Source organism: Rhodanobacter glycinis (genome assembly GCF_900114325.1).
In the GTDB taxonomy this organism is placed as follows: domain Bacteria; phylum Pseudomonadota; class Gammaproteobacteria; order Xanthomonadales; family Rhodanobacteraceae; genus Rhodanobacter_A; species Rhodanobacter_A glycinis.
In genome coordinates this window covers 1-57,671 of the sequence record NZ_FOSR01000018.1, presented here as the reverse complement: position 1 = coordinate 57,671, position 57,671 = coordinate 1, and the positions used below count along the sequence as shown (strand labels likewise).

Below are 57,671 nucleotides of genomic sequence, written 5' to 3'. Positions count from 1 at the left end.
ATTGCCTTCAGCGTCACCGTGGTGTGCTGGCCATCCTGCGTCGTGCGATCGGCCACCAGCAGGTTGCCGTCCAGCGCGGCCGGACGCACCAGGGTGATGCTGCGCCCGGGCAGCTTCAGCGAGATGCGGCCATGCGTGCCGAACAACAGCGGCACCAGCGAGACGGGCAGCTCCGGCTTCACCTCGCCGTTGTCTTCCAGGCCAAACACGCCCTCGCTGACCATGTCGAGATAGCCGGCCACCGACCATAGTTGCCGCTTCGAGTCGACCACCGGTCCGCTCAGCTTGCCGTCGTCGACATGGGTGGACTGCGTCACCAGGTCGAAATTCTCCATGTTCGAACCGGCCAGCGCGGCGCCACGCAGCAGCGAGTGCAGTTCGTGCGCGATCAGCTCGGGTTGCTGCGTGATGCGTGCCGCGCGCAAGGCATAGGCGCTGACGAACGGCCAGATCGCGCGGTTGTGGTAGATCGGCTGGTCGGCGCGCTCGGGCCAGATCACTGGGCTGCCGGCGGGCCACGCGGGATAGTGCGTCAGCGAGGAACGCGCGCGTGCCTCGTCGGCCACGCCGCTGGTGATCGCCAGCGACAGGCCGAGCAGGTCATAGGCTTCCACCGGCATGCCATTGCCGCCGATGTAACTCATGTACATGCCGCGATCGGCACGCCAGAAATGCGTGTTGATCGCCTGCTTCAGCGCGGCGGCCTGCGCCGCATAAGTGGCCGCGCGCGGGTCGTGGCGTTGCGTCGCCAGACGTGCGGCAAGGCGCAACGCGTCGTAATGCAGCACGTTGGTGGACAGCGCAAACGAGTGCCCGATAAAGGTGACGTCGCTGGCCGCCCACTCCGGATAAGTCTGCTGGCGCCAGTCGAGGAACGAGGTCTCGCCGCGGTACAGGCCCATCGCCGGATCGAAGATGTAGCGGCGATCCTGCGCCAGCGTGTCATTCAGCGCCTGCCAGGTCTTGTCGGCAAACGCGCGGTCATTGAGCAGATGACGCGCGCCCAGGAACCACACGATACGGTCGGTGCTGATCGGCCAGCTGCCGCCGGAACCGGTGTCCTGCATCGGGTAAAGACCTGCCGGTGCGTTCTTGTCACGCACGCCGGACAGCTTGAATTCGAGTCCGTTGCGCGAACGCGCCGGGTCAAAGCGCCACAGCCCCAGGTCGACCGAGTAGGACAGATCGCGCGTCCACACGTAATGCCAGCTCGCGCCCGTCTCGAAGCAGTGGCAAGGCATCGGCCGATCGTTGTCGAACGCGCCGTCCTTGATCGAGGTGACCGAGTCGCGCTTGAGGTCGTCCTGCGCCATCGCGAACAAGCCGTCGAACAGCGGGCTGGCCGTCTGCGCGGTCGCCGTCGACGCAGGAATGCGCCGCTCACCGGCCGGCCCGTTCAGCACGTAACTGCCGTCGGCGTTCGCGGTGATGGCGGCGCGCTGGCTGTGCCAGTCGAGGTAATCGGCGTGGATGGATGGCGTAGTGGCCAGGGCGGTGGCAAGGAGGGCGACTGTCAGCATGGTGGGCGCCTCGCGGAATGGGTTCGTGTCATCTGCATCGTCTGTGTTTCCTGTTGATTGGGCTGCGTTCCGTCAACGCAGCTCTTTGCTCGTCATCCCGGCGCAGGCCGGGATCCAGTAGCAAGGCATGTGGTTTTCGCGACAACCTATCCCTGACGTTACTGGATCCCGGCCTGCGCCGGGATGACAGCGGGAATCATTGCGCGAGTATCGCGCCGTAATGTCCCTGCACGCTCACCACCACGTTGCCGTTGCTTACGGTGTACTGAATGCCACTGAGCAGGTCGGTGAGCGTGCTGCCGTTGGTCACGCTGAGTTGCGATACCGGCACCGTAACCGTGTGCGTCACCGAGTCGTTGTTGAGTGCCACGGCAATACGGTTGCTCGCGTCGAAGCGGCCATAGGCATACAGGTGGTTGGTATCGTCGGTGAGCAGGGTCATGAACGAGCCGGTACGCAACGCCGGGTAGGCGTTGCGGATGCCGATCAGTTTCTGGGTGAGCGCCACCGCAGCATCGGTGGTGGTGGCCTGCGACCAGTCGAAGCTGCGCCGGTTGTCGGGATCGGCGCCGCCCTGCATGCCGTATTCGTCGCCGTAGTAGATCGTCGGCGTGCCCACGTAGGTCATCTGGAAGATCAGCGCCAGGTAGGTCTTCCAGATGTCGCCGCCGCAGCGCGTGGCGAAGCGCGAGGTATCGTGGCTGCCGAGGAAGTTGGTCATCACCTGCTGCACGTCGCCGGGCAGGTCGGCGCGGGTGCCGCGCAGCCAGCTGTCGAACTGGCTGGTGGGGATGGCGGCGCTGTTGCCGCCCTCGTCGACGCCGCAGATCCATTCCGACACCGGCTGGGTGAAGCCGTTGTAGTTCATCGCGCCGTCCCACTCCTTGCCGTCGTCGAGCCAGGACGAGGCATCGCCCCAGAACTCGCCCACGATGTCGGCGTTGGCGTTCACCGATTTCACCGCCGTGCGCATCTCCTGCATGATCTGGTGGTTGGTGGCGTCGCTGCCGTTGCCGCCGCCGGCGTCAAGGTACTGCGCCGCATCCAGGCGCCAGCCGTCGATGCCGTAAGGCGATTTCAGGTAGGTCTGCATCACCGAGGTGGAGCTGCCGTAGATCTGTTCGCGCACGGCCGAACCGGTGGCGCCGTAATCGAGCTTGGGCATCGAGCCGATGCCGAAGAAGGTGCTGTAGCTGTTCGGCCATTGCTGGAAATCGTAGTAGCCGTACCACGGGCTGGACTGCGACTCGTAGGCGCCGTTGGTGCTCCACCAGTGGTATTTGTCGAACCACTGATTGGTGTCGCCGGTGTGGTTGAACACGCCGTCGAGAATCAGGTAGCCCTTGCGCCCGTTGCCGGTGCTGTGGATATCGCCGATCAGCGTTTGCAGCAGTGCATTGCTGCCGAAGGCGGGATCGACGGTGTAATAGTCCTCGGTGTCGTACTTGTGGTCGGTGGGCGACTCGAAGATCGGGTTGAGATAGAGGATGTCCGCGCCCAGCGTGTTCTTGATGTAGCCAAGCTTGTCGATGATGCCCTGCAGGTCGCCACCGAAGAACACGGCGGTATTGCAGCCGCTGACATTGGCGGCCACGGCGCTGCCCCAGGCATGTTGCTCGGTGGCGCAGCCGGCATAGGTGTACTGGCCGTTGGTGACGTCGTTGCTGGTGTCGCCGTCGTAGAAGCGATCCGGGAAAATCTGGTACATCACACCGTTCTTCATCCACACCGGCGTCTTGAAACCGGGGATGATGAAGAAGTCGCCCGCGGTGGGCTCGCTGCTGGTGGTACCGGCGGCGTTGAGCCATGCGGTGCTGCTGCCGTCGTTGATCTGGAAGCGGTAGTACTTCTCCGAGGCACTGGCCGGAATGGTCCCTTGCCACAGGTCGTAGATGCCGGTGGCGTCATTCGCCGCCCAGTGCATCGCGACCCAGTGGAACTGGCTGTCGGCGCTGTCGTAGTACTTGATGTTGGCGCTGGTGATGTCGCCCTTGTAGGTGCGCAGGGTGAGCGTGACGGCCTGTGTCGCGCTGGGTTCGGGGTTGCTGTCGTACAGCGGGCCTTGGTCGTGGAACAGGCCGGCCCATTCCACGTTGTTGTCGTTGCTGGCCGCGAAACTCGCGCCCAGTGGCAGCATGCCCAAGGCCAGGCACAAGCCCAGGGCGAGGGTGCGGTAGTGCGGATAAGTCGTCTTGCCGTTGCGCATCGAAGTATTCCTCCAGCGTTGGATGAAACCCGATCCATGCGTGCATGGACGCTTGCCGGCGCGGCCGGCCGTCGACGTGAAATGCTCTGGTCGTGCTGTTCTCCCTCTCCCCTCCGGGGAGAGGGTTGGGGTGAGGGGCGGCTCTTGCGGCAGCCTCGCCCGCGAAAGGTTTTCGCGAGCACCCACCCCTCACCTCAGTCCTCTCCCCCAAGGGAAGAGGAAGTCAGTTCTAGGTTTGCGTCGGAGTGGCGATTCACTCGGTGCTTTTGCGGTTTTTGCTCGCGAGCACAATGTCCTGCGCCTTCGCCGCCGCCACACGCACCCAGGTCACCTCGCCGTAGCGATCGTGGCCGTGTGCCCAGCCTTCGCCATTGGCGTGTTCCAGTGCATCGAGGCTGTCGAGCGCGGGCAGTGCATGGCCGTGATCGGTAACGTTCGCCGCCTGTGCGCCGTGGACCTTCAGCAGATAGAACTTCAACGCCGGCGCGTAGCTACCGCGGCTGGCGGCGATGTCGACGTGCACCGAATCGCCTTCGCGCTGCGTGGTCAGTTGTTGGCTGAAGTAGTGGCCGTGTTCGTAGGCGTAGGTGTCGCCGTCGTCGTCGTAATAGTCGAAGTGGGTGGCGTGGTCGGCGGGGAACATGTCCACGCTCAGCGTCGTCACCGGATGCTGGCCGACGTAGTCCATCGGCGGCCAGGTGGGGATGATCGCGCCGTCGCGGATGAACAGCGGAATGTCGAGCCAGTTCTTCGCGTCGACCGTGACCGCGATGGTCTGGCCGCCGGCGTAGACCTTGCCGGTAAACCAGTCGGTCCAGCGGCCTGCGGGCAGGTAGATGTGCTTGACCGTCTGGCCCTGCTGCACCACCGGCGAGACCAGCAGCCACTGGCCGAACAACCACGCGCTGGTGTCGTTGCGCACCTTGGCATCATGCGGCCAGGCGAAGGCCAGCGGTCGCACCAGGCCGACGCCGTGCGCGTGGTCCTGATGCTGGTAGGCGTACATGTACGGCAGCAACTTGTAGCGCAGGCGGATGGCTTTGGTCGCGGCCTTCTCGGCGATCGGGCCGTACGTCCATGGCTGGCGTTTCTGGCCGAAGGTGCCGTGCACGCGGAAGATCGGGGTGAACGCGCCGAACTCGATCCAGCGCGCGTAGTTCTCGTCCGACGGATGGCCGTTGAAGCCGCCGCCATCCATGCCCCATTGCATCTCGCCCACGCTGATCGCGCTGAGCATGCGCTGGCGCTGCGCGGCCATGCTCTTGAAGCCGGTGTCGATGTCGCCCGACCACAGGCCGTAGGCGTAGCGTTGCGCGCCGAGCCAGAAGTCGCGGTTGATCGACCACACGCGAAGGTTGGAATACGCGCGCTGGCCGTCGTAGATCGAACGCTGCATGTTGAGGAACTGGGTGTCGCTCTTGGTGGTGTCGGCCTCGTCGTTCCACCAGCCGACGATGCCGGTGTCGAAGCTGTGTTTCAGCGCACTGTTGAAAAACCATGCGCGGGTGGCCGGCTTGTCGAAATCGAGGTCCTTCACCGGCTTGTGCGAGAAGTAATCGTTGCTGACCTTTTCGTCGGGCAGCCACAGATCATGCGCGGTGGCGTAATGGCCTTCGACGGTATTCACGTGCACGCGCGGCTTCATGATGCCGGTCATGTGCACGCCGAGCTTGTCCATGTCGGCCTTCAGCTTGCCGGTGGGACCGTCGGGGAATTTCACCGGATTCCAGCTGAATTCGCCCCAGTCGTTGCCCCAGTTCTTCCAGTCGAAATCGAAGGTGAAGGCATCCAGCGGAATGTGCTTGGCGCGATAGGTGGCGATGATCTGCCGGAACTCTTTCTCGTCGATGCCCCACTGGCTGTTGATGAAACCCAGCGACCATTTCGGGAACAGCGGCGCGTGGCCGCTGAGCCGGGCCAGTTCGCCGAACAGTTGCGGCGGATCGCCGGCCATCAGATAGACGTCCATCGCCGGCTTGGACAGGCCGCTGATGTCGATGCGGCCGCCTTTTAGCGCGTAGCTTGCACCGTCGCTATCCACCAGCACGCCATAACCGGCGGTGCTCCACACGAACGGTGCGCCGGCGAAACCCTGCTCGCCGGCCTTGGCCACTTGCGTGCCGCTGCGCAGCAGGCCGGCGGAAGCGTTCTCGTCCTTGTCGTAGCCGTGGATGCCGTACAGCGCGTCGTCGGTGGCGTGCGTCAGTTGGACCTGGCCCTTGGCCAGCGCGGCGAGATCAAGCGTGAGCAGCGAGTGGTGCTGCGCATCCTGCAGTTCCAGTGTGTCGGCCTGCTTGTGCCAGATCGCTACCAGCCGATCGCTGGTGAGGGTGAGCGTGGTGCCGTCGTCATGCACGTGCGCACCGGATACGGCGACGGCTTTCGCATGCGGGTCGAGTACCAGCGTATGCGCATCGCTGGCGCCGGCAGGGAGTGCCTGCACGTGCACCACGCCGGCACCATCGAAACGGATCGACACGTGTTCGCTGCCGAGGCGGAAGGCGACGCCTTGCGTGTCGGCGTGGATGGCCGAAGCGGTGGGGGCTGCGGTGGCGAACAGGGCCGGAGCGGCAAGCAGCAGGCCGGTGGCGAGTGCGGCGGTCAGTGTGCGGCGTGTGGTGGTGCGGAGAATGCTGGAGGACATGGGGATGTGGGCTCGCTGGTGAGTGGAGGCTTCGCGGTGGCGGCAATCGGCTCCCGCACGAGGTGGCAATGGCTTTTCATGCTTGTCATCCCGGCGCAGGCCGGGATCCAGTAGCGACCACGCCTGCTCAAGCCATGCAGTCGCTGGATTCCGGCCTGCGCCGGAATGACGGCGTCGGAGGCTGGGGGACATTGATGCATGCCGCCCGATCACTGCAGCACCACGCTGGTATAAGCCGGCACACTCAGCGTGTCGGCATGGATCGTGGCGCCGGGGCCGGTCTGTTTCAGCACACGGGAAAAGTGCGGTCGGCCAGGAACGTCCAGCGCCATCGTTTGCGTCTGGCCGGACAGGTTGTGCACCACCAGCACGGTGCCGTGCGGCGCGGTGCGTTCCCATGCGACCAGATGATCGCTGGCTTCCGGATACGCGCGGAAACCGCCATCACGCAAGGCGGGTACTTCGCTGCGCCAGTGGATCAGTCGCGTATACAGGTGCAGCAGCGACTGCGAATCGGTCTGTTCGGCCGCGACTGAAACATCGGCACCGTTGGCGGGGCTGCCGGCTTCCCAGGTGGTCTCGCCCTTCGCCGTCGACGAGCGCTGCCAGCGCATCGGCTGGCGCAGGTCGGGATCGGGTTTCCTGCCCTGCGTGCCGAGTTCCTCGCCGTAGTAGATGTACGGCTCGCCGGGCAGGGTGAGCAGCATCGCGGCGGCCGTGCGCATGTGTTGCGGGTTGTCGTCGAGCTGGCTCATCACGCGTTCCTGGTCGTGGTTGGACAGGAACGGTGCATCCTTGATCGCCGCGCCGCCGACCGCCTCGTAGGCGGCATAGGTGTGGTCGAGACTGGGGCCGAGGCCGAGGTTGCGTTCGCTGCCGGCGGCGGCGATCAGCTGTTTCGCCAGCGGAAAATTGAACACGGCGTCCAGCGGCTTCAGCCACGGTGCCAGTTCGCTGGCGCGGTCGCGGGTCACTTCGCCAACCAGGTAGGTGTGCGGATTCACCGCGTCGAGGCCACGCCGATACTGGTTCCACCAGGCAAAGTTTTTCGCTTGTGCGGAAGCATCGTCCACGTCCCACGGAAAGTTTTCGTAGATGTGCCGGGCGGCGTCGAGGCGGAAGCCGTCCACGCCCTGCTTCAGCCAGTACTGGCCCACCTTGATCATCTCGGCGCGCACCGCCGGGTTGTCGTAATTCAGATCGGGCATGATCGGCGCGAAGATGCCGAGGTAGTACTGGTCAGGCGCAGATTTCTTCGTCGTCGCGTGCCAGGCGGTGCTGCCGGTGACGCTGTCGCTGGCCAGGTCGGTGTACTTGTTCGCCCAGCTGTACCAGTCGTGATAAGGGCTTTTCGGGTCGAGCGCGGCCTTGAACCAGCGGTTCTCGTTGCCGCTGTGGTTGATCACCATGTCCATGATGATCTTGATGCCGCGCTTGTGCGCCTCGACCAGCAGGTGGCGGAAATCGGCCAGCGTGCCGTACTGCGGATTGATGCCGTAGTAATCGGTGACGTCGTAACCGTGGTAGCTGGGCGAGGTGTTGATCGGCATCAGCCAGATGCCGCTGACGCCCAGCGATTTCAGGTAATCGAGCTTGGCGGTGACGCCGTCGAGATCGCCGATGCCGTCGCCGTTGGTGTCGTACCAGCTGCGCACGAAGATCTCGTACCACACGCCGGACGGGGCTTTCGCCGTCACTGCGGGGACACTTGGCGCGGAGTTTTCTGCCGCCAGGGGCGCCGCTGTGGCAAGCAGCGTGGCAAGCGCGAGGGAGGCAAGGCATCGGCGTGAAGGCATGTCGGGATCTCCTCAGGTGCGGGTCAGACAATGGTCGGCGACGAAGCGCGCATGATCGGGCAGGCTGCCGGCGGCACGTCCTACCAGGGTACGGATATCGCCGAGGAACGCGTCCAGTCGGGTTTCGTCCAGCGCATCGGCCAAGGGATGATAGGCCTGCGGTTCGATGTGCTGGCCGATCATCGCCTGCAACCACGCGACCTCGGTGAACAGCTCCTCGTGCTCGCGAAAAATCTGGCCGTGGCTGCGGAACAACTCGATTTTGCGCGCGAGCGTGGGCGGAATGTCCATGTGGGCGCACTGCCGCCAGAACGGGGTGTCGTCGCGCTCGGTGGCCTTGTAATGCAGGATCAGGAAATCGCGGATGCTTTCGTATTCGAAGCGGGTCTGCCGGTTGTACTCGTCCACCAGCACCGGGTCGCAGTGGCGATCCGGGAACATCGCCAGCAGCCGGCTGATGCCGGACTGGATCAGGTGGATGCTGGTGGATTCCAGCGGCTCCATGAAACCGGCGGCCAGACCCAGCGCTACGCAGTTGCGCTGCCACGCCTTGCGTCGCATGCCGGTGGTGAAGCGCAGTGGACGCGGCGTGCCCAGTGCTTCGCCGTCGAGGTTGGCCAGCAGCATCGCGCTGGCTTCGTCGTCGCTGAGATGCTGGCTGGCATACACCAGGCCATTGCCGGTGCGGTGCTGCAACGGCACCCGCCATTGCCAGCCGACGCTGCGTGCGGTGGCGCGGGTGTATGGCCACAGCGGTTCGGTGCGCGCGCTGGCCACGGCCATCGCCCGATCGCACGGCAGCCAGTGCTGCCAGCTTTCGTAACCGGTGTGCAGCGCGCCTTCGATCAGCAGGCCGCGAAAACCCGAGCAGTCGATGAACAGGTCGCCGGCGATGCGCTCGCCGCTTTCCAGCCGCACCGATTCGATGAAGCCGTCGACCTCGCGCAGCTGCACGTCGACCACCTTGCCCTCGATGCGCTGCACCACCTGCGGGTCGCAGCGCTGGCGCAGGTATTGGCCGTACAGTCCGGCGTCGAAATGGTAGGCGTACTTGATGCCTCCGAGCGGGCTGCTGCCGACCTTGTCCATGCGGCCGAAGCGGTGTTCGTTCGCCGTCTGCGTATTGAGCGAATACGACCACAGGTCGTTGGCGGGGTCGCTCGCGCGCTTGCGCAGCCAGTAGTGATGGAAGCCGATCAGCCCCAGCGGCAGGCCGATATCGCTGAAGGCATGCAGATAGGAATCGCCGAGTCGGCCGAAGTTGTTCAGTTGCACGCCCAGCTTGAAGGTGCCGTGGGTGGCGCGCAGCATGTCGTCCTCATCGATGCCGAGGAAGGCGTTGATGTGGCGGATTTGCGGAATGGTTGCCTCGCCCACGCCGACGATGCCGATCTGTTCCGATTCGATCAGGCGGATCTGCACGCGGCGGCCGAGTGCCTTGGCCAGCAGCGCGGCAGTCATCCAGCCGGCGGTACCGCCACCGACGATCACCACGTGGCGGATGCGGGAATCGTGCGGGTCGTCGCTCATGGGCCTCTTCCGTCGTGGTTGCCTTGCCACCGATGATCCGGCGGCAGGACCGTGAAAAAAAGGCCCCGCTGGAAAGCACACAGCGGGGCACCAGGGGAGACACTTCGATAAAGCGCTTACTGGAACTTGTAGGAAACGCCCAGCGAGTAGGTGCGACCGTAGCGTTCCCAGGTTTGCGTCTGGCGCGGATCGTTGTTCTGGTACGTGGTGAAGATCTTGTTCGACAGGTTCGAGCCGGTGGCGATCAGGGTCAGGCCCTTGAACGAACCGTGTTCGAAGCTGTAGCTCACCTGTGCATCGTAGGTGCTGCCGCCGTTCAAGGTCTGCTCGATACGCGAGGAACTGATGCCGGACACCTCACCCAGGAAGCTGGAACGGTAGCTGTCGCTGATGCGGGCTTCGAAACCCGCATGCTGGTAGTACAGCGTGCCGTTGGCAACCCACTTCGACAGGCCCGGCACGGTGATCGGCGACGGGTTGTTGCCGTACACCAGCGAGCTCTTGGTGCGGTTGCCGGTGAGGATCACGCCGAAGCCGTCCAGCGGCTGGGCGATCAGGTTGAACGGCAGGTTCAAGGTGACCTGGGCGCCCTTCACGTAGCCGTGGCCGTCGTTGGTCGGGCCGGAGACGATGCCTTGCGTGGTACCCAGCGTGGCCGCTTGCGCCGGGGTCAGGTACGACGGCACGAACGCGCTGAAGTCGTACAGGTAGGACGCGTTCGGATCGATGTAGTCGCTCAGTTCGAGGAAGTAGCCGGAGACCGCGAAGTAGCCACCGCCGCCACCGCTGCGGCACAGGTCGGAGTTCTTCTGGTCGGCGGAGTTGCACTGGTAGCCGGAGGCCGGGCCGGAGAAGTAGTGCTCGTAGCTGATGTTGTAGTTGTCGGCCTTGGTCGGCAGCAGCTTGGCGTTGCCGCCATTGGAGCTGAAGAACGCCTGGTTCGGATCGGTCGAGGCCAGGTGGGTGATGTTGCCGCTCACGTTCTGGCTGGCGTTCATCTGGTCCATGCGCGGCTGGGCAATGGTGCGGGCCGCACTGAAGCGCAGGTCGTCATTGTCGGTCAGGCCGAAGATCAGGTTGGCGCTGGGCAGGTAGCGGGTGTAGCTGGTGCCGCCCGACACCGGGATCAGGTCGGTGTGGCCGCCGGTGACGTCGCTGCCCGGAGCCACGCGCTCGCCGGTCGAGGTCTGGTTGGTGTGATCCACCTGCATGCCGACATTGCCGCGCAGGCTGATGCCGCCCAGGTAGGTGTCGATGTTGAGTTGCACGTACGGGTTCAGGTCACGCTCGCGCACCTTCCAGTTCGGCGGCAACGGCAGCGAGGACATGAACACCGGCACCTCGGTCAGCGTGCCGTTGGCGATCAGCGAGAACGGGTTGTAGCACTGCATCGAGCCGATGCCCATCCACGCCAGCGGTGCGCAGCTGCTGCCGCTGAACGGCGCCGACAGCACCGGCGTGTTCGTTGCGCTGAACGAACCACCGCCCAGGGTCAGGAAGTTCTGGTCGATGTTGTAGGTCTTGTTGCGGGTGGCGTAGCTCGCGCCGAACTGCAGGCTGGAGAACGGACCGCTGACGAAGTCGCGTTCCACGCTCAGGCGCAGGTTGGCCAGGTAGTCGACGGTGTGCGGAGCGTTGATGAAGCCTTCCTGCACCACCTTGTTGCCGGCGCCCCAGCCTTGCGGATCGGTCAGCACCATGCCGCTGCCGTAATTCATCGAGGGATCGACGTAGAGCATGCCATTGCCGAGCTCGTTGAAGCCGAAGCTGCCGCTGGGTGCGTGCGGGCTGCCGGTGACGCTGCCGGTGGCCGGGTCGTAGTACGCGTTGGGACCGTAGTAGTAGCCGGTGCCCGAATAGCTTTCCAGGTTCACATCACGGCGCGTGGCGCGCGAGTAGTTGCCGTCCAGGTCGGCCGACCAGTTCTCGTTGATGTGGAACTTGTTGTCCCAGTTGAAGTTGTAGACGCGTGCCGTGGTGCTGTTGAAATCGTTGCGGATGACCGGGTTGACGTGGTCATAGGTGCCGTTTTCAACGAAGCCGCGGGAAACCGTGCCCGGCGTCAGGTACGTCATGCCATCGGGGCCGTAGCCCAGCGGCAGCTCCATGCCCTTGGCCTGCTGCACTTCCTTGAAGTTGTCGGCGGTGATGTCGATGGTGCCGGTGTAGAACTCGTTCGGCTGCCACTGCACGGTGGCCAGGAAGCCGTTGCGCTTCATGGAGTCGGTGATGCCGTAGTTCTTTGAGCCGCCGATGACGTAGTCACCGTTGCTGTCGGTCGGATAACCCCACGGTGCCTGATGCTCGATCTGCGACGGATTGTTCTCCAGGTCCACGCCCAGGGTCACGCCGATGGTGTGGTCGGCGAACTGGTTCACCCACACGCCGTTGACGTTGTAACCATGGTTGCTCACGCCCTTGCCCGGGGAAAGCTCGGACATGCTGTTGCCGATGTACTTGGCATTCACCGCGGCTTCGGGGCCGCTCTTGTCCAGCGGGCGAATGGTGTGCATGTCCACCGTGCCGGCCAAGCCCTGGCCGATCAGGTTGGCTTCCGGCGAGAGATGCACCACCACGTTGTCGAACCAGCTCGACGGGTACTGGTCGAACGCCACGTCGCGGTTGTTGTTCGTGCTGACCTGCTGGCCGCCGTTGATCAGCGCGGTGGAGAAATCCGGGCCGAGGCCGTGGATGGTCAGCACCTGCGGGCGACCGTCGACGGTCTGCACCGCCAGGCCCGGCAGGCGGCCCAGGGTGTCGGCGATGCTCACGCCGGGCAGCTTGCCGACCTGTTCGGCCGACACCGCCTCGACGATGGTGTTGGCGTTGCGCTTCAGCGCGGTCGAATTCTCGATGCTGCTGACGAAGCCGTTCACCTGCACGGCCGCCATCTTCTGCGGCTGGCGCTTGTCGGTGGTCTTGTCGGACTTGCCGTTGTTGTCGGTCTTGGTGTTCGACGACGACGTCGTCTGCGTGTCCTGCTGCTGGCTGGCCAGCGGCGCGGTTCCGGCGTTGGCCACGGCGCACATGCCGAGGCAGACCGAAGCGACAGCCAGTGCCAGCACCTTGTGTTTCAGAACCATTGTGTTCCCCTCCCGCAAAAGTGTGTCGCCGTCGATCTTGTTGGCTTGATTTCCCCGCGCTTCCGTCGGCGACGACCGTCGGCAGGTGCGCTGCCAAATGGTTTTCGGCGGCGTGATCGCATGGTAGGCCGGGCTTTCCGCAGTGAAGCATTTTCTGCATACGTATTCATGGTGGGCAACAAACCGCGTTTATCGCAGTGCAGCACAACGTGTCGCGCAATCGGGCATCGGCGGCGCGAGCCATGGCAGGACTTGACGTGCGGGCGCGGTGCGCGAGTGCGACCTGGGCGAGACCTGCGTGCGCATGACGCAACCGCAGCACGAATGAATACGTATGCATACCCGTGCTGGTCGTCATGGGGCTGCGGCTAAGCTGATCGACATTCAACGACGGGCGGCCAAATGCGCCCGCTTCATGTCGTGGGGACACGTTCAATGACCGATGCATCGTGGTGGCGCGGAGCCGTCATCTACCAGATCTACCCGCGCAGTTTCCAGGACACCGACGGCGACGGCGTGGGTGATTTGCCGGGCATCATCGAGCGCCTCGACTACGTCGCCGGGCTCGGTGTCGACGCGATCTGGATCGCCCCGTTCTTCACTTCGCCGATGGCCGATTTCGGCTACGACATCGCCGATTACCGCAACGTGGATCCGCTGTTCGGCACGCTGGCCGACTTCGATCGGTTGCTGGCCAAGGCGCATGCGCTGGGCTTGCGGGTGATGATCGACCAGGTGCTCAGCCACACCTCGGCCGAGCACGCGTGGTTTCGCGAAAGCCGGCAAAGCCGCGACAACCCGAAGGCCGACTGGTACGTGTGGGCCGATGCGCGAGCCGATGGCGGCCCGCCGAACAACTGGCTGTCGCTTTTTGGCGGCAGTGCGTGGCAGTGGGAACCGCGCCGCGGCCAGTACTATCTGCACAACTTCCTGACCTCGCAACCGGATCTCAACTTCCATCATCCGGACGTGCGTGCCGCCGTGCTGGACGGCGTGAAGTTCTGGCTCGACAAGGGCGTGGACGGGCTGCGCCTGGACGCGATCAACTTCTGCTTCCACGACACCCAATTACGCGACAACCCGCCCAAGCCGAAGGACAAGCGCGTGGGCCGCGGTTTCAGTCCGGACAACCCCTACGCGTTCCAGTACCACTACTACAACAACACGCAGCCGGAGAACCTGGCCTTCCTCGGCGAGCTGCGTGCGTTGATGGATCGCTACGACGACGTCGCCGCGCTGGGTGAAATTTCCTCGGAGGATTCGCTGGCGACGATGGCTGAATACACCCGCCGCGGCCGCCTGCACATGGGCTACAGCTTCGAGCTGCTTACCGACGATTTCAGCGCGGCCTACATCCGCGGCACGGTGCAGACGCTGGAAGCGAAGATGACCGAAGGCTGGCCGTGCTGGGCCATTTCCAACCACGATGTCGAGCGCGTGCTGACGCGCTGGGGCGGTGGTCGCCCGTCCGCGCCGCTGGCCAACCTGCTCACCGCGATGCTGTGCTCGCTGCGCGGTTCGGTTTGCGTGTACCAGGGCGAGGAGCTGGGCCTGACCGAGGCCGACGTGCCGTACGAAGCGCTGCGCGATCCCTATGGCATCGCGTTCTGGCCGCAATTCAAGGGTCGCGACGGTTGTCGCACGCCGATGCCGTGGACCGACGATCCACTAGCCGGTTTCAGCAGCGGCTCGGCGTGGCTGCCGGTGCCGCAGGAACATCGCGCGCTGGCGGTGGCACGCCAGGAAATCGACCCGGCGTCCGCGCTGCAGGGCTTCCGCACCTTCATGCGCTGGCGCCATGCGCAACCTGCGCTGCGGACCGGTGATATCCACTTCCTCGATACCGCCGAGCCGATCCTCGCCTTCATGCGCAGCTGCAGTGACGACACGTTGTTGGTGGCGTTCAACCTGTCCGAACACGACGCGGTGATGGATCTGCCGCTGGACGGCGCGCCGCCCCTACTGGAAGGCCATGGCCTGCCGCCGGGGCGCGTGCAGAACGGACGCCTGTACCTTCCCGGGTATGGCTCGGTGTTTGCACGGCTCGATGCCGCGCAGCGACAGGTCATCGAAACCGGGCGTGCTTGATGCGGTTCGTTGAAGTTTTCATCGTTCGCCCCCGGGTCAAGTCAGGGCAGGCTCTGAGCGTCGCCGTGTAGCGGCAGCGAGGAGAAAGCGTTTTGGAGGCAAGGACGTCGAGGCGTTGACGCCCCGGTCACCGGCGCGCGTGTGGGAGGTTCTACACGGAATGACCATCTCGATGTAGGAGCGCGCTTGCGCGCGATGCTGTTTCGCCGGAGAGGAAGCGCATCGCACGCAAACGCGCGCAACCCGGAAAACAAAAGAACGACATCAACCAGACCATGCCAACAGGGCCGTCGCACGACGGTTACGAGGGGGAAGACATGCAAGTTACGGGGCCAACCACGAACGCCGCGATGGCGTCGTCCATGGACATAACGCAACCAGGCAGCACCGCGCGGGTCATCATGATCGTGGCCGCTGCGGCCCTCGGCGGCTTCCTGTTCGGTTTCGACACCGCGGTGATCAATGGCGCGGTGGACGCATTGCGCGACAGCTTCGGATTGAGCGCGGGATGGACCGGCTTCGCCGTGTCCTGCGCGCTGCTCGGTTCGGCACTGGGCGCATGGTATGCGGGCCGGTTGGCGGATCGCTTCGGCCGCGTGCGTACCATGCAAGTGGCCGCGGCGCTGCTGGCCGTCAGCGCACTCGGCGCGGGGCTGGCACACAGCGTGGCCACGCTGATCCTGTGGCGCCTGATCGGCGGCATCGGCGTGGGCGTGGCGTCGGTGGTGGCGCCGACCTATATCGCCGAAGTGTCGCCGGCACGCATCCGCGGACGGCTCGGTTCGATGCAGCAGTTGGCGATCGTGCTCGGCATCTTCGTCGCCCTGCTCAGCGATGCGTGGCTGGCCAGTGTGGCTGGCGGTGCGGAACACGCGCTGTGGCTGGGTCTGGAAGCATGGCGCTGGATGTTCCTGGCGATGCTGGTGCCGGCGCTGGTCTACGGTGTGCTGGTGCTGGGCGTGCCCGAATCGCCGCGTCATCTGGTGGCGCGCAGCCGTCCGCATGATGCGCTGCGCGTGTTGCGCCAAGTGCTGGGCATGACCGACGAGGAAGCGCTGCAGCGCAAGCTTGGGGACATCGAGCAAAGTCTGCGTCGCGAACACAAGCCGCGCTGGAGCGATCTGCTTGGCAAGAGCGGCCTGCTGCCGATCGTCTGGGTCGGCATCGCGTTGTCGGTGTTCCAGCAGTTCGTCGGCATCAACGTGATCTTCTACTACTCGTCCACGCTGTGGCACTCGGTGGGTTTCAGCGAGGCCGACTCGTTCGCCATCACCGTGGTCACCTCGGTGATCAACGTGCTGGTGACGCTGGTGGCGATCGCCCTGGTCGACCGCATCGGCCGCAAGCCGCTGCTGGTCATCGGCTCCGGCGGCATGGCGCTGACCCTGGCGGTGATGGCATGGTGTTTCGCCCAGGCCAGCGGCAGCGGCGCCGCGCTGGTGCTACCCGAACCGTGGGGGCCGGTGGCGCTGGTCGCGGCCAACGCCTACGTGATCTTCTTCGGCCTCAGCTGGGGCCCGGTGGTATGGGTGCTGCTGGGCGAAATGTTCCCCAACCGCATCCGCGCCATGGCCCTGGCCGTCGCCGCCGCCGCGCAATGGCTGGCCAACTTCGCCATCACCAGCAGCTTCCCCGCCATGGCCGAACTGAGCCTGCCGTTCTCCTACGGCGTGTACGCCGCGTTCGCCCTGCTGTCGTTGATCTTCGTGTTGCGCTTCGTGCGCGAGACCAAGGGGGTGGAGTTGGAGGATATGCGTGGGTGAACGTTTTGCGATAGGCATCCGCTGTGCCATTTGCATTGATGGTTAGTAGCTTGAGTCTGGCTTGTGTGTCTTGAGTGCACCCGAATTGAACGAAACTGAGCCATCCGCACACTGGATATCGGCCAACTGTTTCCCGTTACGAGCAACCTGGACTTCCCCATCCCTACGAGGCGGTCCTTTGAAGGATTCAATATAGAGAACCTGATATAAGGTTTTTCCATGTGGAAACGTTAGTAGATTGAAAAAGGCACCAGTTCCGTTGCCTGCTTCCCACTTCAGCTCCGCATTTGGCACCTTGACTTCCATGTCAGGCTTGCTTCCAAAGCGATAGTTGACCGTATCCTTTGCCTGACAGACATGAACTGGTTTGCCATTGGTTGTGACGCAACGAAATACCGTCTCCTCGTTAGCCGAACAAGCCATGGCCACTGCCGGAAGGAACAATACAAGAGCCACGATTGCCCTCATGTTTTTATCTCAACATGCACAGTATTGGAGAGGTCATGCCCATCATTTAGTGTGCGGCTGCTGCGCTAGCCGGTGTCGGGGAGCCTACTGAGGCATCGACGAACTCGATAGTTTTGAGGACAGCCATGATTTTGGGAAGAGTGCTTGTGGAAGGCGGATCGACCAGTGCCCTGACTGGGATCGGGCCGCCGCAAAGTACCTGCGAGCCGCCCGTCTCGACCAAGCAGAAGAAAAGGTTGCGCCCCCGGGTCGCCTCATCGCCCGTCGTGTCGTCGTAGGTGATGGCTGTGCCTTTCCAGTTGCTACCGGATAACGCGTAGGCGTGGAAATGCTGCTCTGGTGTGAAGGGCGGGTTCTCGGGGACGTTGCCGGCACCAGGGTTGTACCAGACCCATGTTCCATTGATTTTCTTGGCATCTAGTTGCTGATCAATCTGGTCTTGCGACGCGCCGGCGTAGCAGAGTAGCGGCACGCTCCAGTTTTCCGTGCCGGGTGGGTAGTACCCTGCACTCTGGAACGAACTGGCATTGTGCACGGATACCGTTCCCCCATTGAGCTTGAGTCGGAAGTGGCATTTTCCGGGAGAATAGATGGGACTGAGACCAGCGGAAGCCGTGCCTGTTGAGCTGTCTGATGCTGACTGCCGCGCACACGCAACTGTCGCAGCGAGAACCAACCCTACGAGGATGACAACTCTTTTCATGAATGCCTCGGTTTGTAGTCTTGCGGTTCGTTCGGTTTGTTCGAGCCGGGAAACGCAGGGGTATCCAGCAACACGACTTCGCAGGTGTTGTAGGCTTGGAAGCGAGCGACGAGACCGTTTCCACCACCGTTGATTGCCACGGCCACGCTTCGCATGCCGGGGCTGCTGTAGTACATGTGGCTGCCAGTTCCCGTGGCGGGTTTTGATGTGCGTTGGTTTACTGGTTCAGTGTCTGCGTTTTTGGCGAAGCCATTCCATGCCCAGAAAGTCCCTGCGGTGTCGGCGGAAATATCGATCCGAGTGCCATCACCTGTCTCAGTACGCCATGGCTTCATGTGTGCGGCAGCCACCGTGGCTTCCAATACTGCCAATGGTTCATTTTCATTCGGCAGATGATGTTTGTGCCGCCGTTCGACCTCTTTGTGAGCGGCCTTCAGACGACTGGCCAGATCGTCATCCACATCCCTGCCGATGAAGAGCCAATACTTGATGTAGTTGTCTGGCCAAGTGAGTTGCATGAAACCACGCCCGTTCCACGGGTAGTAACGCGGAGGATGGGCGTTGTTGACTCGCTCTTCCAGCCGCGCAAACCATTGCGTCTCCACCATCGCGTTCGCATAGAACGCAGCCATGCGCAGAGGCGTAACGATGCCGTAGCGGCGGCAGGCTTTGTTGAGTTCGTTGTGATAACCGGCCACCGTTCTGGGAAGGACGGTGATCGGCTCAGATACCCACTGATGATGGGCTGCTTCGCGCATGGCGGTTTTCGGAAACAACTGAATCATTTCGTCCTTGCTCAGCCAACCGCACTGGCGGAACACGCGCACGAACTCGCGCGGGTGGAAGTGCCAGTGCTTGCTTGGGATGCCGAGGTCGGCGTCTTCCCAGAAGCACAACGCCTCGGAGTGCGCCTTGAAGCGCGGAAAGTCCTCCGGCTTTAAATATGGACCGGCTATAGGGCCGGCATCGGGTGGGGTCTCCTTCGTCAGCCACTGCCAGCGTGTGGCGATGGTGGCTTTCTCCCACTCGGTGGGAAACTTGCAGATCGTGTACGCCAGGCGCGCTTGCGCATCCGCGCCGGCCACCTTGCCCAAGGCATCGGCACGGCGTGCTTTGGTCGCGCCACCCTGGCTTTGCAGGATCAGATCGATCAGCGTGGCGGAGTCGCAGCGGCTGTCGCTGTCGGCATCGTCGTCGACCAGTTGCCAACCGCACCAGTCCGGAAAATCCGCGTCGCTGAAGGCATGCACGCCTTCAGCGTGCAGGTTCACCCAGCCCTGCCCACCGGGACAGGCCACCTGCTGCCAATCCTGCAGTCCAGCCGCATTGCCCAGTGGCTCAAGCACGCGCCCAAAGCGCAACAGCTCATAGGCATCACGCCCCACGCCGCCCTGGGTCCGCTTGGCCAAAGCGCAGGCCGTGTCGAACAGGGTCGTGTCGGCAGCAGCGGGCATGCTGCCAATGGTCTTTCCGTCCATCGCGTAGGTGACGTAGTGCGTGCCATGGGGACGAGCCAAGTCGATGCCCACGACCAGCGCGTCGGTGCTACTCCATGTCGGCTTCGACAATGCCGTGGTCTCCGGCCAGAAGCCCACATGTTCCGGCGGCAGGGGGATGGCATCGTAGAACGGCGTACCGGCCGGAAGACGCAGGTAGGCATGGCCGAACACGCTGGTGAGGCGGCCATCCTTGCCGGTATTCAGTGCACCGGACGCGCGGCCCACCAAGGCCACAAGATTGGCGTCGTCGCAGACGATCTCGACATGAACCCGCCCGGGCTTGCCGTAGATGCTGCCGGCTTCGCCGACCTCATCCTTGCGCCAGATCTTTTGGCCTTGCTTCACGTTGCTGGCGATGCGCTTGAGATGCAGGATGATCGAGAAGAAGCGAACCGTGACGCTCTCGCCGATCTCGGTTTCGTGACGGATCACCACGCAGCCGTTGTCCGACCAGCCACCGCCGTAGTTCAACGGATCGTTGGCATTGCTTGTCTGTGGCTTGGGTTGGCGTACATAAACCACGGTGCCGTCGGCCATGGCACAAACTGGCAAGCGCTTTCCGTCGTGGGATGGCGCCACCAGGTGCACGCCACCATGCCAAGCCATGTCGGAGCCTAGCGGGAAGGCACCATCGCCAAAGCCGCCGCCGTTCATGGCCAGGGCCAGCCACGGATCATCGGGACTGCTGGCGGCGCGCTGCGGCAGAAAGGGAGGGCTGATAAGCATGGCGCGTCCTTACACCGAGCGTGGATAGTCGGATTTGAGCTGTGTGAGTCCTTGAGGCAACGGTTCCAATTGCGCCGCCTTCCCCTCACCTCCCAACCACTCATGCGTCCCACTCTTGACCGTGAAGTTCCCCGGGCAGGCGATGGTGATGTTCTGGCCGTCGAGGGTGATGGTGCTTTGGCCGGATTGAAGGACGATCTTGTCTTTTGCGAGGACCTGGATGCTGTCGGTGGTGCTGGTAACGGTGACGCTTTGGTCGGCGAGGATGTCCATGGCGTCGGTGTGGGCCTCGATGCTGACCGGGCCGTGGTTGGCGATGATTTTCATGCCGCCGTCGGCGGTGTAGAGGCTGGCGCTGTCGCCGCTGACGGCGGCGAGGGTGGCGCCGGCGGCGAGGTGGGTGTCGCGCTGGCTGGTGAGGTGCTGGTGTTCGCCGGCGAAGCTGGCGGCGCTGTTGGGGGTGGTGAGGGCGACGCTCTCGGGTGATTCCAGCATGATCGCTGGCGCGGCGAAGCGTTCGACCGGGTCGCCGCCGCTGCGCTGGCTGCCGCTGGGCTTGGTGCTGGCCTGGCCATTGACGGGGCCGGTGTATTTGCCGTTTTGCTGGGGATCGATCACTTGCTGCAGATCGGTCTGGGCGCGGTTGGCGGCCAGGCCGCCGGCCTTGGCCTGTGTGGCCGCGCTGTCCAGCCGCTTGGCGGTGGCGTTCGCGGCCTTGAGCTGGCCGATCGCTTCGGCGGCGTCCATCTGGGTGGATTGGCCTTGCGCGCGGGCAGTGCCGGACAGCAGCAGGCCTTCGCCGGCGCGAACCACGGCCCAGCCGGCGGTGATCAGTTCGAAGCCTTCGCCGCGATAGCCGCCGCGGGTGTTGCCACTCTGGTCGATCAGGTAGCCGAGGTTCAATTGGCTGTCGGCGATGCTGTGGTTGAGGCTGTGGCGCAATTGACCGCTGGCATCGTCGAGCACCCAGCGGCTGCCGTTCTGGCCATCCAGGGTTTGCGTCTGCACGCCACTCAGCGTGCCGGGATGATTGGCGCCGCTGTTTTCGCCTGCCGCGAACGGCGGCGTGGCCGGGCCGTTGTAGAGCTGGCCGACGACGACCGGATGGTCGATGTCGCCGTGGGCGTATTCGACAAGCACTTCGCTGCCGATGCGCGGCACGAAGCTGTGGCCGTGATGGGCGCCAGCGTTGGCTTCGGCCACGCGCACCCAGGTGCCCGAATGATGATCGCCCGGCGCGTGGCCTTGCGGCAGGTGCTGGCTCATGGTGTCGGTGAGGCCGCCGGGCAGCGGCGCGGTGCCGCGCTGCCACGGGAATTGCACGCGCACCTGGTGATCGCGGGTGCCGGTGAGCGTGTCGCCCGGCACGCCGGTGACGATGGCGGTTTGCACGCCCGGGGCCAGTGGGCGGTCACGATGCGCGGGCGCAATCGGCGTGCCGGCGGGCACGGCGTCGAATTGCTGGCGGTAGCTGCCCTTGCCGAGCGTGCTGTCGTCGGTCTGGCTGCCGCGCAGGTGCGGCAACGCCGTGCCGAGGTTGTTGGTGGCCACATGGTCCAGCGTCAGCGGCACAAAGCTCTGGCCGGACAGGTCCGGGTGCTGGGTCAGCAGGTAGCTCTTGCCCGCTTCCAGTGTGCGCACGGCGCCCTGGCCGCGGAAAGTGCGGGCAGGCAGACGCAGGGCATCCAGCCGATGGGTGGCGTAGTGCTGTGCCTGCGCGGCGGTGTCGAAACGGCCGCTGCGGTCGGCGTCGAACACGTCCAGCGAGGGCAGCTCGGGGGCGTTGCCGTCATGCGGGGCCTGGGCCGTGCCGGCCACGCTGAGTACCTGATCGGGCTTCCAGCTGGCGGTGGTGACCTGGTCGGGCACCAGCTGGCGGCGTTCGCTGAACACGCTGATCGCGTCGTCCTGCTCGGTGGCGTCGATGCGATGGAAGCGCACCGCGGCCGGCGCGCCCGTGGGCTGTGCTGCCTGGGTATCGAAGATCACCAGGGTGTGGCCGGGGCCATCGTCGCTGCTGGTCTGGTCGTGCTCGAAGCGGTACGACAGGCCTTCCTCGCCCAGCAGCCGCTGCACGAAGGCCAGATCGGTTTCGCGGTACTGGGTGCAGATGGGACGGGTGCGCAGTGGCGTGGTGACTTCGGTGCGCACCTTGAGTTGCGGGTAGTCGGCCAGCACCTGGGTGACCACGTCGAGTGCGCTGCGATCCTGGAAGATCAATGCGTTGCGGCGCAGCGCCAGCAAGGCCAGCCCGGATTGCATGTCGAGCCGGTAACGCGCCAGGCCGCCATCGGCACCCAGCGAGGCGGCATGGGTGATGATGCCGTGCCAGTAGCGGCGGCCACCGGCGGCGGTGGCGATGCCCACGCTGATCGGTTGGCCGATCAGCGGCTTGAGATCGATGAAGGCGGAGGCGCTGACGCAATCCAGTTCGAAGCGGAAATCGTCGTTGACGGCTTCGCGCCCTTCGAAGCGCTCGACGATCAGGCCGTCGGCCGCAGTGGTGTCCAGCGTGATGAAGCGCGTGGTCTGCGACAGCAGCCCCAGCCAGGCGGAAACGTCAAAGTCTTCCATGTCTTTTCTCTTGCGCAGATACGGTACAGCCCTGTCCCTTCAAGCTTAATGACATGAAGTTGCGAGGGGTATCGGCGAAATCCGACACGGCCGGGTGTCGGTGTCGACCCGGTCACAGTTCGCCATCCGGGGGCGTCCGGCCAACCAGGGCCCGACAGGCTGCTAGGATCGTCATGGAGGCGGCCGGCAAATGGCCGTTTCCCGATGATTGCCTGCCACGGGGGTTCTGGCCAGCGTGACGACCAACAAGAAAATCACCTCGTTCGACATCGCCGATCTGGCCGGGGTTTCCCAGTCCACGGTATCGCGCGCGTTGCGTGGCAGCCCGCTGGTGAACGAGGAGACCCGGCGGCGCGTGCAGGCGGCGGTGGAGTCGCTCAACTACACCGTCGACAAGAACGCCTCCAACCTGCGGCGCAAGTTCTCCGGCACGCTGGCGCTGCTGTTCTTCGAAGACCCCACCCCCGACGATTCGCACATCAACCCGTTCTTCCTGTCGATGCTCGGCTCGATCACCCGCGCCTGCGCGAAGCAGGGCTACGACCTGCTGATCTCATTCCAGCAGCTGTCGCGTGACTGGCATGCCGACTTCGCCGACAGCAAGAAGGCCGACGGCATCATCCTGCTTGGCTATGGCGATTACCTGGCCTATTGCGACCGCCTGCAGAAGCTGGTCGAACAGGGCACCAGTTTCGTGCGCTGGGGCGCGGTGTTGCCGGGCCAGCCCGACATCACCATCGGTTGCGACAATTTCCGTGGCGGCCACGATATCGCCACGCACCTGCATGAGCAGGGCTGCCGGCGCATCGCGTTCCTCGGTGATGCCTCCAGCCACTACCCGGAATTCTTCGAACGCTACCGCGGCTATGCCGCGGCGCTGGAAGAGCACGGCCTGGTCGCCGACCCCGACTTGCAGGCCAATGCGGAAAGCACCGAGCGCGCCGGTTACGAAGCCATGCAGAGCCTGCTCGAACGCGACGCGAAGTTCGACGCGGTGTTCGCCGCCAGCGACCTGATCGCCATCGGCGCGCTGCGCGCGCTGGCCGGTCGTGGCCTGAAGGTGCCGGACGACGTGGCGCTGGCCGGTTTCGACGACATCCCCGTGGCCGGCTTTATCAATCCCTCGCTCACCACCATTCGCCAGGACACTCGCCAGGCTGGCGATGCGTTGGTGGAAAGCGTATTGAAGATGATCCACGGCGAATCGCCCGAAAGCGCGGTGCTGCCGGGCAAGCTGATCGTGCGGCGATCGAGCGTGCGCGAACCATCGGGCTTAGGCGATGCTTAGCAAGGGGCTTCAAAACCCACGGGCCGATGCGTACTGTGAGCCCATGCCGCCTCTTCCGAAAAATCTTGCCGTGCCCGTGACACGATCGATCGTGTGTTGCTGCCGCCTGTTTGCCGGGCACGGGCCGCAACGATGAAATTGCTGCTTGTCGAAGATTCCGAACGCCTGCGTAGCACGCTCCAGCACGGGCTGGTGGCGGCCGGGTTCGTGGTGGATGCCGCAGCCGACGGCGTGATGGCCAAGGGCTTCCTCGACACCTACGAATACGACCTGGTGACCCTCGACCTGATGCTGCCGCGAATGGACGGCATGGCCGTGCTGCGCGGCCTGGCGCGACTGCGCACGCGCCCACGGGTGCTGGTGCTGTCGGCGCGCGACCAGGTATCCGACCGCATCGAGGCGCTGAACGCCGGCGCCGACGATTACCTGGTGAAGCCGTTTTCCTTCGATGAGCTGGTGGCGCGATTGCGCGCCCTGGCACGCCGTCCCGAGGAAGCGCACATGCCCATCCTCGAATGCGGGCCCCTGCGCATCGATACCCGTTCGCAGAGCGCCTTCGTGGCGGATGAGCCGCTGTCGTTGACGCCGCGCGAATTTGCCCTGCTGGGCCTGCTGATGCGGCATCGCGGCCGCGTGTTCAGTCGGCATGACATCCTCGAACGGCTGGCCGGCAGTGACTCGACCGCGTCGGAAGGCAGCGTCGAGGTACTGGTCTTCGGCCTGCGCCGGAAGCTTTCCGATGCCGGACTCGAAGACATCGTCAAGACACGCCGCGGCGCGGGTTACCTCATTCCATGAAACCGCGTTCGCTGGCGGGACGTATCGCGTTGCTGGTGGGCGTTGCCACCATGGCCATCCTCGGGGTGGCGTCGGTGGTCATGGATCAGTGGGTCGATGCGGAGATGGCCCAGCGCTTCGATTCGGATCTGGTTTCCCAGGCCAACGCGCTTTCCGCGCTGGCCACGCTGGAGGACGGGCGGCTGGCATTGGGCGATTCGGATTCGCCGCATGCACGATGGCTGTCGGAAATCGACGAGACGGTCTATGCCATGCGCTGCAGCGGTGGCCAATCACTGCTGAGCGACCCGGCGCCGGCGCGTTATCCGGAAGGCTGGGCCGAGCGGGCGACTGCACAGCCGGCGTACCAGGACATCCGCATCGATCACCGCGTGTTGCGGGCCGTGTGGTTCCGCTTCCAGCCGGAGCTTTCGAAGGAGCCTGGCGAGGACGCATCGGCCGCAGCGGGAGCCGGCAGTTGCAGCATCATCTTCATGCAGCCGCGGACCAAGCTCGACGACATTCTGGAGGCGATTGACGGCATCCTCGTCTTCACGCCGATGCTGGCCTTGCTGGCCGTGTTGCTGATCACACCGATGCTGGTCCGGCGCGGGCTGAAGCCGCTGGCCTTGCTGGGCAACGAAATGCGGCACATCGGTCCGCAGGCACCCGGGAAGCGCCTGCCGGAAACCGGCACGCGCGAACTGGAGCCATTGGTCGGTCGCTTCAACGGCGTGCTGGAGCGCATGGACGAAGGCGTCAATCGCGAGCGGCAGTTCGCCGGTGCACTGGCCCATGAAACCCGCACCCGGCTGGCCGAGTTGCGTGTCCTGGTCGACGTGGAGCGGCGCTACCCCAGCGGTCGTCCCATCGATGGCTTGCTGGCGGAAATCGGCAATATCGGCGGCGAGCTGGAAAGCACGGTGTCCGGGTTGCTCCTGCTGACCCGGCTGGATGCCGGCGTGGAAAGCATGCAGCGCATCGAGGTGGATCTGGACAGCGTGCTCGAGCGGCAAATCGAACATGTGGCGCCGACTCTGAATCGACGCGGGTTGCGGCTCGACTGGCAGCGGTTGCCCGTGGCCGGAACGGTCATCGCCGACCCGTCACTGCTGGCCATCGTCATCGGCAACCTGCTGGGGAACGCCAGTACCTATGCTCCCGAGGGCAGCGTGATCGTGATTCGCCACGAAGGGCCATCCCTGATCATCAGCAACGCCGCGCCGGGTCTGGACAGCAGCGACGTGTCGCACTTCGGGCAGCGCTTCTGGAGCAAGCATCCGGGCAGCGAAGGCCATGCCGGACTGGGTCTGGCGCTGGCAGGCGCAGCGGCTCGCGCGATGGACTTCCAACTGGCTTTCCAGCTGGATCCATCGCAGCAGCTGCGTGTGGTCCTGGGCTGGGGTGGCTGAGAGCCAGTCCGAAACCTCGTCCGGCCCCTCATCCTTCGCGAAGTGGAAGCGGCCTGTAGGAGGCCGCTTCTGTCTCAGGTCTGCATGTTCGGAAAGATGTTGAGCAGGCTCTCAGAAGCGATGCACGTAGCCGATGCGGAAACCGCCGGGTAGCCAGCCGAGGATCAGCGGGCTCTGCCGGTGCGAGGCCCAGATGCCCAGGCCGGCACCCAGTGCGGCACCGACGATGACGTCGCTTTGCCAGTGCCCGCGCACCTTGAGGCGTGCGACGGCGTCGTACAGCGGCAACGCGGCCAGCGCATAGACCGCTGGATGGTCGCTGCCGTACTTCACCATGAAGGGGGTTACCGCGGCGCTGATCACGGTCACTTCGCCGCTGGGAAAGCTTTCGTTGTGGATGCCGCGGAAGAAGCGGTTCGGATCGTCGGTTTGCGAGGGACGCTCGCGCTGGAACGTCAGCTTCATCGCCTGGGCGGCGACAGCCGATACGGCGACGGCATCCACCGAGCGCCAGAACGTATCGCCCAGCTTGGTCTGGTCACCCAGCGCAAACGCGCCGCCGATGACCGTCAGCATGGTTCCGTATTCCACGCCCAGCTGCGCGTTGCGATTCCAGATGCCGTGGTTGTCGTAATGCAGGCGATGATCGATGCCGAAAGGGCCGCCGCCAGCATGGGCCAGTGGCACCTGCAGCAATGCGCAAAGGGCGATGGCAAGAATCAGAAAGTGGCGCATGACGTGCTTCTCCATGGTATTCAACGGCTGCCTGCATGCAGTCGGTGAGTGTGCGGCTTATCGGGATGAGGCTGCTGGGTAATCGGGTTGCGCGGTGCAGGTGGTGTATTCGCCGATGGCCCGGTCGACCCAGCCGGCCACGCACGGTGCCGTGTGGACACCGTCGTCTCCCGCCGCCACGTCGATCCCTTCGTTGCGCGGACCATAGGGCGTGTACTTGCTTCGATTGGACTGGGTGAACAGGCCCAACGTCGGCGTGCCGACGGCCGCGGCCAGGTGCATGACGCCGCAGTCGGCGCTGACGAAGCCCTGCATGTTCGCCAGCACCGCGGCCAGTTTGCGCAAATCGCGGGTGTAGAACGATGCGGTGACCCCGGGCAGTTGCGAGCGGCCGTGCTCGGCCAACACCTCGACGATATGGACATCCGGCCGGCGCGCGCGCAGTGCCGTGGTGAATGCCTCCCACCACGGTTCGGGCAGTCGCTTGGGACCGGTGGCGTTGCCGAAGATGCCGATCACCGGCTGCGTACCTGCCTTGCAACCGTCGCGCCCGAGGATCTTGGCGAGCGCGGATGCGCCGTGCTGCATGTCGCTGGGCGCGAGTGGCACGTCAAGCGTGGGCCATTCGGTTTCCGTCGTTCCCGCATAGGCGGTCCGCAGCAGGAAAACGCTGCGTTTGGCCAGGTGTTCGGGTGCGGTCGACCAGGGCCCGTCGGTTTCTCCGCCCGCGGTCGAGTTCGGGAATCCCACCTTGTAGCGCGCCCGGCAGACGCGCAGGGCCAGGCGACCGGAGCCCGAGCCGGCGCAAGGGTCGATCGCCAGGTCGTAGGTGTTGCCGCGCAATTCATGCACCAGCTGCGCGGCAAGCCATGGATGATGCACGGCGCGACGCGGGAAATTCATGATGCGCCGGACCTGGAAGCGTGGGCCGTACAGCACCTGTGCGGCGCAACCGGCACTGACGATATCGATCTCGGCGCCCGGATAGAGCGTCTCGATCTCGTGCAGCAACGGGCTGATCAGCACCATGTTGCCAAGCCGGTGGTTGGGCCGGCAGACCAGCACGCGATGGATGCCGCGCACCGGCAATTCCCCGGGTTGGCACAAGCGCATGCCGGTGCTGCTGCGGGGCGGGGACGCACGCTCGCTCATGGGCGTCCCACGACCAGTACGCTGAAGCTGCCCGGCACGATGCCGTGGCGGCCGTTGGCCTTGGTAGTCTTGCTCCACTGCGCGGCAGACAGGTACAGGCGATGTTTCTGCGGGTCCAGCGCCAGCGTGCGGGCGCTGCGCTGGGTGGGAATGGTGGCCGTCACGCGGTATTGGTCGGGGCTGTTCTCGTGCACGGCGGTGATCGTGCCGCTGCCGCCGTTGGCGCTGTAGATCATCGACGTGGCCGGATTGAACACCACGGCGTCCGGGTCATCGCCGATCGGCACCATCGCCACGCGCTGGCCGTCGCGGGCATCAAGCACCGCCATCAGATTGTTGTCGCACACCGAGAACAGGCGGTGGTGGGCGGTGTCGATGGCCAGGCTGCTGGGCGAGTGGCACGGCGCCAGCGGCCAGGTGTGCAGCAGCTTGTCGGTATGCGAGTCGATCTGCACCAGCTCGGACTTGTCTTCGATGTTCGCGTACACGTGGCCGGCGCCGTCGGCCACGGCAAACTCGGGACGACCGGGCAGCGGAATCGTGTCGATGACGAGGTTCTTCGTCGTATCGATCACGCTGGCGCTGTTGCTGTGGCCGTTGAAGGTGAACACGTGGTGCGACGACGGGTCATAGACGATCGCGTCGGGGTTCTTGCCGGTGCCGGACACCACCGCGACGGTTTTCAGCGTGGCCAGGTCGAACACCGTGACCGACGCACTCTTGCCATCGCTGGTGAAGCCGCGGTCCAGGTCAGGGGCGAGCGCGATGCCGTGCACGCCATCGGTGTCGGCAATCGTGCCGACCTGCTTCCCGTTGTCGGCGTCGAGCACGAGGACGCGGTTGCCCCGGCTGACGAACAGGTGCCGCCGCTGTGCATCGAAGCTCAGGTAGTCCCAGCCGCCCGTGCCGCCGAGTTGCCAGCGCGAGAGCACGCGATAGCCGGAGGCCGGCGAGGTCGTGCTGGCGTGGGCGCTGATGCCGACGATGGCGGTGGCGAGCACTGCGAGCAGGGCCGTACGTAACAGGGAGCGTGGCATGAGCGGAACCTTCGCGCGATGGATGGAGTGGTATCCGCATATCATCCCGTCGCCGGCTTATGACTGGCTTAGCGCGCGCGACAGGGCGTCGCCGGCACTGCCGGAAGATCATGAACCGGTTCTAAGCTTGGGCTAAGTTGAAAACGGCAAAGTGGCAGGATGCGGACTCCCCTACGCGCAACCTACATCATTGACACGCCGGCTCCCATGGGTCGTTTTCCACGGCGGCGCAGGCTTGCCGGCTGGTTGCCGGCGGCGATGCTGCTGGCCTTGTCAGGCTGCGCAAGCTATGCCCCCGAGCCGCTCGGCAACGGACACGGCACGGTGAACCTGAACCAGCTGGTGGTGCCCGCGTCCTCGATGCCGGTGCGGGACCTGGCCGCACACCGGTTCGACCCGGCCGATGGCCTCGACGTCACCGAAACGGCGATGCTGGCGGTGGTCAACAACCCCCAGCTCAAGGTCATGCGCGACCAGCTTGGCGTGGCGCGCGCGCAGGCGTTTGCCGCCGGACTGTTGCCCGATCCGCAGCTGGCGTGGTCGCGCGACCTTCCGAGCAGCGGCCAGAGTGGCCTGACCAGCGCCTACAGCCTCGGCCTCAGCTATGACATCGGCAACCTGCTGACCCGCTCGGCGCGGGTGAAAGCCGCGGACAAGTCGCGCGAGCAGGTGCATCTGGACCTGCTGTGGGCCGAATGGCAGACGGTGGCGCAGGCGCGCCTGCTGTTCGACCAGGTGACCTCCAGCCGGGCCCAGGAGGCGGTGCTGACACGCGAAGTGGCCGCATTGAAGCCGCTTGACCGGCAAGTGCGCGTGGCGTTGGCGTCCGGCAACCTGAGCTATGACGGTGCGGCCGTGGGCCTCAATGCCATGGCCGACGCCCAGCGGCGCCTGGCCGAAACCACGCGGCAGCGCCAGCAAGCCGAATCCGACCTGCGCAGCTTGCTGGGCTTGTCGTCCCGGGCACCGCTGGATTTGGTCGGAGCGCCTTACGGGCGCGAGCCCGACGCCGCGCAATTGCAGCAGGCGTTGCAGAGCTTGCCCGCGCGTCGCCCCGACCTGCTGGCGCTGCGGGCCGGTTACGCCGCCCAGGAGCAGCGGCTGCGCGAAGCGGTGATTGCGCAGTTCCCGGCGATCAACATCGGCATCAACCGCGCCCGCGACACCAGCGACGTCACCACCAACGGCTTCAGCATCGGCATCACGCTGCCCTTGTTCAACCGCAATCGCGGCAACATCGCGATCGAGAAGGCCACCCGCCAGCAGTTGCATGACGATTACGATGCGCGGCTGCTGACCACGCGCAACGACATGCACCAGCTGCAACAGGGCTTGACCTCGCTGCAGGCGCAGACTGCCATGCAGGAGGCACACGCACGACGGCTGGATGCCGCCCGCGCGGCCGCGCGCCAGGCCTGGCAGGCCAACCTGATGGACTGGCCGACGTATCTGTCGATTCGCGGCAACGCCTTGACCGCCGATCTCGACCTGCTCGCCCTGCGCCAACAACGCGCCACCCAGGCGATTGCGCTGGAAACGCTGCTCGGCGGCGATTGGACCGCCCAAGCCATGAGCGCCACCTCACCTTCTTCGAACCGGCACAAATGATGAATCGCCTGATCCCCAAACTGGCCTTGCCGCTGATCGCCGGCCTGCTGGCCGCGTGTGGCCAGGGCGCCAGCAATACCGACGAGGCCGCGCCGAGCGTGGCGGTGACCACCGCCAAACCGGTCCAGCGCAGCTTCGACGACACGGTGGCAGCCTTCGGCACGATCCAGGCCGACCCGCGCCGTGCGCGAACGCTGAATCTCGCCCACGGTGGCCAGGTGGTAGCCCTGCGGGTGGCCGACGGGCAGTCCGTGCGCGCGGGCGATCTCCTGTTGAAGGTGGCCACCGACCCGACCGCACGCAATGCCTATGCGCAGGCGCAGAGCGCGCTGACCCTGGCACGCGGCGAGTTGGCACGCACCACGAAACTGGCCGCGCAGCATCTGGCCACGCAATCGCAACTGGCCACGGCGCGCAAGGCGGTGGCCGATGCCGAGGCCGGCGTGCAGGCGCAGCGCAGCCTGGGCGGTGCAGCAGCGGTCGAGTCGGTCGTGGCCCCCGCGGCCGGCGTGGTCTCGCATCTGCAGGTGAGCCTGGACCAGCGTCTGTCGGCGAATGCGCCGCTGCTCGATTTCACCCCGTCTGGCGGATTGATCGCGCAACTGGGCGTGCAGCCGGGCGAGGCCGGCATCATCCACCCCGGCATGCCGGTGAGCCTGCGCACGGTGTACGGCGACGCCAAGGTGCTGCAGGGACAGGTGAGCATGCTCGGCGACGCGCTCGATGCGCAGACGCACCTGCTGCCGGTGCAGGTCAGCCTGGCGCCGACCAAGGCGGCGCTGCCGTTGGCCGGCACCGCGCTGAATGCGCAGATCCAGACCCGCCACTACACCGCCTGGGCGGTGCCGCGGGCATCGCTGCGGCATGACGAGAGCGGCGATTACCTGTTCCAGATGGATCACGGCAAGGCGCACCGGGTGGACGTGACCGTGCGCTCGCCGGCGGGCGATCCGGTCGGCGTGGAAGGTTCGCTCGATCCCGCGCTGCCGGTGATCGTTCTGGGCGCCTATGAATTGTCCGACGGCATGGCCGTGCGCCAGAACGCAGCACGCAAGGGCAGCCAATGACGGCCACGCAATGGATGCACCGGCATCGGCGTTCGCTGCTGTTCCTGGCGCTGATCCTCGCCATCGGCGGCATCATCAGTGCCTTCAGCCTGCCGGTGTCGCTGTTTCCGAACGTGTCGTTCCCGCGCGTGCGGGTCACCCTGGATGCCGGCGACCAGCCCGCCGACCAGATGGTGGTGAGGGTCACGCGGCCGGTGGAGGAAGCCATTCGTCGTGTGCGCGGTGTGCGCGAGGTGCGCTCCACCACCAGCCGCGGCAGTGCCGAGATCAACATCGGCTTCGACTGGGGCGCGGACATGGGCCGCGCGCTGCTGAACGTCAACGCCGCGATTGGCGAGATCCTGCCGAGCCTGCCGCCCGGCGTGAACGTGGGCGCCAAGCGACTCGATCCCACGGTGTTCCCGGTCCTCGCCTACAGCCTGAGCTCGGACACACTGACGCCGACCCAGTTGCATGACATCGCCGAGTTCCAGTTGCGGCCCTTGCTGTCCGGCGTCACCGGCGTGGCGCAGGTGGATGTGCAAGGCGGCGACGTGGCCGAGTTCCATGTGGACGTGGACGCGGACAAGCTGCGTGCGCAGGGGCTGACTTTCGCCGACCTGGACCATGCCGTGGCCAATGCCGCCACCATCCAGGCGATGGGCCGGCTGCAGGATCACTACAAGCTGTACCTGCTGCTGGCGAACAACCAGCCGGCCACGACCCAGGCGCTGGGCGACATCGTGCTGCGTGCCGGTGCGCACGGCGTGCTGCGCTTGCGTGACGTAGCGACGGTACGCATGGATCACGTGCCGCAATGGGTGCGCACCACGGCCGATGGCCACGATGCAGTATTGATGCAGGTGTTCCAGCAGCCCAGCGGCAACAGCGTGCAGATTGCGCGCGACGTGGCGCAGCGCCTGGCCACGTATCGCAAGCAGGCGCCGAAGGGTCTGCATATCGCCAACTGGTACGACCAGACCCAATTGGTGCTTGGCGCGGCGGGCAGCGTGCGCGACGCAATCCTGATCGGCATCGTGCTGGCCGGGTTGGTGCTGTTCGTGTTCCTGCGCAACGTGCGGGTGATCCTGGTCGCGTTGATCGTGGTGCCGTCGACGCTGGCGATCACCGTGATGTTGCTCAACGTGCTGCACATGAGCTTCAACATGATGACGCTGGGCGGCATGGCCGCCGCCGTCGGATTGCTGATCGACGACGTGATCGTGATGCTGGAACACATCATGCGGCGCCTGCGCGATGGCACTGGCCCGGTGCGTGATCGCATCGCCGGCGCAGCGTGGGAGTTCACCCGGCCGTTGACCGGTTCCAGTGCGGCCACGGTGGTGATCTTCCTGCCGCTGGCATTCCTTACCGGTGTCACTGGCGCCTTTTTCAAGGCGCTGTCGTTGACCATGGCCAGCGCGCTGGTGATCTCTTATCTGCTCACTTGGGTGGCGGTGCCGCTGCTGGCCGAATGGCTGATCGACGAACGCCACGCGGAAGAGCATCCGCCGGGGCGTTTTTCCACGAAACTGCTGGCAGGTTACGAAAGCACGCTGGGCAAATTGCTCAAGCGTCCCGCGTGGCTGCTGCTGGGCGTGGTGCCCTTGCTGCTGGTGGGCGTGCTGGCGTACCGGCAGGTAGGCACCGGCTTCATGCCGAAGATGGACGAGGGCGGTTTCACGCTCGACTACCTGTCCGAGCCGGGCACCTCGCTCACCGAAACCAACCGGTTGCTGGAGCAGGTCGAGGCGATCATCCGCGCCAATCCTTATGTCGCCACCTATTCCAGGCGCACTGGCTTGCAGCTCGGTGGTGGCCTCACCGAGGCGAATACCGGCGACTTCTTCGTGCGTTTGAAGAACGGCAAGCGGCCATCCACGTCGACGGTGATGGAACACATCCGCGAACAGATCGTGGCCAAGGTGCCGGGGCTGGATGTCGATGTTTCGCAATTGATGGAGGACCTGATCGGCGACCTCACCGAGGTGCCGCAACCGATCGAGATCAAGCTGTACGGCGACGACCAGGCCCAGCTCGACGCCACTGCGAAAAAAGTCGCCGAAGCGATCGGCAAGGTCAACGGCGTGGCCGAGGTGCGCGACGGCATCAACCCGGCCGGCGACGCACTGGACGTCAAGGTCGATCCGGTCAAGGCAGCCATGCTCGGGCTCGACCCGGTCGCGGTGGCACAACAGGTGGCCGACGCGGCGGCCGGCAACGTGGCGGCGGAACTGCCGCAGGGGCCGAAGATGATCGGCGTGCGCGTGTGGTTGCCGCCGGCTTCGCGCGCGCGCCTGCAGCAACTGGAGGCGCTACCGATCCGCGCCGCCGATGGCCACATCGTGCCGCTTTCGCAACTGGCCACCATCAGCGAGGAGCAGGGCCAGCCGGAGATCGATCGCGACAACCTGAAACGCATGGTGGCGGTGACCGCGCGCATCGTGGGCCGCGACCTGGGTTCCACCGTCAGCGACGTGAAGCAGGTGCTGGCGAAGCCGGGCCTGTTGCCGCCGGGCATGTATCACGAAATGGGTGGCCTGTATGCGCAGCAGCAGATCGCCTTCCATGACCTGAGCATCGTGATGCTGGCGGCGATCGCGCTGGTGTTCACCCTGCTGCTGTTCCTGTACGAAAGCTTCCGGGTGGCGTTGGCACTGATGGCGGCGCCGCTGCTGGCGCTGGCGGCGGTGTTCGTCGGGCTGTGGATCACCGGCATCGAGTTGAACATCTCGGCGATGATGGGCATGACCATGATCGTGGGCATCGTCACCGAACTGGCGATCTTCTACTTCTCCGAGATGAACGACGCCGTGCAACGCATGCCGCTGCACGAGGCGATGCTGTACGCCGGGCATCACCGCATGCGGCCGATCCTGATGTCCACCATCGCGGCGATCCTCACCCTGCTGCCGCTGGCGCTGGCGATCGGCCAGGGCTCGCAGATGCAGCAGCCGCTGGCGGTGGCGATCATCGCCGGCATGCTGGTGCAGGTGCCACTGGTGCTGTTGGTGATGCCCGCGCTGTATGCGTGGCTGATGGGGCGCGGTCGCAAGAAATCCACGGCCCAAAGCGAAGACTAAGCCATGGATAAGAGGTGGCTAAGCTCGCGTGCGTAAGGTGAAGGTGTCGTCGCAACGCAACTTTTTGCGCGGCGATCGACACCCAACCACCAAGGAGTACGTGATGCAAAAGTCCATCGTTCTCGCCCTGCCGCTGGCCCTGTGCGGCCTCGTGTTTGCCGCGCAGGCGGGTACTTCGAAGCAGGCGGCTGCGCACGCGAAGATCAGCATGACGCAGGCCCGCAAGATCGCGTTGAAGGTCTATCCCGGCAAGATCGTGAAGGAAGAGCTTGAGCACGAAGCCGGCGGCAGTGGCCTGCGCTACTCGTTCGACATCAAGTCCGGCAAGAACACCCACGAAGTGGGCGTGGATGCGAAAACCGGCAAGCTGCTCGAGAACTCGCTGGACAACAACGACGCGGATTGACGCCGCGCGCGATATGCCATGCCGGTACGCAGGGCGTGCCGGCATGGCCGGGGTGATGCCGGGGCGGTGGCTCTGCCGGGCCTGCATGCATCTGTCCTAAGCATTCGCAAAGCTTGGGCGACAAAAATGGCGCGCATCTCGCAGGTCAGCCGGACGATCCGGTTGGCCCGACGGTCTTTCCCCAGCCGTCCCAAGGATGCCCATGAAGCCCACGTCCCCCGGCTTGCATGCTTACCTGTTTTCCAGGCGCGCCTGGCCGTGGTTCGCCGCGCTCGCGCTGTTGCTGCCGCCGATGTTCCTGCTGCAGCCTGTTCCCATCGACGAAACGCGCTATCTCGCGGTGGCGTGGAACATGCACGTCAGCGGGCAATGGCTGGTGCCGTGGCTGGATGGCGCGCCGTACCCCGACAAGGCGCCCATGCTGTTCTGGCTGATCAACCTGATCTGGTCGGTGACCGGGGTGCACGCCTGGGCGGCGCGGCTGCTGGAAGGGTTGATGGCCTTGGCCACGCTGCCCCTGCTGGCGGCGGTGGAGCAGCGGCTGGGCATGGATCGACCGGCTCGCGAAGCGTCGATGTGGTTATGGCTGGGCTGTGCCGCGGTAGCCATCTATGCCGACGTGGTGATGTTCGACATGCTGCTGACGTTGTGCACGCTGGCGGCGTGGCGGGCGATCCCGGCGCTTGCCGAACGGCGCTGGGTCGGTGGGACGCTGGCGCTCGCGTTGGCGCTGGGCGCGGGCATCCTGGTGAAAGGGCCGGTCGCCCTGCTGGTGGGCGGCGTGCCCGCGCTGCTCGCGCCGTGGTGGTTGCCGTCGGCGCGTGCGCGGCCGTTGGCGTTCTACCTGCGACTGGTGGCTGGCCTGGTCATCGCTGTCGCCGTGGCGTTGGCATGGGCGCTGCCCGCGGCGCATGCCGGCGGCACGCAGTACGAGGATGCGATCTTCCTGCATCAGACCTTTGGCCGCGTGGCGCACAGTTTCGCCCACGCCCGGCCGTGGTGGTGGTATCTGCCGGTATTGCCGTTGATGTTGCTGCCATGGGTGGTGAGCCTCGGCCGTGGCGCGTCGCCAGCGCCGCCGGCGGGAGCGACGGCGGAACGGAACCGAGTGGCGAATCGTTTCGTGCTGGCGGCCTTTGTTCCCGACTTTGTCGCCTTCAGCCTGATCAGCGGCAAGCAGCCGCATTACCTGCTGCCGTTGCTGCCGGCGCTGATCATGGCGGCCGGCATGCGGGTGGGGGCGAATCGCTGGCGCGTGGTGGGCTGGCGCGTGGGCCTTACCCTCGTGGCCATCGGGGTCGCCGTGGCAGCGGGCCTGGGTTGGCTGGAACATCCGCCCTCCCGTGTCGGAGCGACTCTTTGCGGCGGGCTGGTCGTGCTGGTGGGTTTGTTTTATCTGCTGCGGGGCCGGCGCGCGCTGGCACCTTCCATGGCCGCGCTGGGCATGCTGGCGGCGTTGATGCTGTGCAAGCTGGCCTTCGTGTTCAGCATCGGTCCCCGCTACGACATGCGTTCGGTCGCGTTGCGGCTGGCCGCGGCACAGCGCGAAGGCACGCCGCTGCTGTATGCCGGGACGCCCTATGGCTTGTTCACGTTCGCGGGTCGGTTGACGAGGCCGATTCAGGAAAGCACCGACCCGGCCGCCATCATGGCGTGGGCGCGTGCGCATCCGGATGGATGGGTCGTCAGCGGGGATTCCGGCTATCGGTTCGCGGCCGCGCCGTTTTATCGGCAGCCTTATCTCGACCACAGCCTGAGTATCTGGCATGCCGGCCAGCTCACGTCGCCGTGACTGTGGCCGGCGCTGCCGGCACGGGCCACGGGTTCAATTCAGGGTGCGCGCTTGAGTGCCAGCACCGCGTTGAGTCCGCCAAAGGCGAACGAGTTGCTGAGTACCGCGCGCACCGGCATCTCGCGCGCGGTGTTCGGCACGTAATCCAGATCGCAGGCCGGGTCGGGCTGGTCCAGGTTGGCGGTGGGCGGTACCACGCCGTCGCGCAGGGCGCCGATGGCGGCGACCAGTTCCAGCGCGCCGGAAGCGCCCAGCGCGTGGCCGTGCATGGACTTGGTCGAGGACACCGCGAGGCGGTCGGCATGTGCGCCGAAGGCGAGCCGAATGGCGCGGGTTTCGGTGGCGTCGTTGGCTTGCGTGCCGGTGCCGTGGGCGTTGATGTAGTCGACGTCCTGCGGTGCCAGCCCGGCTTCGTCCATGGCCTGGCGCATCGCCATGGCGGCGCCTTCGGGATTCGGCATCACGATGTCCGAGGCGTCCGCGCTCATGCCGGTGCCGGCCAGTTCGGCGAGGATATTTGCACCGCGTGCCTGCGCGTGCTCCAGCGATTCCAGCACGAAGATGCCGGCGCCTTCGCCCAGCACCAGGCCGCGGCGGTTGGCGCTGAACGGGCGGCAGGTGTCGTCGGACAGCACGCGCATGGCTTCCCACGCACGCAGCGCGCCGTAGCTGAGGCAGGCCTCGGTGCCGCCGGTGATGGCCGCATCGACCATGCCGAAGCGGATCATCTGCGCGGCCTGGATGATGGCGTGGTTGGCCGAGGCGCAGGCGCTGGCCACCGCGTAGGTGGGGCCGCGCAAGCCGTGGGCGATGCTGATCTGGCTGGCCGAGGCGTTGGTCATCAGCCGCACGATGGTCAGCGGATGGGTGCGGCTGGCGTTGTCCACGTAGAGCCGGCGGCTCTGCTCGTCCTGCGTGGTTTCGCCGCCCACGCCGGTGCCGACCACCACGCCGGTGCGCAGGCCGAGGCCGTCGCGGCTGAAGTCGATGCCGGAATGCGTGATCGCCTCGCGCGCGGCGTGCAGGGCGAATTCCGAGGTGCGATCGAGCTGCGGCAGGATGCGTTCGTCGATGTTTGCGGCGGGGTCGAAGCTTTCCGGCACCTGCGCGGCGACCTTCACGCGCAGGCGTTCGCTGTCCGCGTGGCGCAGCGGGCGAATGCCGCTGCGGCCTTCGCGCAGGCCTTGCCACAATGCCTCGGCGCCGACGCCCAGTGGGCTGATCGCGCCCATGCCGGTGATCACCACGCGGCGCGTGGTTACGGTAGCCATCAGGACTGGCCTGCGCCTGCAGCCTTCTCGTCCAGCGCCTTCTGCACCGCGTCGACCAGGCTTTGCGCGGTGTCGCTGTCGAAGTTGGCGCCCTGCTGCTCGGGGAAGTTGATGTCGAAATGTTCCTCGATGTCGAAGATCAGTTCGATCGCGTCAAGCGAAGCGATGCCCAGGTCCTTGAGCGTGGATTCGGGCTTGATCGTCGAAATGTCGATCTTGGCCTGCTTGGCGATGATCTCGAAAACTTGCTGCTGGATCGTGGGGGCCATGACGGAACCCTTGGTGGCGGGCGACAATGATGCACCATCCCCAGTCTAGACGGCACCGCTTACTCATGCCTTTCGTCGCACAACTCGAACCGGAGGCCATGCTGCGGGCGTTCATGGCGCAGCCACCCGATGGTTTCGCCGTGGAGTGCACGGTGCAGGGCACGCCGTCCTTCGTGGCCCCGTTCGACCTGCTGACCACGGCAGACGACGCCTTCCGGCGTCGGGTCGAGGGCTTGCCGCTGTACCGGCATTGGCAGCGCCTGCTGCGCTGGCGCACGCGTTTCGTCGGCACCACCGTGTCCGAGTACGCGCTGCTGCCGGGCGATGTCGAACCGGCGGCGCTGGCGCAAGGGCTGAAAGCCGCCTACGGGCGTGAATGCAAGCTGCTGATCGTGAAGGACATCGCCGGCGACTCACCGCTGCTGGACGAGGCCGGCAACCGCTACGTGCATGCCTTTGCCGAGGCCTGCGAGCGTGAAGGCTACGTGCTGCTGGAAGGGCAGGCGCTGGCGTGGGTGCCGATCGATTTCGACTCGGACGACGCCTACCTGGCGCGCCTGTCGCGCAGCCGACGCAAGAACATCAGGCGCAAGCTGCGTTCGCGCGACGACCTGCAGATCGAGACGCTGCACACCGGCGACGCCTGCTTCCACGACGACACCGTGCTGGCCGAGTTCCACGCACTGTTCGAGAACGTGTACGCGCAAAGCGAGATCCACTTCGATCATCTCACCGCCGGCTACTTCCGGCAGATTTTCCAGGATGCGCATAGTGGCAGCGTGGTGTTCGTCTATCGCCATCAGGGCCAGATGATCGGCTGGAACCTCTGCTACGAATGCGACGGCAAGCTGATCGACAAATACATCGGCCTGGCGTATCCCGCGGCACGCGAGCACAACCTTTATTTCGTGAGCTGGATGCACAACCTCGGCCATGCGCGCGAACGCGGACTGACCCACTACGTGGCCGGCTGGACCGACCCCGAGGTGAAGTCGTTCCTGGGCGCCAGCATGACCTTCACCCGGCACGCCGTGTACGCGCGCAACCCGCTGTTGCGCTGGCTGCTGCGGCGACTGGGCGGCCATTTCGAAAGCGACCGCGCCTGGCTGGCGACGGCGGAGTCCGACGATGAGTGAGCACGACCTGCGCCCGGTGGTACTGGATATCGACCACTCCATCGGTGATCTGCCCGACAGCGTGGTCGTGCCTTTGGCCGAGTGGCAGGAATCCCTGCGCTTCGGCTGTTCGCTGGCGACCATGCGCCGTTTTCGCGCCACGCTGGATGCGCAGTTGCCGGCGCGCCACGGCACCGTGTTCATGGGCAGCGGCGACTTCCACCACCTTACCTGGCCGCTGCTGGCGCGGATGCGCCCCGACGCGCCGATCCAGGTTGTTGTGCTGGACAACCATCCCGACAACATGCGCTTCCCGTTCGGCGTGCATTGCGGCTCGTGGGTGCGCCGGGTGGCGGCGCTGCCGTTCGTCGCGCACGTGCACGTGCTCGGCATCACCTCGGCCGACATCGGCGCGGGCCACGCGTGGGAGAACTACCTGACGCCGCTGCTGCGCGGCAAGCTCACCTACTGGAGCATGGGCGTGAATACCGGCTGGTCACGGCGGCTCGGCGTATCGCGCTGCTTCCGTGGCTTCGACACCCCTGAAGCGCTGGTCGACGCCTTCGTCGAAAGCCAACGCACGCAAACCCTGCGTACCTACCTGTCGATCGACAAGGACGTGTTTTCCGCCGAAGTCGCGCAAACCAACTGGGACCAGGGCCGCCTGCTGCTGCCGCATGCGCTGGCGCTGATCAACGGCCTGCGCCACACGCTGGTCGGCAGCGACGTCAACGGTGAGGTCTCGCATTACCAATACCGCAGTTGGTGGAAGCGCAAACTCTCCGCGATGGACGAGCAGCCGCAAATCGATCCGGCGCAACTCGCCGGCTGGCAGGCGCAACAGCATGCGTTGAATCTGGAGTTGCTGGGGGCGTTGGCGGCCCGTTCGGGTTGAACGAGTGGGGTTGCCCTCAATGTTTTCTAGCATGAGGCATGGCCGGCCATAACGTTTACGACCGACAGTTGTGCCACGATGCTCTCGCTCATCAGAATCTGCTTTCCGTTGGGCTTGCTGTGGTGGCCTAGTTCGACACACGTGTCGCGGCCTATGCGATTGGAGAAGTGGACAGTTCCTTGTAACCACCCGTATCTTCTACAGAGAAGCACGGAAGGGGGGAGTCGATGTTGCTGGCGCTGCTTACTGAAGAAAGGATTCAAGATCTGCTTGCAATGCCCAAATCAGTCGTTAACAAGGGAGCCCGCGAGATCAAAGACGGCAAATCGTATCGGCTGGAGTATCGGGCGGTTGCTCGCGAGGCGGACGAAGAGTTTGTTGTCTTTGTGCGTCGCCATGTCGACATGGAAGACAACTTCACGGCTGGGCTTCGCTGGATGCCGAAAAGTGGTGAGCCTGTGATTTTGATGCGTTGTAATGGGGGAAGTCACCCCCACACAAATCAGCTAGAGAAGACAGGTTTCCCGGTAGGTCGCTGTCATGTTCATGTGGCTACGGAGCGTTACATTGCTGCCGGCAAGAACGCTGAGCACTATGCCGAAATCACTAGCGATTTCCAGACGCACAATGGGGCGCTGCATACGCTCTGCCGCATGTGCAACATACTTAATCTCGATACGGGGCCCGACGAGCCAGATCTATTCCGCAAATGAACACAGAGCTACTAAAGAAAACCATATGCTCGTCGCTGTGCGCGGACGTAGAGCTCGTGCTGCGCGCTGACGGCTACCTATTCGTAACTACTCCGTTTACGTTTGACGACGGAGATCACTATTCCATGTTCCTTAAGCCTGGTCCGAGTGGGGTGCGTGTCACCGACCGTGGTACGACCATGATGCACCTTAGTTATGCCAACGATCTCAAAAAATTTAAAGATGGAACTAGAGGTGCGCTATTGCAGCAGATTGTTCAGAGTTCTGGATTCCAGGAGGAGGATGGCGAGTTCTTCATTGATGTTCCGGGAGAAGAGCTTGGGTCTGCGATAGTTCGGTTTGGCCAGGGACTAACGCGGATACACGATCTCACTTTCTTGAATCGTGTGCGTGTGCAAAGCACGTTCTATGAGGACTTGAAGGACGAGGTAGATGCAATCGTTGGGGCCGACCAAGTCAAGGAAACCTTCTTTGTTCCCAATGTCCCTCAGAGAGAGAGCTACCCGGTAGACCTCTACATTCCAGGAGAGCGTGGACCGCTCTTTATCTTCGGCGTACCTGATCAAGGCAAGGCAAGGCTCGCAACCATCATCATCCAATACCTCCGACATCACCTGCAGGGGCATTCTGAGTTTGCCCGCTTCAAATCGATGGTTGTATTTCAAGACCAGTCAACTATTCCTCATCTCGACCGGTCCCGCCTGCTCAATGCAGCGTCATCCGTGGTCGACACCCTTCAGGCGCGAGATGAAATGCGATTCAAAATTGACGAAGCTCTCCATTGAAGCACTACGCTAAGTAGCGCTCTCAGTAGTTGCGCTTCGAGTGGCCACAGCGGTTGCGAGTTCTGATTTGGCATTGACCCACGAAGCCTGCGCTTTATCTATTCCAGACAGCAGCCAGCACGCGGCAAATCGCCTCGAAATCATCATCGCCCAGCCACGAGCTGTTGCTGATGCTGAGGCTGCGTGCGGCGAAGTCGCGGGCGTTTGGTACGTCGCAGGCGGGCACGATGCCCTTGAGATAGCCGTAGTCGGGTAGCGCGTGGATGAACAGGCGGCTGACACCGAGGCCGGCTTGCCATAGTTGTTCCAGTGCTTCGTCGCGATGGCGTTGGTCGGGGAGCAGCAGCAGGAAGAACGGCCAGTTGCCGTGGGCGTTACCGCTGTCGTCGAGCACGCGGATGCCGGGAATCTCGCGCAGTCGCGGCAGGCGGCGTTGCGCTTGCGCGGCGCAGTGTTCGAGGAAGGCGGGCAGGCGCACGGCGGCGTGTGTGCCGACGGCCTGGCGCCAGCGGCCCACGGGGTGCAGCGGCAGCGGCAGTTCGAAATCGTCGCCGACGGCGGCGACCGGATCGCCACGTCGCAGCGCGCGGCGTAGTGGATTGCCGTAGGCCAGGCGCAGGCCGTGTGGGCGGTACAGTGCGGCGTAGCCCAGCAGCTCGATGCTGCGGCGCAGTTCCCAGTGTGCGCTGGGCAGTGCGATGCGCGCGGCGGTGCGTTGCAGTTGTTCGCGCAGTGCGGGATCGCGCGCCGCCAGCAGGCCGCCTTCGTAGATCGACAAGCCCTTGCCCGCGGCAAGACTGAAAAATCCGATGTCGCCGGCCAGGCCCACGCTGGTGTCGCCGTGTCGCGCGCCGACGGCTTGCGCGGCATCTTCGATGACATACGCGCCGACGTTGTTGGCGACGGCCAGCGCGTCGTCGACATCGGCCACGCGTCCGCCCAGGTGGGTGGGCACGATGGCCAGCGTGCGTTCGTCGCAGGCGGCACGCAGGGCCTGCGGGTCCATGTCGAAATGATCGGGGCGCAGATCGCACGGCACCAGTTCCAGCCCGGCGCTGTGCACGGCCAGCGCCACCAGCGGGCAGGTGAACGCCGGAACCACCACGCGTCGCCGACGCGGCTGCTGTTCGTGCAGGGTGACCAGCGAAATCAGCAGGGCGGCGGTGCCGGAGCAGGTCAATTGCAGCGGTGGCGTGTGCAACAGCCGGGCAAGATCGCTCGCCAGCGACGGCCGGCCCGGGCGCAGGTCGGCCAGGGTCAGCGGCAGGCCGGCGGTCGGGGGCAATTCGTGTCGGCGGCGGGGAAGCATGGGCGCAGGATGGGCCTAGGAGCGTGAGCGGTAGAAACCAAGGGGGCGAGGCAAAGCGATGTTGAGGCAGGTTTTTCGATCATTTGAGGAAGATAGCCGTAGCTATCTGACGAAAAGGAGCGGAAAAGCTGGCCAACAGCGCGAAGCCGCAGCCCCTTGCGTTTCTACCGCTCACGCTCCTAGCTATCGGCCCGTGTCGAATCATCCGTGAGTTCGGCGACATGCTCGCGGCTCTCGGCAAAACCGAGGCAGACGATGCCGGCGATGATCGCCACGGCGCCCAGCACGTGCGCCAGCGTCAGCGGTTCATTGAACAGCCACACCGACAGCAGCATCACCGACACCAGTTCCAGGTGCGAGGCGGCGAAAGCCGGGCCGATCGGCGCGTGCTTGAGCAGGGTCATCCAGGTGAAGAAGGCGCCGACGTAACCGATCACCGCGCCGTAGATCCACGGCTTGCCGAACAGGCGCAGCAGCCACGCGGCGTTGGCTTGCACCGGCAGCGCATGCATGCCGGCGTACTTGAAGCTGATCGCGCCGATCGAGTCGAAGCCCATCAGCAGCAGGAAGCCGATCAGGTAGAACCAGCCGCGCTTCATCCGCCCACTCCCACGATCACCACGCCCAGCGTCACCAGCAGGATGCCGGCCACGCGCAGGGAGGTGAGCTTTTCGCCGAACAGCACGCGACCGGCCACCATCACCGCTACGATGTTGATCGAGCCGAGCAGGATCGCCTGCGACAGCGGCAGCAACGACAGGAAGGCGATCCACGCCAGGAATTCCAGCACGTAGCAGGCAATGCCGGTCCACAACCATGGGCGACTGGCCATGTGCAGCCAGCGGGCGAAGCCGTCGCCTGCCGCGGGATCGCTGGCGGCGGCCTTGAATGCCAGCTGGCCGGTGGTGTCGAGGATCACGTTGACCAGCCACAGCCCGGCGACCAGGGCGGTGATGGAGCCTCCGGTCGGCATGTTCAGGCCGCGACGCGCTGAAGGGGGACGCCTTCGGCCACACGATCGAAGAACGCAGCCGAGCGATCGACCAGCAGGCGCCGCTGCTTGTCGATGGTGATCATGTGGTAGCTGTCGTCCAGCAACAGCAGCTCGGTCGGGGCGCTGACCGAACGCTGCACCAGTTCCGCGTTGCGGGTGCTGGCGACGTCGTCTTCGCTGGCATGGGCGATCAGGCAGGGGGCCGTCACCTGCGGCAGCTGGCGGCGCACTTCGGCGGCCAGGCCGTACATTTCCGCCAGCGAATGCCACGGGTTGCCCGGCAGGCCGGCAGCGGCGCTGTCGCCACCGAGCATGGCGCTGCTGATCTGCGCACGCAGGCGTTCGTCGCGGATGCCGTAGGGCGGCTGTTCCATGAAGCTGCGGTTGCGGCCGATGCCCAGCCGTTTCAGCAGCGGCAACAGGAACGACAGCCGCGCGATGCGCGGGATGCTCCAGCCGTCGTAGCGGAAGGTGGCACCGTACACGCCCACGCCGGCGATCTGCGCGGGGCGGTCGGCGGCCAGCTTCAGTGCCAGCAGCGCGCCCATCGACAGCCCGCCCACGAACAGGTGATCGACCTTCTCGCGCAAGGCGTCTGCGGCTTTTTCCACGCTGGCGTACCAGTCGTGCCAGTTGGTGGCGAGCAGATCGTCGACATCGCCGCAATGGCCGGCCAGCTGCATGCCGTGCACGGTGTAGCCGGCGCGGTTCAGGCCCTTGCCGAGCAAGCGCATTTCCATCGGCGTGCCGGTGAGGCCGTGGATCAGCAGGATGCCGCTGCGGCCACCCTCGAAGAAAAAGTCGGTTTGCTGGATCACGCGCGATACCTGAGAAGAGCGCGAACGACCGCCGTCACGGCGTGGTTCGGGAGGCTGGCAGTGTCGCAGCCTGCGGTTTCTCCGAGCTTTCGACGGCGTGGCTTTCGACGGCCTGACTTTCGACGGCCTGACTGCCAGCCGAACCGGGCAGGAAATGCACGACCACGCGCTGGCCGATGCGCAACTGCTCGGGATGCTCGAAGGCCAGCACGCATTCCACGGTACGCGTGTTGGCACGGATCTGCGGATCGCTTTCCAGCGGATCGGGACCATAGACCTGGCCCACGCGCAGTACGCGCGCCTCCCAGTGCCCGTTGCCGCTGCCGTCATCGTCGGCCACCTCGGCGCGCATGCCGGCGTGCACCACGCCGACGAAGCTCTCGTTGAGCTCGGCGCGCACGATGCGCGGCTTGTTCGGCAGCAGGGTGAACAGCGGGCCGGCCTCGGGGCTCACGCTGGCACCCGGCTGCGCAATCACGCGGATCACCTGGGCGTCGAGCGGGGCGCGCAGGCTGTCCTGCTGCAGTGCGTAGTTCGCTTCGGCCAGTTTCTGGTGGGCCATGGCCACGGCGGCCTGCGCCGCGGTGGCTTGCGCGCCGAGCTGGCTGCTCGCTTCGCGGGCGTCGTCGGCGCTCTGGCCGTCGCCGGCACCGGCCGCGGCGGCCGCGACCAGACGCTGTGCGCGCAGCTTGGCCGAGGCCTGCTTGATCGTGAGCAGTTCGAGTTGGGCCTGCGCCTGCTTCAATTGCGCCTTCGCCGCGTCCACGCCCAATTGCGCCGCGCGACTGTCGAGGCTGGCGAGCAGTTGTCCGCGTTTCACCTGTTCGCCTTCGTGCACGGCGACGCTGGCGAGGGTGCCGGCGCGCGCCATCGACAGCTTCAGCAGGCCGCCTTCGATGTCGATGCGGCCGCGTGCCACGGCGACATAACTCGCCTGCGTGGCGGTGGCGGGTGGCGGCGCGTCGGCCTGCTTCGAACAGGCGCCCAGCAACGTGGTGACCAGCAAGAGGCCGCCGATGCCGAACAGGGCTGGACGGTGCCGGGTCCAGGTCGGAGCAGGTGCAATCGACTTCATGATGAGATCTCGGGTGAAGCCACGTGGGTGGCGTCGCGGCGGCGGTCGCTGAGAATGCGGCCATCTTCCATGGCCAGCACGCGATCGGCGTGCGCGACCAGGCGCGGGTCATGGCTGACGCACAACACGGTGGCGCCGTGGGTGCGGGCGATGGTGTGCAGGATGCCGATGATGGTCTGGCCGTTGGCGGCGTCCAGTGCGCTGGTCGGTTCGTCGGCGAACAGCAGCTCGGGTTCCTTGGCCAGCGCGCGGGCAATCGCCACGCGTTGTTTTTCGCCGCCGGACAGTTCGGCCGGGCGCAGGTGCATGCGTGGGCCCAGGCCCACTTCTTCCAGCGATGCCGCGGCGCGGCGGCGGGTCTCGGTGCGGTCGAGGCCGAGGTAGCCCAGCGGCAGTTCCACCTGTTCCAGTGCGTTCAGCGCCGGGAACAGGTTGAAACCCTGGAACACGAAGCCGGTGTGCTGCAGGCGGAAGTGCTCGGTCTGGCGCCGGTTGAGTCCGCTCAGCGCCATGCCCAGCGCGTGCACGCTGCCGGTATCCGGCGATTGCAATCCGCTGAGGATCGACAGCAAGGTGCTCTTGCCGCAACCGGAAGGTCCGGAAATCAGGGTGAGCTCGCCGGCATGCACTTCCAGCGAGAGATCCTGCAGCACCGGGCTGCGCAGCCTGCCGGACACGAATGCCTTGCTCACGCCGCGAGCCTGCAGCGTGATGTTCGGCGATGGAGCGATGACGTCGGGCATGCTCATCGCAGCAGGCTCGCCGGATCGGCGCGGCGCAGGCTGCGCATGGCGGCGAGGCCCGAGACGATGGCCAGGCCCATGCCCAGCAGCAGGCAGACCACCGCAGTGATCGGGTCCAGGGTCACCGGTACGTCATGGCTGCGCGCCAGCAGCAGCAGCAGGACGCCGAGCACGATGCTGCCGAGCAGGCCGATCGCGCCGACCCAGAACGCCTGCTCCATCACCACCTTGCGCAGCGATCCCACGCCCACGCCCAGCGCATTGAGCGTGGCGTACTCGCGGATCGAGCCGATCACGGCGGCCATCAGGGTCTGGCTGGTGATCACCGCGCCGACCAGGAACACGATGCCGGCCAGGAACAGCACGCCGGCGCCGGCGCCGGTGTCGAGGATCCAGTACATCTGCGAACGGCGCGCGAAATCATCCGCGGTCCATACCGTGTAGGGGCCGAACGTGGATGCGCCGCGCAAGCGTTCCGCCACGCTTGCGGCCATGGCCGGGTCGCGCAGCTTGGCCACGTAGAAGGTCATCCGGTCGGTGTCTTCGGGGTCGCCGTCGAGCATGCGCGCGGTATCCAGCGAGGTCATCACGTTGACCCCGCCCAGCGCCCGCAGGCCATGGCTGATGCCGACCACGTGCACGCGCTGGCCGTTGATGACCCCGGTGCCGCCAAGCTTGACGCCGAGGCTGGAAAGGTCGGCCTGGTCGACGATCACCGCGCCCGGCTCCTTCAGGCGTGCGCGCAGCTCCGGCGACAGGGCTTGCGAGAACATCAGTCCGTCCGGGTTCGGATCGATGCCGCAGATGAACACGGGGACGCCGCCAGTTCCCTGGGTGCCGCGCCAGTTGCCGTCGACCCAGTCGAACGGTTCGACGCGGCTCACGGCCGGATCCATGCGCAGGTGCATCGCCACGTCGCGGTTGATCGGCTGGCCCAGGCTCACGCTTTGCGTGCCGGGATAACCGGCCCAGATGTCGGCCGAGGATTTGGTGATGTAGACGCTGGCGCTGCCGAAGATGCCCAGCACCAGCGCCGCCTGCAGCAGTTGCAGCAGGCCGGCGAAACCCACCGCGAGGATGGCCGGCAGGAAGCGCCGCCATTCGTGGATCAGCGTCTTGCGTGCAAGCGCGACCATCAGGGCGTTCCCTGCACCGATGGCATGGCCGGTTGGGGCGCGGCCGCGTCGTGGTCGGCAGCGGCGCCAGTCGGCTGGTCGGCCTTCGGCAACGGTGCGCCGCCAAGCGCCTTGTACAGGGCCACGTAGGCCAGGTCGCGGGCAGTACGGGCGGAGACCAGTTCCGCCTGGGCCTGGCGTTGTTCGATCAGACTGTCCTGCACTTGCAGCGTGCTGCCCAGGCCCAGTTGCTTGCGCTTGCGCACCGCGGCCGTGCGCGAATCGAGCGCCTGCACGGCACGCTTCGTGGCCGCTTCGCGCAGATGCAGCTGGTGCAGGTCGCCGAGATCGGTTTCCACTTCGGCCACGCCTTGCAGTACGGCTTGTCGATAAGCCAGCACGGCGGCGCGCAGTTCATGGTCCTTGGCATGCGCCCGGGCGACCCGCTGGCCCCAGTCGAACAGCGGCACGTTGATGACCGGGCCGAGCGAGAAGATGCCTTCACCGGTGCGCGCACGATGATTGCGCGCGATGTTGACCGACCATTGCAGCGAGGTGCCGATGCCCAGGTGCGGATAGATGTCGGCGTGGCTGATGCCGGCCTCGCCCGCGGCGCGCAGCACGTCGGCTTCGGCGCGGGCGATTTGCGGCTGGGTGCGCAGCAGGTCGGCCGGCACGCTGGTCAGCTGCCAGTGGCCCAATTCGGGCTGGACGCCGCCCGGCTGCAGCCATTGCGGATCGGGCTCGTTCTGGCCGAGCAGCACGGCCAGCTGCTGCGCGTTGGCGTTGATGGCCTGTTGCGGTCCGGTCAAGGCGGCCTCGGCGCGCGCGACGTCGGCAGTGGCCGCGGCCACATCGTCGGGCGACACGAGTTTCAGCTGTTCGCGTACCTTCAGCAGGCGCAATTTCTCGCGGCGGGCCTGGCAGGCGTCATCCAGCAGTTGTGCCTGCCGCTGGGCCGAGCGCAACTCGATCCAGCGCCGCGCTACCTCGGCCACCAGCGAGACGCGCGCGCCGTGCAGGTCGGCATCGGCCGCGTCGAGGTTGCCCTTGGCGATCCGTCCGCTGTTTTGCCAGGCACCGAACAACGGCAGCTCCCATAGCGCGTCGAAGCCGACGATGAAATACGAGGCCGTGGTGTCGGGGTTGATGACGTCGTTGGTGTCTGCGTTCAGCTTGGGCAGATAGTCATCGTGTGAATGCCGGTTCAGCAGGCGCGCGGCACGCACGCGTTCGGCGGCTTGGGCGAGATCCAGGTTGCCTTGCAGCGCACGATCGACCAGCGCGTTCAGCTGCGGGTCGTGGAAGGCGTGCCACCAGTCGTGCAGGTCGGCGGCCGGGGCCGCCACCGGTGAGGCTTGGGCGTTGCGCCATGCGCTGGGTACCGGCGGCTTCAGGTCCGGCAGTGCCGCGGCGCTGCAGCCGACCAGGGCCACCGCAAGCAAGGCGGGCAACAGGCGCAGCGAGGTTGCCATCCGCCGGTAGGGGCGCAGGATCAGCGAAAAGCGCGGGGCAGGTGCGGGCAAGGCGGGGTTTCTCGGCACGCGGGAGCCATAAGCATAACCGGTAGAGGCTTACGATTCGCTTCATCGCGAGACGTTGCGGAAAGGGGACCGAAAGGCATGCGCCGTTAAGGTGGCGCCCTCTGATACCGGAGCGGTCCTACGTGAGCGGTTGGAACATCCTTTGCGATTTTGACGGCACCATCTCGGTCGAGGACGTGATCGACTCGTTGCTGGACCGTTTCGGCCGTCCCGGCTGGGAAGCGCTGGAGCGCGACTGGCGCGCCGGCCGCATCGGCTCGCGCGAGTGCATGAGCGGCCAGGTCGAACTGCTGCAAATGACCCGCGCCGAGCTGGACGAGCACCTGCGCACGCTGTGGATCGACCACGCCTTCCCGGGTTTCGTGGCCAAGGCGCGCGAGCTGAACGTGCCGATCCGCATCGTCAGCGACGGCCTCGATCATGCGATCCACCAAATCCTCGGCCGTTACGGTCTGGATGACCTGCCGCTGGCCGCGAACCATCTTGCTCCCGCAACGCCGCCGAAGCAGTGGCAGCTGACCTCGCCGTTCCAGGCCGAAGGCTGCCGCAGCGGCACCTGCAAGTGCGCCTGCGTGGCGCAGGCCCGCAGCACCGGCGCCAGGACCTTGCTGATCGGCGACGGCGCCTCGGATTTCTGCGCGGCCGATCACGTCGACTTCGTGTTCGCCAAGCATCGCCTGATCGAACACTGCCGCGCCGCCGGCATTCCCTACATGCCGATCACCGGCTTCGAGGACGCGCTGGAATTCCTGCCGCGCCTGGTCGACGGTACGCTGGCGCACCACGCGCGCTATCACGAGGCAGCGGCGGCCTGAGCGGTCGCTGCATCTCCCGTAACACTCTCCACCACCGTTCCCCCGGACCCATACCATGAACATCGACAAGAACGCCGTCGGTTTCATCGACGACGCGCAACTGCTCGCCGACGAGGCCAAGTACAGCTCCTTCGGCGACACCGTGCATTACGTGGACCCGCCGAAGATCTTTCGCCACGGCGAAGGCAGCTACATGTTCGACACCGCGGGCACGCCGTTCCTCGACCTGCAGATGTGGTACTCGGCGGTCAATTTCGGCTACGGCAACAAGCGCCTGAATGACGCGCTGAAGAAGCAGATCGACGTGCTGCCGCAGGTGGCCAGCCAGTACCTGCACCAGACCCGCATCGAGCTGGCCAAGACCATCGCGCTGGACGCGAAGAAGAAGTTCGGCCTGGACGGTCGCGTGCACTTCAACGTGGGCGGCGCGCAGGCGATCGAGGATTCGCTGAAGATCGTGCGCAACGCCAGCAACGGCAAGAGCCTGATGTTCGCCTTCGAGGGCGGCTACCACGGCCGCACGCTGGGCGCTTCGTCGATCACGTCGAGCTACCGCTACCGCCGCCGCTTCGGCCACTTCGGCGAGCGCGCAATGTTCCTGCCGTTCCCGTACCCGTTCCGTCGTCCGAAGGGCATGAGCGCCGAGGAATACTCCGACAGCTGCGTGAACCAGTTCGCGCGCCTGTTCGAGACCGAATACAACGGCGTGTGGGACCCGAAGACCAACCAGTGCGAATACGCCGCGTTCTACGTCGAGCCGATCCAGGGCACCGGCGGCTACGTGATCCCGCCGCCGGGCTTCTTCCAGGGCCTGAAGAAGGTGCTGGACAAGTACGGCATCCTGATGGTGTCCGACGAAATCCAGATGGGCTTCTGGCGCACCGGCAAGCTGTGGTCGATCGAGAACTTCGGCGTGACGCCGGACATCGTGGTGTTCGGCAAGGCATTGACCAACGGCCTGAACCCGCTGTCCGGCCTGTGGGCGCGCGAAGAGCTGATCAACCCGACCGTGTTCCCGCCGGGCTCCACCCACAGCACGTTCAATTCCAACCCGCTGGGCACCTCGCTGGGTCTGGAAGTGATCAAGATGGGTTACGAACTGGACTACGAGACCACCGTGCCGAAGAAGGGCGCGCATTTCCTCGAAGGCCTGCGCGACCTGCAGAAGCGGCACAAGGAAATCGGCGACGTCGATGGCCTGGGCCTGGCGCTGCGCGCCGAGATCTGCACCGACGACGGCTTCACGCCGAACAAGGCACTGCTGGACACGATGGTCGACATCGGCCTGGCCGGCGACCTGGAGCACAACGGCAAGAAGATCGGCCTCGTGCTCGACGTGGGTGGCTGGTACAAGAACGTGATCACGCTGGCGCCCTCGCTGGACATCACGCACGAGGAGATCGACCTGGCCATCGCGCTGCTCGATCAGCTCCTCACCAAGGCCAAGAAGCAGTCCGCCTGATCATGGCGTCCGGGCGCCCGTGCGCCCGGACGCTTTCACTTTAAGTGTTCGAATTTCCCATGCAGGGGAAGCTGGCACGTACGGCGATGCCGGGGGCTTGTCATGAGCTCCGGGCGTCGCCGTTTTTTTATGTGGCGGGAAAGCGCACTTCCACCCGGAATCCGCCGGCGTCGCCGGAGCGGTAGCGCACGCTGCCGTGATGGCGCTCGGCGATGCGCTGCACGATGGCCAGTCCCAGGCCGCTGCCTTCGGCCTTGCATCCGGGAACCCGGAAAAAGCGTTCGCCCAGCCGGGCCAGCCATTCGTCCGGCACGCCGGGACCGTTGTCTTCCACGCCCAGGCAGATGTTCGCGTCCTCGCGCGCCAGCGTGATGGTCATGCTGGCGCCGCGTCCCGCGTAGCGCAGGCCGTTGTCGATCAGGTTGTCCAGCAATTCCTGCAAGGTATGGCTGTCCGCCTCGATCCACTGCGGTTCCGCGGGACCGTCGTAGCCAAGGTCGATGCCGGCCGCCAGCGCCTCGTGCACGCGTCGGCGGACCAGGTCGGGAATCAGTTCCGCCAGGTCCAGCCGGGTGGAGGCGGCGGCATCCGGTTCGGTCGATTGCGCGCGGGTCAGCGCCAGCAGCTGGCTGGAAGTGCGGTTGGCGCGTTCGATGAGTTGCCGGATGTGCTGCAGCGAGTCGCTCACGGTGGCAGGATCGGGATGGGCCTGGGCCCGCTCGGCGTGGACGCGCAAGCCGGCCAGCGGCGTGCGCAGTTGATGCGCGGCATCGGCGATGAAGCGCTCCTGCAGCGCCAGCATGTTGCGCAGGCGCGCGAACAATTCGTCGATGGTGCGGGTCAGCGGCAGGATTTCCACCGGCACGCCGGTTTCACCGATGGGCGACAAGTCGTGTTCGCGCAGGGCCAGGCGGGCAGACAGCGGATCGAGCTGGCGCAGGCCGGTGCGCACGCCAAACCAGACCAGCAGGAACACCGCGAGGATCAGCACCGCCTGCGCCGGAATGCTCAGCAGCAGGATCTGCCGGGCCACCAGGTGGCGATCGCGCAATGTCTCGGCCACGGTGACGGTGAGGATGTCGCCGGGATCGCGTGTGTTGGGCATCGTGACGCTGGCGGCGCGCAACGAACGATGGCCGAGGTGCACATCGTAGAGCCGGGGCGCATCGCTGAGCCGGCCCAGGCCGGCAGGCGGTTGCAGGGTATTGTTGCCGGCGAGCAGGCCGTGCCGGGCGCTGCGTACGCTGAAATAGCTGTAGTAGTTGTGGCCGCCAGGATCGTATTCGAGCAGGAAGCGGGCCTGCGGCGAGATGCGACCGTCCGGGTCCTGGGTGGCGAGCATCTGCTGCAGCGTGAGAGCGTCGCTGGTGAGGCTGTCGTCGTGGACCCGATTGGAATAGATCAGCGCGCCGGCATAGGTGATCAGGCTGTTGAACACCAGCAGCAGCATCAACGGCACCAGCAGGATGATCAGCAGGCGTTGGCGCAGGCTGTGCCGGCTTTCGGGCAGCAACAGCCGGTACAGCCACGGTTGCAGCTGCAGCATGCGCCGGCGGGTCATGCGCCTTCGACCTCCTCGAGCAGGTAGCCCAGGCCGCGGATGGTGCGCACCTGGGTGCCGGAGTCGGCCAGTTTCCGGCGCAGTCGATAAAGGGCGATGTCCAGTCCGTTGTCGGTGAGCTCCTCATCCCAGCTGCACAGGGCTTCGGTCAGCTGCGCGCGGCTGGTCACGCGATCGGGGCGTGCGGCCAGCGCCTCAAGCAGGCCGAACTCGCGCGCGGTGAGTTCCAGCGGCGTGTCGCCGACCCAGGCGCGATGTCCCGGCAAGTCCATGCGCAATCGGCCCAGGGTCAGTTCCGGCGCGCCTTGCGCAGCATAGCGACGCAGCAGGGCACGCACGCGGGCCTCGAATTCGGCCAGCGCGAAGGGCTTCACCAGATAGTCGTCGGCGCCCAGGTCGAGCACGCGCACGCGCTCGCGCAGGCCTTCGCGGGCAGTGATCACGAGGATGGGCAGGGTGCTTCCGCGCTTGCGTACGCGCTCCAGCACCTCGCTGCCGTCGAGCGCGGGCAGGCCGAGGTCGAGGATCAGCAGATCGTAAGGCGTTCCCCGCAACGCCTCGTCGGCACTTTTCCCGTCGGCGACATGGTCGACGGCATGCCCGCTCTGGCGCAGCGTGGCACTGATGCCAGCGGCGATGGCGGGGTCATCCTCGGCAATCAGAAGGCGCATGGATGGACAACTTTCTTGGTGGGCCCACCAGGACTCGAACCTGGAACCAAAGGATTCGCGTATTCCGAAGGTTTCCCTCCGGCGCGGACTATCTCTTCGCCCTCCGTTCGCGTGAACGGGTGGGGCGCGGGACGCTCTAGCCTGTGATCAAGGACACTGAAGTCCCCAGGTAGTCTCTGCACCTTCCGTCGGTGTACCGACGGCTTGGCTCAGGGTCGCCACCGGCCGTGCCGCTGAGGTTTCCCTGAATTCATCCCGATCCCGTTCGCGGATTACGCCGCGGCGGCACCTTTTCGATGAGTCCTCTGCTCTAACCATTGAGCTATAGGCCCTTGCTGCACATGGTAGCCGTAGTGTTGCCGGACCGCCACGCTTGCGCGTGGGGTTCTTCGCGTCTCGTTGGGTGCCGTGCCCAAAAGCCGAAGCCCCGCATGAGCGGGGCTTCGGGTGTGCGTGATGGCGAGTGCGATCAATCCACGTCGAGGAACGAGCGCAACTGTTCCGAGCGGCTCGGATGACGCAGCTTGCGCAGGGCCTTGGCTTCGATCTGGCGGATGCGCTCGCGGGTGACGTCGAACTGCTTGCCGACTTCTTCCAGCGTGTGGTCGGTGTTCATGTCGATGCCGAAGCGCATGCGCAGCACCTTCGCTTCGCGCGGGGTCAGGCCGCCGAGCACGTCGCGCACGGTTTCCATCAGGCCGGTCTCGGTGGCCGACTCGACCGGCGAGCTGGCGTTGCCGTCCTCGATGAAGTCGCCCAGGTGGGAATCCTCGTCGTCGCCGATCGGGGTTTCCATGGAGATCGGCTCCTTGGCGATCTTCAGCACCTTGCGGATCTTGTCCTCGGGCATCTCCATTTCCTTGGCCAGCTCCTCCGGCGTGGCCTCGCGGCCGAACTGCTGCAGCATCTGGCGGGAAATGCGGTTTAGCTTGTTGATCGTCTCGATCATGTGCACCGGGATGCGGATGGTGCGTGCCTGGTCGGCGATCGAGCGGGTGATCGCCTGGCGGATCCACCACGTTGCGTAGGTCGAGAACTTGTAGCCGCGGCGGTACTCGAACTTGTCGACCGCCTTCATCAGGCCGATGTTGCCTTCCTGGATCAGGTCGAGGAACTGCAGGCCGCGGTTGGTGTACTTCTTGGCGATGGAGATCACCAGGCGCAGGTTGGCCTCGACCATTTCCTTCTTGGCGCGGCGGGCCTTGGCCTCGCCCACGCTCATGGCGCGGTTGATGTCCTTGATGTCGACCAGCGGCAGGAACAGCTTGCGCTCGATGGCGGCCAGCTTTTCCTGCTCGGCGTCGATCGCCTCGCGGTGGTTCTTGATGTTGGGCGACCACTTCTGGCGCTTGCGGCCGAGTTCGGCCGCCCACTCGAGGTTGCCCTCGTTGCTGGGGAAGGTCTTGATGAACTCGCCCTTGGGCATCTTCACCTGCTTGATGAAGATGTCCATCAGCACGCGCTCGTGGTGGCGGATGTTGCCCACCACTTCGCGCAGCTTGCGCACGAAACCGTCGATCAGCGCGCTCGGCAGCTTGAGCTTGAGGAACTCCTCGGCCATCTGGTCGCGCAGCTTGACGATTTTCTTGTCGGTGATGTCGGCGGCCTTGGGTGCCGCCTTCTGGAACTTGGCGTAGTAGTCGCGCAGCAGCTCGAAGCGGCGCTTCACCTCTTCCGGATCGGGACCGGTGGGGCCGGCTTCTTCCTCGTCGCCGGTGTCGTCGTCATCGCTGTCCTCGTCGCCGTCGGATTCCTCGTCGGTGCCGTTCTCGGCAGCCTCGGCGGCGGCGGCTTCCTTTTCCTTGCGGGCGAGGTCGGCGGCTTCTTCCAGATCGAGGAAGCCGGCCAGAATCTCGCTGAGGCGGCGCTTGCCGTCCAGGTGCTGGTCGTATTCCTCCAGCAGCAGCTCGATGGTCAGCGGGAAGCTGGCCAGCGCGGTCTGCACCTGGCCAAGGCCTTCCTCGATGCGCTTGGCGATGGCGATTTCGCCTTCGCGGGTCAGCAGCTCGACCGTACCCATCTCGCGCATGTACATGCGCACGGGGTCGGTGGTGCGGCCCACTTCGGCGTCCACGGCGGACAGCAGGGCAACGGCTTCCTCGGCGGCGGCCTCGTCGTCACCGCTGTTGCCGGGCGCGGCGCCATCGGAGATGGTGTCGTTGTCGGGGGCGGCGTCATGGACCTCGATGCCGACGCCCTTGAGCACCGCCATGATGTCTTCGATCTGCTCCGGATCGACGATGTCGTCGGGCAGGTGATCGTTGATCTCGGCGTAGGTCAGGTAGCCCTGTTCCAGGCCCTTGGAAATGAGCGCCTTGATTTCGGACTGTTGTTCGGGTGCTTTGTTGTTCATACCTACCGCCGCGGATGCAGGAACCGATCAGTATAGCGATGTGATGCTTTTTTGACCAGTTTTCAAGGTGAAAAATGTTTGAGTACGACACGCAAGAATCGCGCCAGATAGGCGTTTGCAGATGACTGTGGCGTTGCGCAGGGCATCGGGATTCAGCTGGCCTCCAGCCAGAAGGTGACCGGGCCGTCGTTGACCAGATGCACCTGCATATGGGCACCGAAGCGGCCGATTTCCACCCCGGGATGCGCCGCGCGCGCCAGTTCCACCAGTCGTTCGAACCAGTGCCGGCCCTGTTCGGGTGGAGCCGCAGTGGTGAAGCTGGGGCGACGGCCGGAGCGGGTGTCGGCGGCCAGGGTGAACTGGCTGACCAGCAGCAGGCCGCCGCCGGTATCGGTCAGCGAGCGATTCATCTTGCCGGCCGCGTCGGCGAATACGCGATAGCCCAGCATGCGTTCGAGCAGTCGCCGGGCCTGCGCCTCGCCGTCGTCCGGCTGCACCGCCACCAGCGCCAGCAAGCCGGGGCCGATCGCGCCGACGGTTTCGTCGTCGACGTCGACATGGGCAGTGCTGACGCGCTGGATCAGGGCGATCATGAAGGGCCGCGGGCCAAGGACGCCCCAGCATAGCGATTGCCGCCGGCGAGGCAAGCCCGGGCCGGGGGCAAGGGCAACAGGCACGGTTCGGGCTTATGGATCGGGCCTCTGGATAGCGCGTGATTCCGTTCGCCCTGAGCGTAGCGCAGCGAAGTCGAAGGGGCCGCAGGTGATTGCCCTTCGACTCCGGCCCTACGGGCCTACGCTCAGGGTGAACGGAGAGGTGTCGGCTGAACTTTGTCGCCAAGGAAGGTCTGATTCATCGTTTTTTGTTCGTCATTCCTGCGGAGGCACACTGCTGTCCGGAATAAATTCGCTAGTCCCCGACTCGTTCAGTCTCATGTCGAGCGGACTCATGCGAACAGCCCGGGTTGCCACGGTTCGCCGGGGTGGACGGTCTTTCGTCGCCGGTCGCGTCTACGTCCCGGCACCGCGCTGACCGGGCGTTGGAACAAGCCGGCGCGGAGCTCGGCAAGAAAGAGCCACAGCGTGGTGGCCGAGGTGCTGGCGCGATGGGCCAGCGCCACCAGCAGATAGGCCACCAGGGCGGTGAGGATCTGGATCTTCACCGCTCTCTCGCTGCGACCGAGGAAGCGCCGTAACCGCAGGTGTTGCTTGATCCACTTGAAGAAGA

General features: G+C 65.4%; 43 protein-coding genes and 1 pseudogene (1 of these 44 running past the window's edge). 16 read left to right on the top strand and 28 right to left on the bottom strand.

Annotation, left to right across the window (positions count from 1 at the left end; translation table 11 throughout):
* The 6 genes from BMY90_RS15235 to BMY90_RS15210 form a co-directional block, all read right to left on the bottom strand.
* Positions 1-1,520: the 5' portion of an alpha-L-rhamnosidase-related protein gene (locus BMY90_RS15235; RefSeq protein WP_092705075.1), read on the bottom strand. Its footprint begins 655 nt before the window's first position; 1,520 of the gene's 2,175 nt are visible here — the first part of the coding sequence; its start codon is at positions 1,518-1,520; its stop codon lies beyond the left edge, outside the window.
* Between the two features lie 196 nt (positions 1,521-1,716).
* A complete protein-coding gene (locus tag BMY90_RS15230; RefSeq protein WP_092705074.1) occupies positions 1,717-3,726 on the bottom strand; it encodes a glycoside hydrolase family 13 protein in 2,010 nt (669 codons plus the stop codon).
* 253 nt (positions 3,727-3,979) lie between these two features.
* Positions 3,980-6,370, bottom strand: coding sequence for a TIM-barrel domain-containing protein (locus BMY90_RS15225; RefSeq protein ID WP_092705073.1), 2,391 nt, complete (start codon positions 6,368-6,370; stop codon positions 3,980-3,982).
* 209 nt (positions 6,371-6,579) lie between these two features.
* Positions 6,580-8,067 carry an alpha-amylase family glycosyl hydrolase gene (locus BMY90_RS15220; RefSeq protein ID WP_092705072.1) on the bottom strand — a complete coding sequence of 496 codons (1,488 nt, stop codon included), beginning with the start codon at positions 8,065-8,067 and terminating at the stop codon, positions 6,580-6,582.
* Positions 8,068-8,178: 111 nt separating this feature from the next.
* Positions 8,179-9,696, bottom strand: coding sequence for a tryptophan halogenase family protein (locus BMY90_RS15215; RefSeq protein ID WP_092705071.1), 1,518 nt, complete (start codon positions 9,694-9,696; stop codon positions 8,179-8,181).
* Between the two features lie 116 nt (positions 9,697-9,812).
* On the bottom strand, positions 9,813-12,779 hold the full coding sequence (locus tag BMY90_RS15210; protein WP_092705070.1) for a TonB-dependent receptor: 2,967 nt from the start codon (positions 12,777-12,779) through the stop codon (positions 9,813-9,815).
* A gap of 435 nt (positions 12,780-13,214) precedes the next feature.
* Here BMY90_RS15210 and BMY90_RS15205 point away from each other — a divergent pair, with 435 nt between their 5' ends.
* Positions 13,215-14,867: an alpha-glucosidase family protein gene (locus BMY90_RS15205; RefSeq protein WP_092705069.1), complete on the top strand. Its 1,653-nt coding sequence runs from the start codon at positions 13,215-13,217 to the stop codon at positions 14,865-14,867.
* Between the two features lie 275 nt (positions 14,868-15,142).
* Positions 15,143-16,630, top strand: a complete 1,488-nt coding sequence (locus tag BMY90_RS15200; protein WP_092705068.1) for a sugar porter family MFS transporter — start codon at positions 15,143-15,145, stop codon at positions 16,628-16,630.
* A 42-nt stretch (positions 16,631-16,672) separates the two neighbouring features.
* Here the strand turns inward: BMY90_RS15200 and BMY90_RS17095 are convergent, their stop codons facing one another.
* The 4 genes from BMY90_RS17095 to BMY90_RS15185 all read right to left on the bottom strand — a co-directional run bounded on the left by BMY90_RS17095 (position 16,673) and on the right by BMY90_RS15185 (position 22,600).
* Complete coding sequence (locus tag BMY90_RS17095) at positions 16,673-17,086, bottom strand: hypothetical protein (RefSeq protein WP_139201769.1); 414 nt, start codon at positions 17,084-17,086, stop codon at positions 16,673-16,675.
* A 58-nt stretch (positions 17,087-17,144) separates the two neighbouring features.
* The gene (locus BMY90_RS15195) at positions 17,145-17,633 is read right to left on the bottom strand and encodes a hypothetical protein (RefSeq protein ID WP_092705067.1); all 489 of its coding nucleotides are present in this window, start codon (positions 17,631-17,633) and stop codon (positions 17,145-17,147) included.
* Between the two features lie 164 nt (positions 17,634-17,797).
* A complete protein-coding gene (locus BMY90_RS15190; RefSeq protein ID WP_092705066.1) occupies positions 17,798-20,026 on the bottom strand; it encodes a M23 family metallopeptidase in 2,229 nt (742 codons plus the stop codon).
* 9 nt (positions 20,027-20,035) lie between these two features.
* Complete coding sequence (locus tag BMY90_RS15185) at positions 20,036-22,600, bottom strand: type VI secretion system Vgr family protein (protein ID WP_092705065.1); 2,565 nt, start codon at positions 22,598-22,600, stop codon at positions 20,036-20,038.
* A 235-nt stretch (positions 22,601-22,835) separates the two neighbouring features.
* Between BMY90_RS15185 and BMY90_RS15180 the strand changes: the two genes are divergently transcribed.
* From BMY90_RS15180 to BMY90_RS15170, 3 genes are all read left to right on the top strand, one after another.
* Positions 22,836-23,888, top strand: a complete 1,053-nt coding sequence (locus tag BMY90_RS15180) for a LacI family DNA-binding transcriptional regulator (protein ID WP_092705064.1) — start codon at positions 22,836-22,838, stop codon at positions 23,886-23,888.
* 132 nt (positions 23,889-24,020) lie between these two features.
* Positions 24,021-24,686, top strand: coding sequence for a response regulator transcription factor (locus tag BMY90_RS15175; RefSeq protein ID WP_008210772.1), 666 nt, complete (start codon positions 24,021-24,023; stop codon positions 24,684-24,686).
* Entirely contained in the window at positions 24,683-26,077 is a 1,395-nt protein-coding gene (locus BMY90_RS15170) for a sensor histidine kinase (protein WP_092705063.1), read from the top strand. Before BMY90_RS15175 ends, BMY90_RS15170 begins: the two co-directional genes overlap by 4 nt.
* Before the next feature lie 111 nt (positions 26,078-26,188).
* Here BMY90_RS15170 and BMY90_RS15165 read toward each other — a convergent pair whose 3' ends face one another.
* Genes BMY90_RS15165 through BMY90_RS15155 form a run of 3 tightly spaced genes read right to left on the bottom strand, consistent with a single transcriptional unit; the run spans position 26,189 to position 29,001 of the window.
* Positions 26,189-26,812, bottom strand: a complete 624-nt coding sequence (locus BMY90_RS15165; RefSeq protein WP_245735057.1) for a phosphatase PAP2 family protein — start codon at positions 26,810-26,812, stop codon at positions 26,189-26,191.
* A gap of 57 nt (positions 26,813-26,869) precedes the next feature.
* On the bottom strand, positions 26,870-27,925 hold the full coding sequence (locus BMY90_RS15160) for a glycosyltransferase family 9 protein (protein ID WP_092705081.1): 1,056 nt from the start codon (positions 27,923-27,925) through the stop codon (positions 26,870-26,872).
* A gap of 35 nt (positions 27,926-27,960) precedes the next feature.
* Positions 27,961-29,001 carry a YncE family protein gene (locus BMY90_RS15155; protein WP_092705062.1) on the bottom strand — a complete coding sequence of 347 codons (1,041 nt, stop codon included), beginning with the start codon at positions 28,999-29,001 and terminating at the stop codon, positions 27,961-27,963.
* A gap of 207 nt (positions 29,002-29,208) precedes the next feature.
* Here BMY90_RS15155 and BMY90_RS15150 point away from each other — a divergent pair, with 207 nt between their 5' ends.
* The 5 genes from BMY90_RS15150 (at position 29,209) to BMY90_RS15130 (ending at position 36,936) form a co-directional block, all read left to right on the top strand.
* Positions 29,209-30,609, top strand: a complete 1,401-nt coding sequence (locus tag BMY90_RS15150) for a TolC family protein (RefSeq protein WP_092705061.1) — start codon at positions 29,209-29,211, stop codon at positions 30,607-30,609.
* Complete coding sequence (locus tag BMY90_RS15145; RefSeq protein ID WP_092705060.1) at positions 30,609-31,676, top strand: efflux RND transporter periplasmic adaptor subunit; 1,068 nt, start codon at positions 30,609-30,611, stop codon at positions 31,674-31,676. Before BMY90_RS15150 ends, BMY90_RS15145 begins: the two co-directional genes overlap by 1 nt.
* Positions 31,673-34,738, top strand: a complete 3,066-nt coding sequence (locus tag BMY90_RS15140; protein ID WP_092705059.1) for an efflux RND transporter permease subunit — start codon at positions 31,673-31,675, stop codon at positions 34,736-34,738. The genes BMY90_RS15145 and BMY90_RS15140 overlap by 4 nt, the downstream gene beginning before the upstream one ends.
* Before the next feature lie 103 nt (positions 34,739-34,841).
* On the top strand, positions 34,842-35,144 hold the full coding sequence (locus tag BMY90_RS15135) for a PepSY domain-containing protein (RefSeq protein ID WP_092705080.1): 303 nt from the start codon (positions 34,842-34,844) through the stop codon (positions 35,142-35,144).
* A 202-nt stretch (positions 35,145-35,346) separates the two neighbouring features.
* On the top strand, positions 35,347-36,936 hold the full coding sequence (locus tag BMY90_RS15130) for an ArnT family glycosyltransferase (RefSeq protein ID WP_092705058.1): 1,590 nt from the start codon (positions 35,347-35,349) through the stop codon (positions 36,934-36,936).
* 38 nt (positions 36,937-36,974) lie between these two features.
* Here BMY90_RS15130 and BMY90_RS15125 read toward each other — a convergent pair whose 3' ends face one another.
* On the bottom strand, positions 36,975-38,207 hold the full coding sequence (locus tag BMY90_RS15125) for a beta-ketoacyl-[acyl-carrier-protein] synthase family protein (RefSeq protein WP_092705057.1): 1,233 nt from the start codon (positions 38,205-38,207) through the stop codon (positions 36,975-36,977).
* Complete coding sequence (locus BMY90_RS15120) at positions 38,207-38,476, bottom strand: acyl carrier protein (protein WP_092705056.1); 270 nt, start codon at positions 38,474-38,476, stop codon at positions 38,207-38,209. Before BMY90_RS15120 ends, BMY90_RS15125 begins: the two co-directional genes overlap by 1 nt.
* 65 nt (positions 38,477-38,541) lie before the next feature.
* Between BMY90_RS15120 and BMY90_RS15115 the strand changes: the two genes are divergently transcribed.
* The 4 genes from BMY90_RS15115 to BMY90_RS15100 all read left to right on the top strand — a co-directional run bounded on the left by BMY90_RS15115 (position 38,542) and on the right by BMY90_RS15100 (position 41,984).
* Positions 38,542-39,612, top strand: a complete 1,071-nt coding sequence (locus BMY90_RS15115; RefSeq protein ID WP_092705055.1) for a GNAT family N-acetyltransferase — start codon at positions 38,542-38,544, stop codon at positions 39,610-39,612.
* On the top strand, positions 39,605-40,486 hold the full coding sequence (locus BMY90_RS15110; RefSeq protein ID WP_092705054.1) for a hypothetical protein: 882 nt from the start codon (positions 39,605-39,607) through the stop codon (positions 40,484-40,486). The genes BMY90_RS15115 and BMY90_RS15110 overlap by 8 nt, the downstream gene beginning before the upstream one ends.
* Positions 40,487-40,713: 227 nt before the next feature.
* On the top strand, positions 40,714-41,199 hold the full coding sequence (locus BMY90_RS15105; protein ID WP_092705053.1) for a DUF6978 family protein: 486 nt from the start codon (positions 40,714-40,716) through the stop codon (positions 41,197-41,199).
* A complete protein-coding gene (locus tag BMY90_RS15100) occupies positions 41,196-41,984 on the top strand; it encodes a DUF1828 domain-containing protein (protein WP_092705052.1) in 789 nt (262 codons plus the stop codon). Before BMY90_RS15105 ends, BMY90_RS15100 begins: the two co-directional genes overlap by 4 nt.
* Positions 41,985-42,078: 94 nt before the next feature.
* On the opposite strand, the gene BMY90_RS15095 is transcribed toward BMY90_RS15100, so the two are convergent.
* The 8 genes from BMY90_RS15095 to BMY90_RS15060 all read right to left on the bottom strand — a co-directional run bounded on the left by BMY90_RS15095 (position 42,079) and on the right by BMY90_RS15060 (position 49,564).
* Entirely contained in the window at positions 42,079-43,293 is a 1,215-nt protein-coding gene (locus BMY90_RS15095) for a DegT/DnrJ/EryC1/StrS family aminotransferase (RefSeq protein WP_092705051.1), read from the bottom strand.
* 179 nt (positions 43,294-43,472) lie between these two features.
* On the bottom strand, positions 43,473-43,892 hold the full coding sequence (locus BMY90_RS15090; protein ID WP_092705050.1) for a DMT family transporter: 420 nt from the start codon (positions 43,890-43,892) through the stop codon (positions 43,473-43,475).
* On the bottom strand, positions 43,889-44,266 hold the full coding sequence (locus BMY90_RS15085; protein WP_008210923.1) for an EamA family transporter: 378 nt from the start codon (positions 44,264-44,266) through the stop codon (positions 43,889-43,891). Before BMY90_RS15085 ends, BMY90_RS15090 begins: the two co-directional genes overlap by 4 nt.
* 2 nt (positions 44,267-44,268) lie before the next feature.
* Positions 44,269-45,105: an alpha/beta hydrolase gene (locus tag BMY90_RS15080; protein WP_092705049.1), complete on the bottom strand. Its 837-nt coding sequence runs from the start codon at positions 45,103-45,105 to the stop codon at positions 44,269-44,271.
* 34 nt (positions 45,106-45,139) lie between these two features.
* Positions 45,140-46,180 carry an efflux RND transporter periplasmic adaptor subunit gene (locus tag BMY90_RS15075; RefSeq protein ID WP_092705048.1) on the bottom strand — a complete coding sequence of 347 codons (1,041 nt, stop codon included), beginning with the start codon at positions 46,178-46,180 and terminating at the stop codon, positions 45,140-45,142.
* Positions 46,177-46,929, bottom strand: a complete 753-nt coding sequence (locus BMY90_RS15070) for an ABC transporter ATP-binding protein (RefSeq protein ID WP_092705047.1) — start codon at positions 46,927-46,929, stop codon at positions 46,177-46,179. Before BMY90_RS15070 ends, BMY90_RS15075 begins: the two co-directional genes overlap by 4 nt.
* On the bottom strand, positions 46,926-48,059 hold the full coding sequence (locus BMY90_RS15065; RefSeq protein WP_008209138.1) for an ABC transporter permease: 1,134 nt from the start codon (positions 48,057-48,059) through the stop codon (positions 46,926-46,928). Before BMY90_RS15065 ends, BMY90_RS15070 begins: the two co-directional genes overlap by 4 nt.
* Positions 48,059-49,564 carry an efflux transporter outer membrane subunit gene (locus BMY90_RS15060; protein WP_245735056.1) on the bottom strand — a complete coding sequence of 502 codons (1,506 nt, stop codon included), beginning with the start codon at positions 49,562-49,564 and terminating at the stop codon, positions 48,059-48,061. The genes BMY90_RS15065 and BMY90_RS15060 overlap by 1 nt, the downstream gene beginning before the upstream one ends.
* Positions 49,565-49,704: 140 nt before the next feature.
* Here BMY90_RS15060 and BMY90_RS15055 point away from each other — a divergent pair, with 140 nt between their 5' ends.
* On the top strand, positions 49,705-50,397 hold the full coding sequence (locus BMY90_RS15055) for an MtnX-like HAD-IB family phosphatase (RefSeq protein ID WP_092705045.1): 693 nt from the start codon (positions 49,705-49,707) through the stop codon (positions 50,395-50,397).
* A 55-nt stretch (positions 50,398-50,452) separates the two neighbouring features.
* Entirely contained in the window at positions 50,453-51,859 is a 1,407-nt protein-coding gene (locus tag BMY90_RS15050; protein WP_092705044.1) for an aspartate aminotransferase family protein, read from the top strand.
* A 127-nt stretch (positions 51,860-51,986) separates the two neighbouring features.
* Here the strand turns inward: BMY90_RS15050 and BMY90_RS15045 are convergent, their stop codons facing one another.
* The 5 genes and pseudogenes from BMY90_RS15045 to BMY90_RS17600 all read right to left on the bottom strand — a co-directional run.
* Positions 51,987-53,420 carry a sensor histidine kinase gene (locus BMY90_RS15045; protein ID WP_175481589.1) on the bottom strand — a complete coding sequence of 478 codons (1,434 nt, stop codon included), beginning with the start codon at positions 53,418-53,420 and terminating at the stop codon, positions 51,987-51,989.
* Positions 53,417-54,091, bottom strand: coding sequence for a response regulator (locus tag BMY90_RS15040; RefSeq protein ID WP_092705042.1), 675 nt, complete (start codon positions 54,089-54,091; stop codon positions 53,417-53,419). The genes BMY90_RS15045 and BMY90_RS15040 overlap by 4 nt, the downstream gene beginning before the upstream one ends.
* 469 nt (positions 54,092-54,560) lie before the next feature.
* Entirely contained in the window at positions 54,561-56,444 is a 1,884-nt protein-coding gene (gene rpoD / locus BMY90_RS15035) for an RNA polymerase sigma factor RpoD (protein WP_092705041.1), read from the bottom strand.
* A gap of 152 nt (positions 56,445-56,596) precedes the next feature.
* Complete coding sequence (dtd, locus tag BMY90_RS15030) at positions 56,597-57,037, bottom strand: D-aminoacyl-tRNA deacylase (RefSeq protein ID WP_092705040.1); 441 nt, start codon at positions 57,035-57,037, stop codon at positions 56,597-56,599.
* A gap of 353 nt (positions 57,038-57,390) precedes the next feature.
* Positions 57,391-57,671 (bottom strand): annotated as a pseudogene (locus tag BMY90_RS17600) (IS4 family transposase); the annotation flags it as partial.

Coding starts and splice junctions, on each gene's coding strand:
- BMY90_RS15140 (WP_092705059.1), top strand. CDS start 31,673: ATGACGGCCACGCAATGGATGCACCGGCATCGGCGTTCGCTGCTGTTC.
- BMY90_RS15185 (WP_092705065.1), bottom strand. CDS start 22,600: ATGGAAGACTTTGACGTTTCCGCCTGGCTGGGGCTGCTGTCGCAGACC.
- BMY90_RS15175 (WP_008210772.1), top strand. CDS start 24,021: ATGAAATTGCTGCTTGTCGAAGATTCCGAACGCCTGCGTAGCACGCTC.
- BMY90_RS15170 (WP_092705063.1), top strand. CDS start 24,683: ATGAAACCGCGTTCGCTGGCGGGACGTATCGCGTTGCTGGTGGGCGTT.
- BMY90_RS15040 (WP_092705042.1), bottom strand. CDS start 54,091: ATGCGCCTTCTGATTGCCGAGGATGACCCCGCCATCGCCGCTGGCATC.
- BMY90_RS15130 (WP_092705058.1), top strand. CDS start 35,347: ATGAAGCCCACGTCCCCCGGCTTGCATGCTTACCTGTTTTCCAGGCGC.
- BMY90_RS15120 (WP_092705056.1), bottom strand. CDS start 38,476: ATGGCCCCCACGATCCAGCAGCAAGTTTTCGAGATCATCGCCAAGCAG.
- BMY90_RS15085 (WP_008210923.1), bottom strand. CDS start 44,266: ATGCCGACCGGAGGCTCCATCACCGCCCTGGTCGCCGGGCTGTGGCTG.
- BMY90_RS15155 (WP_092705062.1), bottom strand. CDS start 29,001: ATGCCACGCTCCCTGTTACGTACGGCCCTGCTCGCAGTGCTCGCCACC.
- BMY90_RS15150 (WP_092705061.1), top strand. CDS start 29,209: ATGGGTCGTTTTCCACGGCGGCGCAGGCTTGCCGGCTGGTTGCCGGCG.
- BMY90_RS15135 (WP_092705080.1), top strand. CDS start 34,842: ATGCAAAAGTCCATCGTTCTCGCCCTGCCGCTGGCCCTGTGCGGCCTC.
- BMY90_RS15160 (WP_092705081.1), bottom strand. CDS start 27,925: ATGCGCTTGTGCCAACCCGGGGAATTGCCGGTGCGCGGCATCCATCGC.
- BMY90_RS15100 (WP_092705052.1), top strand. CDS start 41,196: ATGAACACAGAGCTACTAAAGAAAACCATATGCTCGTCGCTGTGCGCG.
- BMY90_RS15200 (WP_092705068.1), top strand. CDS start 15,143: ATGCCAACAGGGCCGTCGCACGACGGTTACGAGGGGGAAGACATGCAA.
- BMY90_RS15115 (WP_092705055.1), top strand. CDS start 38,542: ATGCCTTTCGTCGCACAACTCGAACCGGAGGCCATGCTGCGGGCGTTC.
- BMY90_RS15045 (WP_175481589.1), bottom strand. CDS start 53,420: ATGACCCGCCGGCGCATGCTGCAGCTGCAACCGTGGCTGTACCGGCTG.
- BMY90_RS15205 (WP_092705069.1), top strand. CDS start 13,215: ATGACCGATGCATCGTGGTGGCGCGGAGCCGTCATCTACCAGATCTAC.
- BMY90_RS15125 (WP_092705057.1), bottom strand. CDS start 38,207: ATGGCTACCGTAACCACGCGCCGCGTGGTGATCACCGGCATGGGCGCG.
- BMY90_RS15145 (WP_092705060.1), top strand. CDS start 30,609: ATGAATCGCCTGATCCCCAAACTGGCCTTGCCGCTGATCGCCGGCCTG.
- BMY90_RS15210 (WP_092705070.1), bottom strand. CDS start 12,779: ATGGTTCTGAAACACAAGGTGCTGGCACTGGCTGTCGCTTCGGTCTGC.
- BMY90_RS15215 (WP_092705071.1), bottom strand. CDS start 9,696: ATGAGCGACGACCCGCACGATTCCCGCATCCGCCACGTGGTGATCGTC.
- BMY90_RS15065 (WP_008209138.1), bottom strand. CDS start 48,059: ATGGTCGCGCTTGCACGCAAGACGCTGATCCACGAATGGCGGCGCTTC.
- BMY90_RS15070 (WP_092705047.1), bottom strand. CDS start 46,929: ATGAGCATGCCCGACGTCATCGCTCCATCGCCGAACATCACGCTGCAG.
- BMY90_RS15050 (WP_092705044.1), top strand. CDS start 50,453: ATGAACATCGACAAGAACGCCGTCGGTTTCATCGACGACGCGCAACTG.
- BMY90_RS15225 (WP_092705073.1), bottom strand. CDS start 6,370: ATGTCCTCCAGCATTCTCCGCACCACCACACGCCGCACACTGACCGCC.
- BMY90_RS15095 (WP_092705051.1), bottom strand. CDS start 43,293: ATGCTTCCCCGCCGCCGACACGAATTGCCCCCGACCGCCGGCCTGCCG.
- BMY90_RS15105 (WP_092705053.1), top strand. CDS start 40,714: ATGTTGCTGGCGCTGCTTACTGAAGAAAGGATTCAAGATCTGCTTGCA.
- dtd (WP_092705040.1), bottom strand. CDS start 57,037: ATGATCGCCCTGATCCAGCGCGTCAGCACTGCCCATGTCGACGTCGAC.
- BMY90_RS15110 (WP_092705054.1), top strand. CDS start 39,605: ATGAGTGAGCACGACCTGCGCCCGGTGGTACTGGATATCGACCACTCC.
- BMY90_RS15090 (WP_092705050.1), bottom strand. CDS start 43,892: ATGAAGCGCGGCTGGTTCTACCTGATCGGCTTCCTGCTGCTGATGGGC.
- BMY90_RS15190 (WP_092705066.1), bottom strand. CDS start 20,026: ATGCTTATCAGCCCTCCCTTTCTGCCGCAGCGCGCCGCCAGCAGTCCC.
- BMY90_RS15075 (WP_092705048.1), bottom strand. CDS start 46,180: ATGAAGTCGATTGCACCTGCTCCGACCTGGACCCGGCACCGTCCAGCC.
- rpoD (WP_092705041.1), bottom strand. CDS start 56,444: ATGAACAACAAAGCACCCGAACAACAGTCCGAAATCAAGGCGCTCATT.
- BMY90_RS15230 (WP_092705074.1), bottom strand. CDS start 3,726: ATGCGCAACGGCAAGACGACTTATCCGCACTACCGCACCCTCGCCCTG.
- BMY90_RS15165 (WP_245735057.1), bottom strand. CDS start 26,812: ATGCGCCACTTTCTGATTCTTGCCATCGCCCTTTGCGCATTGCTGCAG.